Source organism: Nocardia bovistercoris, assembly GCF_015674855.1.
Taxonomy (GTDB): Bacteria; Actinomycetota; Actinomycetes; order Mycobacteriales; family Mycobacteriaceae; genus Nocardia; species Nocardia bovistercoris.
Window position 1 is genome coordinate 230,687 of sequence record NZ_JADMLG010000010.1, and the last position, 57,671, is coordinate 288,357.

The window sequence follows — 57,671 nt, forward strand, 5'->3', positions numbered from 1 at the left end:
GCGGTCGGCACGGGCACGCCACCGCGCCAGGCGTGCACGTGCGGATTGTTCCTGCTCGGTCAGCACCAACGCCATCGAAACACGCGCCGACTCGACGGCGGCCGGAATCAGCGGACGCAACCGCTCGGGGTCGGCGATCGGTCCGGGATTGGGTGTGCCCGGCTGTAAACCGGTGTCGCTCAATAGGAAATCGAGGTCGGGACGAGCCTCGACGAGGCCGAACGACGGCCGGTCCGCGTCCGGGAATTCGACCGTCGCGAACACCCGCGAGACCAGCTGGCCGCGCTGATTCATCAACGTGCCCATCAACAACACCGTCGTGGCGTCGAGGTTTCCGCGGATCGCGAAGATCTGATTGCGGCCGAGGGCGCTGAGCGCGCGATCACCGGCCCACTCCAGCACCGGATGCAGCGGGCCGAGGAAATGCGCTTCGGGCCACGTCGTCTCATCGATGCCGCGCCCGCGTCGGGCCGCCCGCAACTGGGATTTGCCGACCTGCGCGGAGGTAGCCAGTTTCAGCCGTTCCAGCACGCGGCCCTGCCGCACGTAGTTCTGCGGCAGCAGGCCGAGCCGCTTGCGTAGGTCGGTCGGCGGAACGAGTTCGGCTACACCGTATTCGGCGTGGTGGACCCACCCGACCCCGCCCGCCGACGGTGCGGCGTCAGGAACCGGGAACCCGGCGCGCAAGGCCTCCTCCAGGAATTCGACGTCGGTGCCGTACAGACTCTGGCGGGGCGCCTCGGGCAGTGTCGGCTCGGCGTCGGCATCGAGGGACAGCTGCGTGAAGTAGGCGTCGAAATCGTCGGCCTCGAGCACGTCCTGGATTTCGCGGACCTGCGCTTGCTCGGTCGACCTGCCCGCCAGCACGTCGCGAATGGCGGCTTCTTCCTCGCTGACACTGTGCTTGCCCATGAGCGAGGCCACGTCCCCGAGGGTGGTGTGCGCCTGATTCTCGCGTTCCAGCAGGCGCGAGAGCACCCTGAGGTCACCGGAGAATTCCGGATCGGACGGTTCGAGGATCAGCGAGGAGATCACCGGCGGATGCTGCTGGCCATAGCGGTCGACGCGGCCGTTGCGCTGTTCGATCCTGATCAGTGACCAGGGAATGTCGTAGTGGATCAGGTGATGGCACTGCGCGTGCAGGTTCACCCCTTCCGAGGCCACATCGCCGGTGACGAGCACCCGGATCGGGGAGGTCTCCAATTTGAAACTGTCGACGATGGCCTGCTGGTCGATATCGGACAGTCCGCCGTGCAGCATCACGACATTGTCGGCGCCCACACCGAGTTCGGCGGGCAGCACGCGGGTGAGCCAGGACAGGGTGGCGATGCGCTCGGCGAAGACCACCGCGCGCATCGGCGACTTCGGTCCGACGCCGATCTCACGCAGCCGGTCGACCAGCGCCGCCTGTTTGCCCGCCGAGTCCCCGAGTGCTTTGTCGTTCAATTCGGCCAGCCGATTCAGCGCCGCGAGTTCGGCGCGGGTCTCGGGGCCGCCGGGTTCGCCGAGTCTGCGACGGCGTTGCTCGATGGATTCGGCCAGTGCGGCGGGGGAGGACAGGAACGCCTTGGCCAACGTCCACGGAAACAGCGCTTTCGCCTCGCCGGAATACGGCGACGATCCGTGCTCGGGATGCAGCCACACCCGCGACAGTTCCCGCGCCACCGCGTCCTCGGCCTCCGACGGCCGCACCAGCCGGTGCTCGGGCTCGGCCCGCTCGGCCCAATCCGCGCCGACTTCGGCGGCGACCTCGGGATGGTGGCGGTGCCGACGGATGACCAGGGCCGACACGTCATCCTTGGCGAACGAGCCGTCCGCCGCCACGGCGGTAGGGTCGAGCAGCCGCAGCAATTCCGCGAACGATTCCTCCTTACCGTTGTGCGGGGTGGCCGACGCCAGGATCAACGCCTCGGTGTTCGGCGCGAGCAGGCGGGCCAGTTCGTTGTTCCGGGTGCCGACGTTGGTGAGGTTGTGGGATTCGTCGATCACCACCGCATCCCAGTGCTGACGCGCGAGATGTGCTTTGTAGCGGGGACTTTTGAGCGTGTCGATGGAGATGATGGCGCGCTTGTAGTAGGTGAACGGATTGCGGGTCGCGGGCAGTTTCTGGCGGACCTTCTGGATACCCGCCGAATCCAGCCGCACGAACGGCAGCGCGAAACGGCACCAGAGCTCGTGCTGCATCTGCTCGAGCACATGGCGCGGCGTGACGACGAGAATCCGGTCGCCGCGCCCGCGCCGCACGAGTTCGGCCAGGATCATGCCGATTTCCAGGGTCTTACCCAATCCGACCGCGTCCGCGAGCAGGATGCGCGGGCGGATCAGCGACGGGTCGAGCGCCTTGGCCACCGCCGCCCGCTGATACTCCAGAGAATCGGCGAGCATGTGGGTGGAGACGGTGAGCGTCTGGTCGCCGTAGGGGAACGGCGTCTTGCGCAGCAGTGCTTCCAGCCAGAGCCGCGCGTCGCGGTAGCCGGACGACCCGTCGGCGACGACCTGCGCCCGAGCCGGGTCGAGCACCTGGATATCGTCCAGGCTCGAGTAGAACGTTGCGGTCGTGTCGGCCACCAGCTCCGAGAGCCCACGGACCCGGACCACCGCACCGTCCGAGCCCGTCGCGCATCCGGTGACCAGCCACTCCTCGTCACGGACGACGACGATCGAGCCGGGTGCTATATCGAGTCGGTCGGACGGTTCGGCAACGGTCATCAACAAGCTCCCAAGGTCGTCGGCGGGCAGCAACAACTTAGTATCGACAGTGTCCCCGCTGCCATTTCCGTAAGGTTCGCCTTGCGCCTGCGCGCGCGAGCCGGTCAGTGCGAGCCGTCGGTGGGCAGACCGAGTTGCTCTTTCACCCGCGCCGCCGCCTCGCGGACCGGTCCGCGCTGGGTGGCGACCTTCCCGTCCGCGGTGATGATCGTGCCCTTCCAGATCGTCGCGCCGCGCCGCCAATCGATCTCCTCGGCCAGCCGCTTGTACTGCTGATCCCGCCAGGCGGCGTCGGGGCTCTTGCGGATCTCGTAGGCCACCCGGCCGATGACGACCAGGCCGCTGGCCGTCATGTTCACATAGCGCTGCCGGAAGTCGGCGACCTGGTTGGCGGGCCCGCCACTGACCGGAAGATCGCAGATCTCGCGCCACGGCGTCATGCCGTCGGACAGGATCTGCACCAATGCGACCGCGTCGTCGACGAATTCGTCGCGCACGGCCTTGTCGCCGACCAGTTTCGCGCTCTGGCGGGCCACCGAGTCCTCGGCGAGAGCGTAGTCGGCGAACAGCAGTTCCTTCACGAACTGGCGCACCTGATTGAGCAGGAACACCGCTTGCGACGCCTTCGGCAGGGTCTTGGCGGTGGCATCTACCCGACCGCGGAAGAACCGGGTGCGGTCGACGAGATCGGCGAGCACCCCGTTGACGGGTTCGCGGGTGTTGTAGACCGCGAGCAGACTCGCCGGGATCTGCTTGGTCTGTGCCGCGTCGGCGAAATCCTGGTGGATGCGCTTGAGTTCGGCCTCGACGACGATGAGGACCGCGAGACTGTCGTCTTCGAAACCGCTGCCGAGATCCACCAGCGCAGGTACGGCGGACCGCCCGGCGCCGTGGCCCTTGATCGCGCTGATGCGGTGCTGACCGTCGGTCACGTAGAACCGAACGCTGTCACCGATCACCATGAAGCCGAGCCGATTCTTGAAGTTGCCCCGTGGGACGTGCAGCGCGGGCAACTCCCGCGCGTTGAGGGTGACCGGCGGCAGGATGTAGTCCTCTCGGTTCTCCCGGACGTAGCTGTTGATGTTGCGCACGTGATCGGCCATGAGCGGGCGATTGGTGGTGTTCGCCGGGTCGCCGCCCTTGTCCACCGAGTCCGATACCACCTGGTTGGCGAGGAACGAGTACGGGAAGGAGGTCGAGATCATGGTCCGCGTGCCCTGTTTGAAGACGGTGCACGGGAACACACGCGCTCCCGCGGCCGCGGCGTCGGCGGAGGCCGCGAGCAGTGCCTTGTCGAGGCCGTCGTGTTCGGTGAGGCCCATGGTGGTGAGGTCTGTTGCGGTGTGGGACATGAGGATTCCTCGGTCGGTGCTGATATCGGGGGAGAGGGGACCGCGCGGCCGTGGGTGTGCGGAGCGACGTCCAGGTGGCCGGGTGTGTTGATGTCAAAGCTATCGGTTTGATGAAAGCATTGTCAATCTATATTTCGTGATTGCTTTTTGCCAACTGCCGGAGCAGTGTTGACGCATGCAGACGAGCGGTGACCCCGCGCCGACGGTTCCCACGGTCAGCGCCTCGGAGATCTCACGGTTGGCCGGAGTCACCCGCGCGACGGTCAGCAACTGGCGGCGCCGCCACGACGACTTCCCGGCCGCCGTCGGTGGCAGCGAGAACCGGCCGGTATTCGATCTGAACGAAGTGCGCGAATGGCTGATCGGGCACGGTCTCGATCCGGCCCGTTCCCCGGCAGCCGAGCTGCGCGCCGTGCTGCGATCCCGGCTCACCCCCGCCGATGTCGCCCGTTTGCTGGACGAACTCGAGCGCGCCGACGGCCGCTGGACGATCGGCGATCACCGAGATTCCGACGAACCTGTCGATGAGGTGCTGCGGGCACTCGATCGGTGCACAGCGGCCGAAGGCATGCGGGTCGCCATCGACATCCTCGCCGAGCGCGGACTCGAGGAAATAGCGGCGACCGGGGTATATCCCACACCCGAGCCGGTGGCGACATTGATGGCCGCGGTCGTCGCGGCGGCCGCACCACCGATCGACGTGCTCGATCCGGCGTGCGGCGGCGGCAGTCTGCTGTGCGCGGCACGCGCGGCGGGCGCGCGCGAACTCTACGGCCAGGACGTGCTCGCGGTCCAGGTCGCGCGTGCGCGCCTGGTCGTAACCGCCGAAACCGGCGTCACCCCACACCTCGGCGTTGGTGACAGTCTGAGCGCCGACGCCTTCGCCGGGCTCGAAGCGGCCGCGGTCCTGTGCAATCCCCCGTACGGACAACGGGATTGGGGCTCGGCCGAACTGGCCTTCGACCCTAGATGGGAGTACGGATTGCCGCCGCGCGGGGAATCCGAACTCGCGTGGGTTCAGCACGCGTTGGCGCATCTGCGACCGGGAGGCACCGCCGCGGTTCTTCTGCCGCCCGCCGTCGCCGCACGCAACGCCGGGCGCAAGATCCGCGCCAACCTGGTCAGGGCAGGCACCCTGCGTGCCGTGATCGGGCTCCCCCCCGGCGTTGCCCAACCCTGGCACATCGGTCTGCACATCTGGGTGCTGCGCAAGTCCGACAGCGGACCGGTGGGCGATCACCTGCTGTTCGTCGACACCGACACCGAACAACCCGACACCGACTGGGCGGCGCTGAGCGACCGTGTCGCCGAAGCCTGGCGCACATTCCTCGGCGCGACGCCGCGCCGCGCCGCCGACGCCGGTCTGGCGGCCGTCGCCCGGCTCATCGATGTACTCGACGACACGGTCGATCTCACGCCCGCCCGATACGTGCGCACCGACCTCGAGCCCCGCGCGGTATCGGACCGGACCGCGGCCGCCGTCACGACACTGGGCGAGTCGACCACCCGGCTCGCCGCGCAAGTGGCGGCGCTGACCGGCTGGCGGGAGTCACCCGAGCGCTCGTGGCGTTCGGTCACCGTCGCCGAACTCGCCGATCGCGGCAGACTCGACTGGATCAGGGCCGTCCACGGCGGACCGGTCGACGCCGAGAGCGCCGCGCGACCGGTGCTCACCGCACCCGATGTCGCCTCGGGCGCACCGCCTTCCGCGACCACGGCGACCGTGGCTCCCGCCGAAGCGACCGTGCTCGCCGCGGGCGACATCCTGGTCCCCGCGGTCCGCAGCGACCGCGGTGGTGGACGCGCTGCCCGCGTGGCCGGACCGCAGGACGCGGGGGCGGTCCGAGGACCGCACATCCATCTGCTGCGAGCCGACCCAGCGTCGCTTGACCCCTGGTTCGTCGCGGGCTTCCTCGGTGGCGGCGAGAATCAGCCCATGACCCGAACCGCCACGATCCGCTTCGATCCGAGCCGCCTGCGGATCCCGATCCTGCCACTGGCAGAACAACACCGATACGGCGCGCTGTTCCGCGAGCTGTTCCTGACGCGCGTCGCCGCACGAGAGGCGGCCGACGCCGCGGAACGCGCCGCCGAACAGCTCACGGCCGGACTCACAGCGGGCGCGCTGGAACCCGACGACACCGGCGACCGCCGATGACCGCCGAGAAGTCCCCGCACGCGCCGACGGTCGGTGACCCTGTCCGCCTCTTGTCCGGCGATCAGAACGCGGGGGCGCCCGAGGATCCGATCGGGGAGTACGCCGACCTGCGCGCCGCACTGTCGGCGCCGTCGGCCGCGCCGCCCGTGCTGGTTCCGAATACCGAAGAGCCGGGATCGGTTTCGCTGTCCGAACTACTCGGGGCCGGAGCCGTCGAATTCCACGAGTCGCCGCCGACGGTGCTGTCGGCGGCGGGAACCGCCGCGCTGCTCACAGCCAAGGACGTTCGGCTCGGCCGTCCCGCCTCGCGGCGCGGCGACGCGACCGTGCCGGGCGCGGTCACGGTGCGCGCGGGCGATATCGCCGCGGTCCTCGGCCCAGAATGCGCGGTGCGTGTCATCGAGACCGACGGCGCGGTGCTCGGACCCGGCATCACCCTGATCAGGCCCGGTCCCCGCGGACTCGACCCGATCTTCCTCGCGGGCATACTGCGCGCCGCGCTCGATGGCGGCGCCCGCGATCTCCACGCGGTGGCCGTCCCCCGTATCCCGCCCGCCGGGCAGCGGCGCTACGCCGACGCGTTCACTCGTCTGTCCCAGCTCGAGGACGAGTCCCGCGTGCGCGTCGAGCGGGTCGAGCGAATCCTGCGCATCGGATACGGTGGTCTGGCCTCCGGTCGGCTGTCCCCGGAGGCGTGACGCTGTGGTCGGTGGGGCGAAAAGGGGTGAGCGGCAGTGCGATCGGAGATCGTCGGCGGTCGCTACGAACTGATCCGCGAACTGGGCGCGGGCGGAATGGGGCAGGTCTACGAAGGATTCGACCGCCATCTGCGCCGCCGTATCGCGGTGAAATTCCCGCACCCCGGCCTCGGGCACGATTCGGACTGGGCGAGTCGGTTCCTGCGGGAAGCGAAGATCATGGCGAGCCTGTCCCATCCTGGTCTGCCCGCCGTGCACGACGCGGGCGTGATGCCGGGCAGTCCCGAGCGCCCCTACCTGGTCATGGAGTATATCGACGGGGTCACCTTCGATGATCTGCTCGACCGGCACGGACCGCTCGCGGTCCCCGTGGTCGCCGCGCTCGGCGCGCAAGCGGCCGCGGTGTTGGCCGCGACGCACCGCCGCCGCATCTGTCACCGCGACCTCAAACCGTCGAACCTGATGTTGTGCGCCGACGCGGCCGTGAAGGTCCTCGACTTCGGTCTCGCGATCGCGCCCGACGTCCAGCTGACCCGCTACACCAGCACCGGACAGACGCTGGGGACCCCTTCCTTCATGGCGCCGGAGCAGGTCGAAGGGCGCGAGGTCGTGCCCCAGACCGATCTGTACGCCCTCGGACTCGTCCTGTACGAACTGCTGACCGGTGAGCGGGTGATGACGGGCAGTTCGCCCTATGTGGTCTGGGATCGGCAGGTGAACTCGACGCCGCCCGATATCGCCGCCGAGCGGCCCGATGTTCCGGCCGAGCAGGCCCGTCTGCTGATGAGCATGCTCGCGAAATCTCCGGAGGACCGCCCCGCCAGCGCGTCCGCGGTCCACGAGGTCCTGGTGCGGGCGGCGGGCGCGCCTGCGACGCTGCCCGAGGTCACCGACGGTCGCGGTCCCGTCGCGATGTACGCGATGGCGCTGGTCGCGAACACCGTCGACGGCGCCGCCCCCGGCAGTGCGTACGCCGATCGGAACGAGAGTGCCGCAACGGATTTCAGCCGCGGCGATCTGCACCGGGCCGTGCGCCGTGCCCGCCGAATCGCCGACGACTCCCACTACGATGCCGCACTGGCCGAATTGTCGGCCGTCGTCGCGGTCGCCGAACCGCTGCTCGGCGCTCGCGACGCCGATGTCGTCGACGCGCGTGTGCGCCTGGCCGACCTGCGGCGCGAGAATTCCGACTATCCGGCCGCGATCGAGGCATACCGCGAGCTGGTGGACGAACTCACCGTCGAACGCGGCCCCTACGATGATCAGGTGATGTACTGCCAGCGAAACCTGGCGGCATGCGAGGTGCACACCGGTGACTTCCGGGAGGCGATCGCCCGACTCGAACGCCTGCACATCCAGACCGAGGCCCGCTACGGCGCCGACGATCCGCGGGTATCCGAGATCGGCGCACAGATCGACCGACTCCGGGCGGCTCGCCCTCCGTACTGATCGGCGGCTTCCGAATCCTCGGACCGGCCGAACCGCGACGAAACATTCATGACCCACATACGATTTGCTCATTGTGCGCCGACATCGCGATCACCGAGCGCACCATGATTCTCCGGTCGCTGAAAAGGGGTATGTGTGTCCGCACTCGCAATGATCAAAGGCCAGAACTTTGTGCTCCCCGCCGGGGAGGTGACGCTCTCGATCCGAGTCGCCGCACCGGCGGATCTCGTCGCATTGTCGGTCACCGATCGCGGAACAGTGCGCGGCGACCACGATCTCGTCTTCTACAACAACCCGCTCGGCGAAGGGGTGCGACTTGTCGCAGGCCCGTCCGGCGCGCCCGCGGCCGTGGTCGTCGACCCCGCCGCCATACCGGCCGATATCGCCGAGGTCCGCGCCGTCATCACCCTCGACGACCCCGCCGCTACCTTCGCGAGTCTGGCGCCGCCGATCGCGACCGTCACCGACGCCGCAGGAAATACGTTGTGCGACTATCGAATCGATGGACTCGTGAACGAAGCCGTGGTGATCGCGCTGGAAATGTATCGCCGCAACGGCGTCTGGAAGATCCGGGCGGTGGGGCAGGGCTACGCGGGCGGGTTCGCCGACCTGATCACCGACCACGGCATCGACGTCGAGGACGCGCCCGCGGTGGAGCCGCCGGTTCCCACCGTGTCCACCACCCGCACCGTCCCCGACTACAGCCGCACCGTCTCCAACCCGATGCTCCGATACGTCGCCGCCGAGAATATGCTGTCCATCGACCAACGCCGTGAGCTCGACCATCGCAAGAAAGTCGTGCTGAACGTACTGACCACGGGCGGCGTACCCGGCGCACGCGCGCGCATCGTCTTGGTGATCGACAAGACGGGCAGCATGGCGCCGCTGTACCGGATCGGCGCCGTGCATCGAGTGGTCCATCGGATGATTCCGATCGCGATCCAACTCGACGACGACGGTCGACTCGAACCGTACCTCTACGCCAAGCAATTCGCGGCCCTGCCCGCGGTGACCGTCGACACCGCCGAACAATGGTGCCGAACATATCTGCACCTGTCGGGCGTGCACGGCGGAATCGACTACGCCCACATCGGCGGCGCGAACAACGAGATCCCGATCATGCGCGAGATCATCGACACCCACGACCCCACCATCGACCCGACCCTGGTGCTGTTCTTCACCGACGGCGGATTCAACCAGAAGCGACAGATCACCGCCCTGCTCCGAGAAGCCTCGGCGCTGCCCATCTTCTGGCAGTTCATCGGACTCGGCGCGGCCAACTACGGTCTGCTGCGCGAACTGGACACCATGGACGGTCGAGTGGTCGACAACGCGGGCTTCTTCGACGTCGACGACATCGATCGCATCGGCGACGACGAACTCTACCAACGCCTGCTCGGCGAATTCCCGGACTGGTTGCGCGTCGCCGCCGCGGCGGGCGTCCTGCGCTGAGTCGCAACCGAATTCGCGCGGCGGCCGGTGACCCCGCCGGAACCGATCGACAACGGCGCCGGTCGCACGACGCGAGCCACTATCTACAGAACACCCAAACCGGGCGCGCGGTTGCCGCCGCACTGCACTGAGCATCGGTCGGCCGCGATATCGTGGCCATATCCAGGGCACTCCGTCATCTCTCCGGCCACCCGTGGAACTCGGAGAATACCGAGCCGAACTTCGGATTCTGGACGAGAACGGAAAGAAGCGGTTGACAATACCGTTGGTCGGGCGCAGCTACGGCGGCGGATGAGGGCCATTTGGAGTGGTTCAGCTCGCCGGGAGTTTCACCACCGGATCGGGGCCGAGGTCGGTGATGTACACGTCGCCCGTGAGTCCGACGGCGACGCCCTGGGGATTCTTCAGGCCGGTGAACGGTAGCGGGGTCGGTGTCGAGGCGCCCGCCGCCAACATCACCACCCATTTGTTGCCCCAGTCGACGACGTACACGTCGCCGCCCGTGGAGACCGCAAGACCGCGGGGATCCTTGAGCCCGGTGAACGGCAGTGAGGTCGAGGTCGAGGCGCCCGGCGCCAACATTCGGACCTGTTCGGTGCCTAATTCGGTGACGTACACGTTGCCCGCCGGGTCGACCGCTACGGCGTCGGGGCCTTGGAGTCCGGCCAGCGGCAGCGTGGTCGACTCCGATGCGCCCGCCGCCAACCGCACCACCCGATCGTTGCCGCGGTCGGCGACGTAGACGGCGCCCGAGCCGTCCACCGTCACGCCGCGGGGGTCTTTCAGTCCGGTGAAGGGCAGTGGGGTGGAGGTGGAAGCGCCTGCTGGAAGCTTCAATATTCGATCGTTGCTCGTGTCGGTGACGTAGACGTTGCCCGCGGTGTCGACCGCCACGTCCTGGGGATTCTTCAGGCCGGTGAACGGCAGTGACGTCGAGTTCGACGCGCCCGCGGGCAATTTCAGCACCCGATCGTTGCCCATGTCGGTGACGTAGACGGTCCCCGCCGCGTCGACCGCCACGCCGGTGGGCAGACTGAGGCCGGTGAACGGCAGCGGCGTCTGTGAACTGTAGGCCGAGTCGATCGAGGTGGGCGAGTCGCCGCTGCCCTCGGACTCCCGTTGGACACCGATCACCACGGCCACGACGGCCACCAGCGCGATCACGGCGGCGATCGCACCGGCGGTTCTCGGTGACAAGCCGAACCGACGTCCGTGTCGCACGGTCGGGTCTTCGCCCCTTCCTACCTGGGGATCGTCGAGCGCGGCGCGGGCCGCGGTGCTCAGCTCGCGCACGGTCCGGTAGCGAGCGTCGGGATCCTTGGCCATCCCCTTGGCGATGACGGCGTCGAATGCGGCCGGAACGCCGGGGGTGGTGGCGCTGGGACGCGGCGGCGGCGTGTGCAGGTGGTGGGCGATCACCCCCTGCATTCCCGTTTCGCTGGTGAACGGCGGGCGACCGGTCAGGCACTCGTGCAGCACGCACGTCAACGCGTACACGTCGACGCGGGCGTCGGGCCGGACCGCCGCGCCGATCTCCTCCGGCGCGAGGTAGGCGACGGTGCCGATGGTCTCGCCGGTCGCGGTCAGCGTGCGGTCGTCGGCGGCGTGGGCGATGCCGAAATCGATCAGGGAGGCGAACTCGTCGTCGCCGAGCAGGATATTGGTGGGTTTGACGTCGCGGTGGACGAGTCCGGCGTCGTGCGCGGCCTGCAGCGCGCCCGCGACCTGCGCGACGATCGCGACCGCCCGGCGCGGCGCCAAGGCCCCTTCCCGCATGATCACCTTGCGCAGGTCGGTGCCCTCGATGAGGCGCATGTTCAGGTAGAGCCGACCGTCGATGTCGCCGAAGTCGTGGATGGGAATCACATGCGGCTCGGTCAACTGCGATACCGCCCGGCATTCCCGGCGAAATCGTTCGCGCAACTGTTCGTCGTAGGCGAAGCGCTCGGGCAGGAGTTTGAGCGCAACCACGCGGTTGGTCAGCGAGTCGTGCGCCCGCCACACCTGGCCCATGCCGCCTTGGCCAAGCAGCGACAACAGTTGATAGCGCCCGAAGGAAACCGGCCGCCCCGAAGCTCGGGTAGTGTCCCCGCCACTGGTTGGTATGTCATCCATGGTGCCGTCCCGTGACCATCTGGCTACCGGCTGCACTTGCTGCTGTGTCACCCGCGACGCGAGCGGACAACTTCAACACTAGCCGACTCAGCCAGGGCAGATGCCCGAAATCTTGGTGCGAGCATCGACGAGTTCCGGCTTGGTCGGCCGCGAGCGTTGACCAAATAGCAAACATCAGGCGTCATAAGGTGGACTACCTCGCGTGCGGAGACCCTGTCGTGCTCCGAGGAGTGTCGACCGCCTGAACCGGCACATCCGGGCGCGCCTGACGAGCGCCTCGGCGGCGGATCAGACTCGTCGCATGAACGCCATCGTGTAGTACATGCTCTGAATATCGCGAAGCAGTACGTCAACCGCGGTTGGTGCTCGGGATTTCGGTTGGACGTTCGTCGCTGGGCCACACAGAATTATTTCGGCTATCCCTGCTGAGCGGGGACCAATCGAAACGTCGCACGGCAAGTTCACCCTGCAGAAATCGCCGATCGACGTTTCACGGGTTCCATTTCTCGGAATTGTTTCTTCCGGCGGGCGGCTCGGTTCAGGACCAGATGCGGCTTGTACAGGTCGAGCCAGGTGTGCAGGTCTATCGTCTGGTCGAGTCCGAAACAGGTGTGCGCTTGCATGGTCGTCGGGTCTTCGTTCACCACCTGCTGCAGCCAGGAGAGGTCGAGCAGCGCCCACAGGGACGAATCGCTTTCGGCCAGAATCTCTTTGCCCAGCTGGTGGAGATCGGCGGCGTATCCGGGGTCCCGGGTGGACGGGTAGGGGCTATTCACTCGCTGCGCCACCCATCGCTGGGCGCACCTGTCCTGCCACGGCAGACCCGACCGTGCCGTGCCCTCGGCCGCGGGTCTCACGCTGCACGACGGAATCCTGACTGTCGCCGAGGTCGCCGAACGCGACGACGGCGGTCGCGATTTCGTGTTCCTCTCGGCCTGCCACACACATTCCGGGCGGGCGATCGCCACCGACGAGATGATCAGTCTCGCGGCCGCACTCTCCTACACCGGTTGGCGCGACACCGTGGCCACGCTGTGGAGCGTCTACGCCGAACGCGCGGCAGTCACCAGCGAACGGTTCTACCGAGCCGTGGACTGCGACGGGTCCGGCGGATCGGGCGCGGTCGCGCGAGCGCTGCACGTCGCGGTCCATGCATTGCGCGCCGAAGACGAAAGGCCGCACCGGTGGGGAGCTTTCGTCCACATCGGAGGTTGATTCACTTCGTCGGCCGACGCTCGCGGTGTCGAGTCTCGCACTCGGACTCACGCTGGGTCGGCGGTCGGTCGGTGTCCGACTCGGGTGGTGTCGGACTCGGGCGGCGTCGGACTCGGGCGGCGTCCACGTCGACGCTTCGTCGGTCAGCGACTGTTCCCACGGTGGTGCCGCGGCTCGTGTGCGGCCGGCGGCCTCGGCGTGAGGATACCGAGTCGCAGGCCGCGGAGTGTTCTCCGTTCGCCGGGACGTGATCCATCCCGGTCGGCGGTGTGAACCGGGCGCGGATGGGCATGTCGGGTCCGTATCGGTGTGATTTTCGGAGGTGTGACCCGTGCGCGATTTCGCCTGCCCCAACTGCGGTCAGCGGTTGGCGTTCGAGAATTCGGTGTGTCTTTCCTGTTCCAGCCCATTGGGTTTCAGCTTCGGCTCGCGCACGTTGGTGGTGATCTCCGATTTCGCCCCGAGCGATGCCGCCGGACGCCTCGGTGGCATCGTCGACGGGCTTCGCTACCGGCTGTGCGACAACCTGCACGTGGCCCGATGCAACTGGTTGGTGGAGATTGCCGACGACGGAGTCGACGCGGCGCGGCGCGGGGAAGGTGGTGCGGAGTCGGAGGGTAGCGCGTCGAAACCGGAGCGTCGGCGCTCGCGGTGGCGTCTTCGGCGACGATCCGGTCGAGCGAACTCCGCTCTCGTGGCGCCTGCGCCGCCCGCGGCCGAAAGCGGTCCGGCGCTGTGCGAGTCGTGCAGGCTGACCCGGACGCGCCCCAACGACTCCGACACCGGGGGGCTGGAGGCGTTCGCCGAAGCCGAGACCGCCAAACGCAGGGTGATCCTGGAACTGGCCGAACTGGGTTTGCCGATCACCGACCGTGAGGCGGATCCGCGTTTCGGGTTGGCGTTCGACCTGCTGTCCAGCGCCACCGATCAGGTGCTCACCGGCCACCAGGACGGGGTCATCACCCTCGACCTGGCCGAGGCCGACGATCCGCACCGCGAACAGTTGCGCGTGGAGATGGGCGAGCCGTATCGCACGCTGCTCGGTCACTTCCGGCACGAGATCGGTCACTACTACTACACCGTGCTCGTCGACGACGAGGCCCGGGAACGGTTCGTCTCGCTGTTCGGCGATCCCGACGCCGACTACCAGGCCGCGCTGGAGCGCCATTACGCCGACGGCGCGCCGGCGGGGTGGGAGGCGGATCACGTCTCCTCCTACGCGACGATGCACGCCGCCGAGGACTGGGCCGAGACCTTCGCCCACTATCTGCACATCCGCGACACCCTCGACACCGCAGCCGCTTTCGGCTTCGCTCCCGCGGGCGCGGCCCTGGACCGTCCCCAACTCGGCCGCGCGGGATTCGACAGGATCATCGAACTGTGGTTGCCGCTGGCCTGGTCGCTGAACATGGTCAACAGGTCCATGGGCCACGTGGACCTATACCCGTTCGTCCTACCCGAACCGGTGTTGGAGAAGATGCGTTTCGTTTATGAACTGTGCGCCACCACGTCCGCGCGCCTCGGCGCCGCGCCGCGGCAACAGCCCGCGGCGTGAGACGGACTCGATCCGATTCGCACCGTCGAGGTCCGCGCTCGCGCGCTTCGTCTTCGGGGCACGCGGGCCGGTGCGTGGTGAATCGGGATGCCCGTGGGTGGGATCAGCCGGCAGTGGTGGTGGGTCCCATCGCCTTGGCCGCGAGTTTCGTGGTGAGCCGCACCAGGAGGTTGCGCGGCACGGGGTAGAGCACGCGCAGGCCGCGTCGCATTCTCTTGTGCGCCAGACGAGTCGGGCCTTTGGTCAGGTGGGCGAAGGCTTCGGCGACGACCTCGTCGACGGTGGCGGCAGCGGTTTTCGCGTTGTGCGAAGAATCGCGCGGCGCGACGCAGCGAGTCCTCGACCGGTTCGGGTTTCCAGCCGAGTTCGCGCTCGGCCTTGCTGTGATCCGGTGGCGACATCAGTTCGGCCATGCGCAGACCCACCGAGGCGAACATCAGATCCCGGCGCAGCAGGCGGGCGGCGAGATCGTTCGCGCGGGCGCCCAGACGCAGCGCGGGCATGGGGAGTCCGATGAACGGGGCTCGGATGCCCACGGCGTCGGCGACGATCTCGTGGACTTCGCGGCCGCTGAGGTACCGATCGGAGACGATGTAGCGTTCTCCGGGCCGTCCGTGTTCGCCCGCCAGGATCATGGCGCGCGCGGCGTCCTCGATGCCGACCACCTCCGCGGAGAAACCCAGGTAGAAGGGGAATCGGCCGTTGGCGACTCGGGCGATGAGCGAGCCGTGGGGAGTCGGCCCCCAGCCTCCGGGTCCGTAGGTGGTGGATACGCACATCGCGACAGCGGGGAGGCCGCGTTCGCGGACGTAGTCCATGACCAGGCTCGTCGCAGGCTCGAGCAGGAGAATCACGATGAGCAGCACTCGGTCGGCGGTGGTATCGGCGCGAGACGGCGTCTGGGCGGGGTGGCGATGCTGACGGTGCTGGCCGTCACCACGGTGCTGACCGCAGGCGCCGGGCACGCCGATCCCGGTGGCGAGCCCACGAGGCTCGTGGTCCATTCGGCGTCCATGGGCGCCGACATCGACGTCGACATCCTGGTGCCCGCCGACCCGGTGGCGAGCCCGGTGCTGGTCCTGCTCGACGGCGCCGACGCGGGCCGCGACAGTGGCGCCCGCGCCGGCGACTGGCTCACCAAAACCGATGCGGCCGAACTATTTCGCGACAAGAACGTCACGGTCGCGCTGCCCGTGGGCGGTGCGGGCAGCTTCTACACCGACTGGCGCCACCCCGACCCGGTGCTGGGAACCTACCGGTGGGAGACCTTCCTCACCGAGGAACTGCCCGCCACTCTGCGCGCCGCCTACGCCGTCGACACCGACAGATCGGCGCTGATCGGTCCCTCGATGGGCGGACACGCCGCGCTGACCCTGGCCGCGCGACACCCGGGGCACTACCGCTTCGCCGGCGCGTTCAGCAGTTGCCCCGCCAGCGCCGACCCTTTCGCCCAGCAGTCGATCCGCGCCAACGTCGTGTCCCGCGGCGGGGATCCCGACCTGATGTGTGGGCCGCCCGACGATCCGCGCCGGCGCGACCACGACCCGCTGCTACTGGCCGAGAACCTGCGTGGCACAACACTGTTCGTCACCGTCGGCGCCGGCATGCCGGACCCCGGCGACACCGTCGAGGACACCGTGACCGGCGCCCCGCTCGAATGGGGCGCCAACACCTGCACCGGCGTCCGGCACCGCAATCGTCGAGATGACCGACCCCTACGGCAGGCCGTATCCCACCGACACCACCGTGCCACATAACCGATACCGGACCATCGGCCGGATCCCGTGGCCGAAGGAGGTGCCCCCTCGGCGCACCAGGCTGCGGGCACGTCGCGCCGGGCGCGGTGCCGGGATCAGCCTCGTTCGAGACCGGTGGCGATGGGTCGGGTCGGGTCGGTGCGGTACTCCGACAGCGACCCCGGGTAGTAGTGCGCGGGCACGCCGATCTTGGTGAGGGCGAGGACGCTGAGTGCGGCCGCGTTGCCGACCACGCAGTACAGCCCGACCTCGGTGTCCGCCTCGACGCCCAGCTCCCGGTAGCGGGCGCGCAGGGTTTCGTCGTCGGCGAGGTGGCCGTCGTCGGTCAGGTTGGCCGTGCCGGGCAGGTAGCCCGCGCCGGGGATGTGTGCTTCGGCGTAGCCTTCGGCGCCTCGGGTGTCGACCAGGACACCGGAGCGGGCCAGTGCGGCCGCGGTGTCGGCGTCCAGCGTGGGCAGTGCGCCGGTGGTGACGACGAAATCGCTCGCGCCCTCGGTCGCGGGCTCGTCGGTGAGGGCGCCACCCGCGGCGGTCCATGCTTCGACGCCGCCGTCGAGGTAGCGGACGTCGGGGACGCCCGCCCAGCGCAGTGTCCACCATGCGCGGGCGGCCGCGGCGGCGTTGTCCGGGCTGTAGGTGACCACGATCGAGTCCGCTGTGATGCCCCAGTGGCGGATCGATGCCTGGATCTGTTCGGCGGACGGCAGCGGGAAGGTTCCCGAGGTCTCGGTCTCGGGTCCGGCGAAATCCGCCACGGTTACCGCGTGTGCGCCCGGAATGCGTTGTGCTGCCGCATCATCGGTCTGCGGGGTGCGACGGACCTCGAGGACGACGACGTCGCGGCCGTTCGCGATCTTCTTCCGCAGTCTCTCCGCGCTGATCGTGACACGATCGACGTGGACCGGAGTGCTCGTCATGATGCTTCCCTTCGCGATGGCCGGTCGCAGCGGATCCGCCTCGATCGACCGACAGGTGTCTGCAGCCGGAGTCTTGCAGCGCGGGCCACCGTGAACCAACGATTTCCTCTACACGATTCGAATAGGCGAACCGATGCCTCCCGTGCGGTCGTGTCGCCGGATTCGATCGGCGATCGCCGGAAGCGGACCATCTGCCTCCTCGCTGGCGTAGGAGATGAAGATGCGCGGGTCGCGTGGTTTCGTCGCGGGCGCGGACTCGATCGGTGGGGTCGAGGGCGGGACCGGCTCGGGCTCGGGCAGCGGCACGGTGAGTCGCGCGGTGGTGCGGCCGGGCTGGTAGAACAGCGCCTCCTCGACCGGCAGGTCGAAGCGGGCCGACACCTCGACGCGCAGCGGCGAGCGATGCCGGGGGACCACGAGGGGTGAGCCACGCGGTGTACGCGCCGGGACTCACGCCCGTCCGGTCCGCGCGGCTAGCGGATGGGCCGCAGACCGATCATGGTGTGCGGTGCGGCGTAGAGGTAGCGGCCGTCGTTCTCGACGCCGAGGGCGCCGCCGCCGGTGAAGGCGTCGTGATCGGTGTTCACGGCCAGAAAGGGTATGTCCCAGATGGTTTCGCCGGTGCGTCGTTCGACGGCCCACAGTCCGGTGGCGTCGCGCAGGACGACGGTGTGGCCGTCGGATGCCTCGACGTCGCCGAAGCGGTCGGTCTCGATTCGCCAGAGTCGCTGCCCCGTGCGCAGATTCAGCGCCGTCAAGGTTCGTGCGGCGGCGTCGTGTCGCAGGACCACATCACCGACGACATAGACGGTGGTGGAGTCCGATTCGGGCGAGCCGGGCGCCAGGTCGGGGCTGGTCCAGCGCAGCGTGCCGTCGCGTCGGTCGTAGGCGCTGTCGGCCAACAGCACCGGCACGGTGTCGTCGGCGGGGCGTTCGAGCGTCGGGAGGCGGATGTCCGCGCCGACTTCGGTGACGATGGCGCGCCCGGTGCGGTCGAGGATGTCGACGGTCGTGTGCAGGCGATCGTCGCAGTCGGTGCGGGTGCGCACGACGAGCGCGCCGACGGTCGGGGTTGCGCGGCCGCATCCCAGCGGGGCGGTCCAGGTCTGCGCGCCGGTGTCGAGGTCGAAACCCGCGATGTCCGCGCCGATTTCGAGTGTGCCCTGTCCGTGCGCGACGTCGAGTACGTCGGCCACGTCGTCCCAGCCGGTGCCCATGGCGAACGCGCGGGTCCAGTAGGCGTCCGGGTCGGCGAGGGTTCCCGCGTGTACTCGCACATCGTCGGATTCGACGTCGCCCTCCACGGTGTAGACGCGGTCGTCGACGGCGGCGAGTCCGAAGACGAGCCACGGGACCGGCGTGCGGGTGACCGTTCCGCTGTCGATGTCGAAACCGACCAGGGTGGAACGCTCGGCTGTGTAGCACACGAGTTGGCCGTGTACCGGAGCGCTCGCGCAGCCGACCAGGCCATCGGCGGGGACCTGCCAGCGCGTCGCGCCGGTCTCGGCGTCGATCCCGATCAGCGCGGGGTCGCGCAGATGCGTGTCGTCGGGAATGCCGATCATGCTCACCACCGTTCGGCCCGCGTCGACGAAACCCGCTGCATCCACGCCGTATTCGGAGCCGTTGACGGGATCTCGGAACTCCGCCGACGCGCGCCCGTAGCGTTCGGCGGCATCCACCGACCACGCGAGACCCGGTGCGGCATCGACGGTTCCGGTGATCTTACGGGTGCCGTCCTGCGGGTGCAGCAACACCGCGACGGCGCCCGCGCTGGTGACGACGGCGGCCACCGCGGCGAGTACCAGACCGCGAACTCCGGGCGGCAATGTCATCGCGACACCTCCAAGCCAGGCGCCAGCCCGATCGCCTCGAGCTGCGCGAAGGTCAGCAGCGCGGACCGGTCCTCCGCGCTGGAATCCACCGCCACCCTGGTGCCGGACCGATACGTCACCACGACTCCGCGCGTCGCAGGCGACCACCCGGGTGATTCTCGATTCTCGACCACCGTCCCGTCCGGCAACCGGCGCGTATCGACCACTTGCTTGTCCGACGACCCGGAAGGTTCCTCGGCTCCGACGGTGATCACGACCTCTAGCTGTGACGGCCCGGCCGCCCGTGTGACGCGGACCACCTGACACAGGCCGCCGTTGTCGAACTCGCCGGGCAGCAGTGCGCCGAGCGGACGATTCAAGGACAGATCGTCCAGCGGTATCGCCGCCAACACCTTGTTCAGCCGTTCCGCCTCGCCCTGGTCGATCGCGGGGGACTCCTCGTCCCGGATGCCCCGGATGTCGCAGGATTCGGGCGCGTCCGGCGTTCCGGCGGGCACCGGCGCGGTGACCCGCATACCCGGCGTGGTCGCGAGCGCGCGGAGTTCGTCGACCGACAGCGGCACGGCGCTCGCCGGGCGGGATCCGTCGGGGTTGTTGTCCGAGAAGACCGTCACGACAGTGCCGTCCGGCACATAGGCCTGGGCGCTGCGGGTGAGGGTCCGCACCCCGTTGGTCTCCGACCAGGTGTCCTGCGTGTCGACCGTGACGCCGTCATCGAGTAGGCGGCGTTCGTCGAGCGCGCCCGCGACGCAGGGCGGGACCGGTCGATCGGATCGTTGCACGTTGACCTGCAGCCGCCCCGTTCGATCCCCGCGCCGCACCGTGGCGTAGGCGCCGGTGAATCCGCTGAATTCCGGGTGGTCCGCCGGCGCGTCGACAATGGGCTGGAAGAGCAGCGATTCGCGGGCGGGCGCGAAATCGACCGCGACCCCGTCGGGCAGCGCGCCCCGCAGCGCCTCCGACATCGCGACCGCTTTGCGGCCGGAGAACCACGGATACCTCGGGTTGTCGTAGACGGGTGACCCGGCGGCGACGAACCCGAACGCGCTGTCCTCCGATGGCGGCTCCACGCTCGCGCAGCCCGGGATCGTCGTCGGGTATGTCACCGGCGGCGTGACGAACGAGTACGTCGGCGGCGCGGGCTCGACGGTGGTCGTCGCCGGTATCGGCGCGGTGGTCAACTCCGGTTCCGGTTCGTGCAGCAGCCCCCCGACGATGACGCCGCACGCCACGATCGCCACGCAGAGCAGGCCCTGCGTCCACGCGGTGACCGCACGTGACGGCGCGGCCGATCCGTTGCCCCTCTTCATCTCTCGCATCGAAGCCCTCTCCGGCGGACAGCCTACCGACAGCGGGCCCCGACGATTTCGAGGGCTCACGACTCGCGCGAGTCGACGTCGTCTTCAGGGCACGCGTTGTCGGCGGTGACCGATTCGGTTGTCGCGGGGGCGATTTCGGCAGCTGTCGTACCGTCCCCGTTCGATCGTGCTGCGCAGTGTACCCCCGCGCCACGCCGACGGACTTGCCCCCGGTTTCCTGGTCCCGTGATCTTCGTGCGATACCGACTGGACGTTTGCATTAATAGTCGAGTGAATTTCGTATTTCTTATGGTTGGCTACACGGGCCCGACATCGTATTCTTAGAGATGTTCTCGTAGTGTTGGGTAGGGAGGCCCGTGTGACAAATATTTTCGGCGGGGCAGGCGGCCGGTTCGTGGTGATCGCCGGCAATGGGTGTCGATATCCGTGAGGGCCGGTCGGAGAAGGGTCGGTCGCGTGAGCGGTGTTGCTCGGTGCGGCGGCCCGACGGGAATGTCTCGACTATAGCGATCGGCCGGTTCGATATGTGAACCGAGCCTTGCGCGGCGTTGACAGGGCCTCGGATTCGAGGCCCGGCCTGGTGGTTTCCGTCGGCGTACGTGCGAGCTGTCCGGTCCTGCGCACGTGCCTCTTTCGGCGAATCCAATTCTTCGGCTCTATCCGGCATGGCAAGGCGCCTGGCATCGGGCTGAATGTAATCGGCCTTCCGAAATTTTATTGCCACCGGTCGGTAGGCAATAGATATTTTTGCGGTAGCAGCGTCGCTGCGGCATTGGATCACGCATCTTCCTGTCACATCCATCTCCATTCGGAATGGGTGCGATCAGGCGTGCCGATCGCAGGCCCCGGTCGCGGGCCATAAAGCTCGCGGGCCCGGGCGAACGGGATTCGTCACATATCGAACGAGGAGTTCTCGAAATGGATCCGAGGCAGGCCGGAACGCGCGATGTGCACGCGGATCTGATCCCGCTGTCGACCGCGCAGTACGGTGTGTGGTTCGCGGACAAGGTGTCCGATGGGCTGCCGATCAATATCGCGCAGTACATCGAGATCCACGGTGAGGTGGATGCTGCGATCTTCGCCGAGGCCGTACAGGCGGCCGGGCTCGAACTGGCGTCGGGATATCTGCGCATCGTCGAGGTCGACGGCAGGCCCTACCAGCGAATCGATCCCGACCAGCACTACGACGGCGCGGTCGTCGACCTCGGCGACCGCGCGGATCCGGCCGCGGCGGCGCTGCGGTGGATGCGCGCGGACTACAGCACACCGGTTGACCTGCAACGGGATCCGCTGGCCGAGACCCGGCTGCTGCGGTTGTCGCGCGGGCACTACTACTGGTACTCCCGCATCCACCACGTCGCGATCGACGGCTACGGCGGCTTCGTGCTCACCGCGCGGGTCGCCGAGCGATACAACGCCGCGTCGGCGGGCCGCGCGCCCGCACCGCTGCGCGCCGCGACCTTGCGGCAGATCGACACCGCCGAGCGGGAGTACCGCGCGTCGACCCGCTTCGCCCTCGACCGCGACTATTGGATGGAGCGGACGCGCGGGCTGCCCGATCCGGTCAGTCTGGCCGGGCGGACGGCCGCGGCCGCCGCCCACGACCTGGTGTCGGTCAGCACGCTGTCCGGCGATGTCGCCGACCTGCTCCGCACGACCGCGGAACGGCTGCACGCCAGTCCCGCGCAGGTCGTCGTCGCGGCGCTCGGAACCTTCCTGGCGCGGATGACGAACACCGAGGACATCGTGCTGAGCCTGCCGGTCGCGGCGCGCACGACCGCCAAGCTCAAGAATTGCGCCGGAATGATGGCCAACCTGCTGCCGATTCGCCTGCGGCTCGCGGCGGGCGCGACGACGGCGGAGGTGGTGGCGCAGGCCAACCGTGAGCTCACCGGCGCCCTTCGGCATCAGCGCTATCGCTACGAGGACATCCTGCGCGACAGCGCGTCGGGTGACTCGGTGAGCGCGAACCCGGCATCGTTCGGGCCGGTCGTCAACATCGTGTTCTTCGACGCCGATATCGCGCTGGGTGATTCGGTCGGCAAGTATCACATCCTGCGTTCGGGGCTGCTGGAGGACTTGCAGGTCAATCTGGTCCGCGGCGGCGCCGACGCGCCGCTGTCGGTCGAATTCCACGGCAATCCGAACCTGTACTCCCTCGACGAACTGCACGGTCATCGTCGCCGGTTCACCGCCTATCTGGCACGTTTCGCGGCGGCCGACCCGCGGACCCGGCTGCGTGACATCGATCTGCTGTCGGACCGCGAACGCGCGAGCGTCGTCGGTCCCGGTGCCGAGGTCGGCGCCGTCGCGACACTGGCCAGTCTGCTCGACGAGGTCGTCGCGCGGAGTCCGCACGCGACGGCGCTGCGCGCCGATGGCGCCGAGCTGACCTACGGTGAACTCGACGAGCGAGCCAATCGACTTGCCCGCGTGCTCATCTCACGTGGGGTGGGACCGGAGTCACGGGTGGCCGTCGCGATGCACCGATCGACGGCATCGGTCGTCTCGGTCTGGGCGGTGGCCAAGGCGGGCGCGGCGTTCGTGCCGGTCGATCCGGGCTATCCGGCGGACCGGATCGCCTACATGGTCTCGGATTCCGGCGTTCGACACGGTCTGACCGTTCTCGAACACGCGGCGTGGCTCCCCGATTCGGTCGAATGGATGTCGCTGGACGATCCGGCGTTCCTGGCGCGCTGGGAGCGGCGGAGTCCGGAGCCGGTGACCGACGGCGAACGAGTCCGGCCGTCGCACCCCGACCACCCGGTCTATGTGATCTTCACCTCCGGATCCACCGGTAGGCCCAAAGGCGTCGTGGTGAGCCACCGCGGACTGGCGAACCTGGTCGACGAGCAGCGGACCCGGCTGAGCGTCACCGGCGCCTCGCGCGTATTGCATGTCGCCTCACCGAGTTTCGACGCCTCGGTATTCGAGTACCTGATGGCGTTCGGGGCGGGCGCGGCGCTGGTGATCGCGCCACCGCAGAGCTACGGCGGGGACGAGTTGACCGCGCTGCTGCGCCGAGAACGGGTCACGCACGCGGTGCTGACCCCGGCGGTGCTGACCACGCTGGAACCCGCGGGTCTGGACGACCTGCGAGTACTGGCCGTCGGCGGCGAGGCGTGCCCGGACCGGATCGTGGACACATGGGCGCACGGCCGCGCGCTGCTTAATCTGTACGGGCCGACCGAGACCACGATCTGGGCGACGGCCTCGGCGCCGCTGCGGCCCGGCGCGCCGGTCACCATCGGCGCCGCGATTCGCGGTGCGGGCGCGCTCGTGCTCGACGGTTGGCTGCGACCGGTGCCCCCCGGTGTGGTCGGCGAACTGTATCTGTCGGGCGGGCAGTTGGCGCGCGGCTATCTGGGCAACGCGGCCTCGACCGCGCAACGGTTCGTCGCCGATCCCTACGGGCGGGCGGGCACGCGCCTCTACCGGACCGGTGACCTGGTGCGCTGGACCGCCTGCGGTGAGCTGGAAATACTGGGACGCAGTGACTTCCAGGTCAAGATCCGCGGACTGCGGATCGAGCTCGGCGAGATCGACGCCGTGCTCGATGCCGACGACCGCGTCGAGTCCGCGGTGACGGTGACCGGTACCAGCGCCGCGGGCGCCGACATTCTGGTGTCCTATGTGGTGCCCGCGAACGGGCGGACCGTGCTCCCGGCCGAACTGACCGCCGCGGCGGCCGAACGCCTTCCGAGTCATATGGTTCCGACCGCGATCCTGGTACTCGACGCGATGCCGCTCACCGCCGCGGGCAAGATCGATCGCGCGGCGCTGCCACCGCACACGGTGGTCGGCGATCGCGGCCGCCGGGCGTTGTCCTCGGAGTCGGAGACGACGATCGCGCAGCTCTTCACGGAGGTGCTCGGGGTGGCCCGAGTCGGCGCCGACGACGGCTTCTTCGCCTTGGGCGGCGACAGCATCATGTCGATTCAACTGGTGGCGCGGGCGAAGGAGCGCGGTCTCGTGTTCTCGCCGCGAGAGGTGTTCCAGCACCGGACCGTTGCCGCGCTGGCCGCCGTCGCCCGGCGAGCGGACCGGGTGTCGGCGCCCACGCTGCCGGAACTGCCCGGCGGCGGCGTGGGGACGATGCCCGCGCCGCCGATCGTGCGCTGGATGATCGAGCGTGGCGCTTTCACGTCCTTCCACCAGGCGCTGGTGCTGCGGCTGCCGACCGGTATCGGTGCGGACGGCCTGGTGGAAACCGTTGCCGCGGTGGTGGATCACCACGACATGCTGCGGTCGCGGCTGATCAGCGCCGCCGACGGGTGGCAGGTGCTGGTGACCGCGCCGGGGACCGTTGACGTCGCCGCGCTGATCCACCGGGCGCCCGTGCCGGAGACCGTCGACGCGGCCGCGGTGGCCGCGCGCGAGCAGGACGCGGCGGCGGGGCGATTGGACCCGGTCGCCGGCACGGTCCTGCAGTTGGTCTGGCTGGATCGGGGCGCCGAGCGCGCGGGATGGCTGATCGTCGTCGCGCATCATCTCGCGATCGACGGCGTCTCGTGGCGAATCCTGGTGCCGGACTTGATGTCCGCGTGGGCGCAGGTTTCGGCCGGGCGGTCCCCGCGGCTGGCGCCGGTCGGCACCTCGATGCGCCGCTGGGCGCACGTGCTCGCGCAGGAGACCGGACAGGCGGGTCGGCGGGCGGAGGCGGGCTACTGGCGCGCGGTGCTGGAGGGGCAGGACCCGCCGCTGGGTTCGCGCGCCATCGATCCCGCCGTCGATGTGGCCGCAACGGTGGACCGGGTCGCGGTGAGTGTGCCCGCGGAGGTGACCACGGCGCTGATGACCACCGTGCCGAAGGTGTTCCACGGCGGCGTCGAGGACGGCCTGCTCGGTGCGCTGGCGATAGCGATGGCGGCATGGCGGGCACGGCGCGGGATTCCCACGGCCGAGACCTTGATCCAGCGCGAGGGCCACGGCAGGACCGAGTCGATCGCGCCGGGCGCGGATCTGTCGCGCACCGTCGGCTGGTTCACCACGGCCTATCCGGTGCGCTTGCGTCTGCACGGGATCGACGTCGCCGACGCGCTGGCGGGCGGGCCCGCGGCGGGCGCCGCGATCAAGGCGGTGAAGGAACAGCTGCTGGCCGTACCCGACGACGGCATCGGCTACGGGGTGCTGCGCGGGCTCGACGATTCCGGCGAACCGATCGGCGGCGCCGTGCCGCAGCTCTCGTTCAATTATCTCGGCCGCACCGCGCTCGCCGAACCGGTCGCCTCGACGGCGGGACCGGGGTGGTTGCCGACCGACGAACTCGGCACGGCGGCGGCGGGCGGAGACGACGACGCGCCCGCGCCCGCGGTCATCGATGTCAACGCCGCGGTGACCGGCGGCGAGATCCTGCGGGCCACATTCGCCTACCCCACCGGTGTGATCTCCGGGGCCGAGGTTCGAGAACTGGCGGAGCTCTGGGTGCGCGCGCTGTCGGCGCTGGCGGCCCACGCGGCCGCCCCCGGCGCGGGCGGGCACAGTCCCTCCGACTTCGGCCTGGTCACGGTGACCCAGGCGGAGATCGAGCGGTGGGAGGCGCAAGGCCCGCTGGTCGACGTATGGCCGCTGACTCCACTGCAATCGGGCATGCTCTTCCATGCCTTGGCCGCCGCCGACGCGGTCGATGCCTACACCGCGCAGTGGACGCTCACCCTGGAAGGCCGCGTCGATCCCGGCAGGCTGCGCGCCGCCGCCGAAGCGCTGGTCGACCGATACCCCAATCTGCGCGCGCGATTCGTCGCGGCCGGGCAGGCGGCTGTTCAGGTCGTAGCCGCGTCGGTGCGGGCGCCGTGGACGTACCTCGACGTCAGCGGCGCAGACGCCGAGACCGAATTCGACCGGATCGCCGCCGCCACGCGGACCGCGCCGTTCGACCTGGCCGATGCCCCGCTGCTGCGCTTCACCCTGGTCCGGCTCGGGCCGCGGCTGTGGCGGCTGCTGGTCACCAATCACCACATCCTGCTCGACGGTTGGTCGATGCCGGTGCTGGTACGCGACCTGCTGACCTGCTACGCGGGCCCGGAGCGCGCGCCCGCGCTCGAATCGGCTCGCTCCTTCCGTGAGTTCCTGCGATGGTGCGCGGGCCGGGATCATTCGGCGTCGGTATCGGCCTGGCGGCAGGCGCTCGCGGGCGTGGCCGAGCCGACGCTGCTCGCGCCGCGGGCGACCCGAGCCTGCGCCCGACCGGTCGACCGCACGGCCGAACTCGACGAGCGCCGCACCGCGCGGCTCAGCGCACTGGCCGCCCGCGCCGGTGTCACGATGAACACCCTGTTGCAGGTCGCGTGGGCGGTCGTGGTGTCGCGGTCGACGGGCCGGGGCGAAGCGCTGTTCGGTGCGACGGTGTCGGGGCGCCCCCCGCATCTGCCCGGCATCGAATCCATGGTCGGCCTGTTCATCAACACCGTTCCGGTGTGGGTGCGGCCGCGTCCAGGCGAGACCGGCATCGACCTGCTGCGGCGTGTGCAGGCCGAACAGGCGGCGCTGCTCGAGCACCACCATGTCGGACTCGCCGAGATCCAGGCCGCCACCGGACTGCCGTCGCTGTTCGACACCCTGCTGGTCTTCGAGTCCTATCCGATCGATGTCGCCACGATCGCCGAACTGGCCGCCGATGTCGACGGCATGGCGGTCACCGGAGTGGAAGTCGACGACGGCGCGCACTATCCGCTGACCCTCGTCGCCCATCTGGATTCCCGACTGCGACTGCGCTTCTGCTATCGACCGGATGTCTTCGAGCCCGATGCCGTGGCGCGCTTGGTCGAGTGCGTGACCCGAGTGCTCGACGGGCTCGCCGAGCACGCCGACGCGCCCGTCGCCCGGATCGATGTGCTCGCCGCGGCCGAGCGGGCGGATCTCCTGTCGCGACGCGGCGGCGCGGCCCAACGGGCGCGAGTGCTGCCCGAGTTGCTGGCCGCGGCGTGTGAGCCTGCCCCGGACGGGACCGCGGTCGTGTTCGAAGGCGCCGCGCTGAGCTACCGCGAGCTGGACGAGCGGTCGAACCGCCTGGCGCGCATGCTGATCGGACGCGGCGTCGGCCCCGAGGACATCGTCGCGATCGGCATCCGCCGATCGATCGAGTCGGTGCTCGCGATGTGGGCGGTGGCGAAGTCGGGTGCGGCCTTCCTTCCGGTCGATCCGAACTACCCCGCCGAGCGGATCGCGTTCATGCTGGCCGATTCCGCTGTCCGAGTGGGGATCACGGTGTCGGCGGCGGCCGCGTTGCCCGGTGCGGTGGACTGGCTCGTGCTCGACGCCCCCGAGCGGTGCGCCGATCTCGCCGCCGCGTCGGGCGCGGCGATCACGGCGGCCGAGCGCAGACTGCCGCTGCGCGTGTCCCATCCGGCCTATGTCATCTACACTTCCGGCTCCACCGGACGCCCCAAGGGGGTGCTCGTCACCCATGCCGGACTGGCGAACTTCGCCGCCGAGCAACGGCAGCGATACGCGGTGGCGCCCTCGGCGCGGGTCCTGCACTTCGCGTCACCGAGCTTCGACGCGGCCGTGCTCGAACAGTTGATGGCGATCGAGGCCGCGGCCACGCTGGTCATCGCGCCGACCACCGTGTACGGCGGAGACGAGTTGCGGCGCTTGCTGATCGAGCAGCGGGTCTCGCACGCGTTCCTCACCCCGTCGGCCCTGGCCTCGGTCGACCCGACCGGCCTGGAAGACCTGCGGGTGCTCGTGGCGGGCGGCGAAGCGTGCCCGCCGGGCCTGGTGACACGGTGGGCGCCGGGCCGAGCATTCCACAACGGTTACGGTCCGACCGAGACCAGCATGATGACGAATATCAGCGCCGCGCTCGCCCCGGCGGCGGCGGTGACGATCGGCGGACCCATCCGCGGGATGACCTCGCTGGTGCTCGACCAGCACCTGCACCCGGTGCCCGAGGGGGTCGCGGGCGAGTTGTACATCGCGGGCGCCCAACTCGCCCGCGGCTATCATCGGCGGCCCGCACGGACCGCCGAGCGATTCGTCGCCAACCCCTACGGCCCGCCGGGCGAACGGATGTACCGCACCGGAGACGTGGTGCGGTGGACGGTCGACCGCGATCTGGTGTACCTGGGCCGCAGCGACTTCCAGGTCAAGGTGCGCGGATTCCGGATCGAGCTGGGTGAGATCGACGCGGTGCTCGCCGATTTCGACGGCGTCGAGTCGGCGGTGACGATCGGGCACGGCCGGTCGGACGGTCCAACCCGGTTGGTGTCGTATGTGGTGGCGACAGCGGGTGTTTCGATCGACGCGGGGGCACTGCGCGGCTTCGCCGCCGACCGGCTGCCCGACCATATGGTGCCCGCGTCGATCATGATGCTCGCCGAGCTGCCGCGCACCCCGGTCGGCAAGCTCGACCGGGATGCGCTGCCGCAGCCGGTCTTCGGATCCACCTCGACCCGCGTCGCCGCGACCGACGTCGAACGCACCCTGGCCGAAGTGTTCGCGCACGTGCTCGCGATCGCCGAGATCGGCACGGACGACAACTTCTTCGCCCTCGGCGGGGACAGCATCGTGTCGATCCAGCTCGTGGCGCGCGCCAGAGAACGCGGACTGGTGTTCTCACCGCGGCAGGTGTTCGAGCATCCGACGGTCGCCCGCCTCGCGACCGTCGTACGGCAGGTCGGCGACACCGAGCCGCCGACGCTCGCCGAACTTCCCGGCGGCGGCGTCGGTTCCGCGCCGTTGCTGCCGATCCAGCGGTGGATGGTCGAACGCGGCGGCGGATTCGACCGTTTCAACCAGACTCTCACGCTGGAGTTGCCCGTCGGGATCGACCGGTCCGGTGTGGTCGCGACGGTGACCGCGGTCGTCGACCGACACGATGCTCTGCGGGCGCGTCTGGTGCGCGCCGCGGACGGCTGGACATTGGACATCGCACCCCGTGGCACGGTGCACGTCGACGAACTGCTGCATCGTGTCGCCGTCACCGCCGACACCGAACGCCTGCGGGAGGCGGCCGCCCTCGACGAATCCCTCGGCCGACTCGACCCCGCGGCGGGCCGGGTGCTGCGGCTGGTCTGGCTGGACGCCGGGCCCGAACGGCCGGGCAGACTGCTGGTCGTGCTGCACCACCTGGTGGTCGACGGCGTCTCGTGGCGGATCCTGGTGCCGGATCTGATATCGGCGTGGGCGCACGTGTCCGCGGGACGGCGGCCGATGCTTCCCGACGTGGGCACTTCGCTGCGGCGGTGGGCGCACGCGCTGGCGGAGCGGGCCCGTCGACCGGAGCGTGCCGCCGAGCTGTCCTACTGGCTTTCGGTCCTCGACGGGCCGGATCCGCTGATCGGTCCGCGTGCGCTCGATCCGCGGATCGATCTCGCGACGGGAGTCCGGCGGCTGCGGATCGAGTTGCCCGCCGATGTCACCGAGGCGGTGGCGGGTTCGGCCGCCGCGTTCCACGGCGGTGTGGACGACGTCCTGGTCGCGACGCTGGCGCTGGCGTTGGCCCTGTGGCGTGCACGCGGCGGCGCTCCCGAGTCGTCGGTGCTGTTGCGGCTCGAGCGGCACGGTCGCGAGGAGCAGGTGGTCGCGGGCGCCGAGCTCGCGCGGACGGTGGGCTGGTTCACCACGGTCTTCCCGGTGCGGATCGACCTCGCCGGAGTCGATCCCGAGCACGCGATGAGCGGCGGCGCGGCGTTCGCGGCGGTGGTCAAGCGGGTGAAGGAACAGTTGCGCTCGGTGCCCGACAAGGGGATCGGCTACGGCCTGCTGCGCTATCTCAACCCCGATACCGCCGCCGAGTTGCCCGCGCCACCGCCCGCACAGGTCAGCTTCAACTATCTCGGGCGGATATCCGACGCCGACCTTCCGGCGGCGGGATGGCGACCGGTCGGCGAGCTCGGGGAGCTGCCGCAGCGACCCGACGACGATATGCCCGCGAGCGCTGTTCTCGATGTCAACGCGTTCGTACACAACGGCCGGTTCACCGCGGATCTCGGATTCCCCGCGACACTGCTGGACACGGCGACGGTCACCGCGATCGGCGAGCTGTGGAAGCGCACGCTGTCGGTATCGGCGGCGGTGGCGACCGACGGGACAGGCGGGCACACCCCGTCGGATTTCCCGCTCGTCACGGTCACCCAGTCCGATATCGACGCCTGGGAGGCGCGGTATCCGCGCGTGGACGATGTCTGGCCGCTGGCGCCGCTGCAGTCCGGCCTGCTGTTCCACGCGTTGGTGGCCGCCGCCACGATCGATGTCTACACCGTGCAGTTGACGGTCGAGCTGTCCGGACCGCTCGATTCCGCCCGCATGCGCCGCTCCGCCCAGGCGGTCGTCGACCGGCATCCGAACCTGAGAGTCGCCTTCGGCACCGACCGCGACGGCATCCCGGTCCAGATCGTGGTCGGCGACATCGCGGTTCCGTGGCGCGAGGTGGATCTGCGCCCGAGTCGTCGGGACGCGGGGGACAGCGATGGCGTCGTCGGTACGGCCGAACTGGCGACGCTGCTCGCCGAGGACCGTGGCCGAGGTCTGGACCCGACCGCGGCGCCGCTCCTGCGCTTCACGCTCATCACCCTGGGCGAGGACATCTTCCGTCTGGTGATGTCCTATCACCACATCCTGTTGGACGGCTGGTCGATGCCGCTGCTGCTCGGCGACCTCCTCACCGCCTACGCCGCGGACGGCGACCTCGCCGAGGCGCCGTCCGCGCCGCCCTACCGCCGCTACCTCGACTGGCTGACCGGTCGCGACCGTCGGCATTCGCTGCGGGTGTGGACTCGCGCGCTGGACGGCGTCGAACCGACGCTGTTGGCCCCGAGACTCGACCGCGAGATGGCGCCGCGCATCGATGAATGGCAGGTCGAACTGGACGCCGCGCTGACCGGACGGCTGTCGCGGCTCGCCGCCCGGCTCGGCGTGACCGTCAATACCGTGGTGCAGGCGGCGTGGGGAGTGTTGTTGTCCCGCTTGACCGGTCGCGGCGACGTCGTCTTCGGCGCCACGGTGGCCGGACGTCCCCCGCAGGTGCCGGGGATCGAGTCGATGGTCGGACTCTTCATCAACACGATCCCGGTGCGGGTGCGGTGCGCATCCGACGAATCGGTGACCGACCTGTTGATCCGGCTGCAAGCCGAGCAGGCGGGCCTGCTCGATCACCACGACGTCGGATTGCCCGACATCACGCGCGGCCTCGGCGTCGCCACCCTGTTCGACACGCTGACCGTGTTCGAGTCGTACCCCGTCGATCGGGCCGCGCTGGCCGAGCGAGTGCGGGAGATCGACGGACTGAGCGTGGACGGCGTGACCTCCAACGACGCACCGCACTATCCGCTGTCGGTCGTCGTGCTCACCGGAGAGCGGTTGCGCGCGCATCTGGAGTATCAGCCCACGGTGTTCGAGCGGAGCTGGGTCCGCGACTTCGCGCAGCGATTCGTGCGGGTGCTGACGGCATTCGCCGACGCCCCCGCGCGACTCGTCGGGGCGATCGACATCCTCGACGCCGACGAACACGCGGCGGTGCTGCACCGGGCCCGCGGCGAGCACCGCGTCCTCGACCCGGATGCCACGCTGGTGTCGCTCGTCGCGGCCCGCGCGGCGGCGGCGCCGGACGCCGTCGCCGTGCGCGGCCCGAACGCCGTGCTGACCGCGGCCGAATTGACAACGCGCGCACACCGATTGGCGCGAGCGTTGATCGCCGCGGGCGCCGGGCCCGAGGCGCGGGTCGCCGTCGCCGTCCCGCACTCGCCGGAGCTGGTGGTCGCGGTGCTCGCGGTGCTCGCGGCCGGTGCGGCGGCGGTGCCGATCGACACCGGATCTCCGGCCGAGGACATCGCCGCACTGCTCACCGACGCGGCGCCGGTCTGCGTCGTCGTCGGTCCCGATGCCACGATCGCCGTGCCCGACGGGCCGGTCGTGCTCGAGACGAGCGCCGCCGAGTCCGGCCGCGGCGAGCCGATCGCCGAATCGGAGCGCAACGCCGTGCTGCGACCGTCGCATCCGGCTTACGTGACCTATCCGCACTTCTCGACCGGACACCCGCGTGGCGTTGTGGTCAGCCATGCCGCGGCGGTCAACCAGGCGCTGTGGGCGACCGATCGTTTCGCGATCTCGCAGTCCGACGTCGTCGCGCTGAAGGCTCTCCCGGCGCTCGAGGTCGCGGTGTGGGAATTGTTCGGCGCCCTGATCGCCGGGGCCGAACTGGTGATCGCCGACCGCGACCCGGCGCGTCTGCGTGCGGTCATCGAGGAACACGCGGTGTCGATGGCGTCGTTCGTGCCGTCGACGCTCGCGGTCTTCCTGACCGACCTGCGTCCCGGCGACTGCTCGTCGCTGCGCGCGGTGCTCACCGCCGGTGAGGCGCTGTCGCCGCGCACCGCGCACCGGGTGCGCGCCCTGCTTCCCGACGCGCGCTTGTACAACGGGTTCGGGTCGGTCGAATTCGCCGGGCACGCTACGTTCGCGGCGCTCGACAGGCCGGTCGATGCGGCGGTCGCGATCGGATCGCCGGTGTGGAACAGCGCGGCGATCGTGTTGGACGCGCGGCTGCGGCCGGTCCCGGTGGGAGTCGCGGGCGAGTTGTACCTGTCCGGCGCCCAGTTGGCGCGGGGATATCACGCGCGGCCGGGGGAGACCGCGCACCGGATGGTCGCCGACCCGTTCGGGTCCGAGGGCGGGCGGATGTACCGCACCGGTGACATCGTGCGGTGCGACGCCGCGGGCGGACTGGAGTACCTCGGCCGCGGCGACGGTCAGGTCGAGATCGGCGGTGTCCGAGTGGAACTCACCGAGATAGACGCGGCGCTCACCGCGTTGCCCGGCGTCGATGTCGCCGTCACCACCGGCTATCGCACCGCTGCGGGTGGCGCGGAGCTGGTCTCCTACGTACTCCCGGCCGCGGGCGCCGACCTCGATCCGGTGGCGGTGCGCCAGGCCGTTGCGCGCGATTTTCCCGTGTTCATGACGCCCGCCGCCGTCACCGTTCTCGATCGGTTGCCGCTCACGCCCGCGGGCACGGTCGATCGCGCCGCGTTGCCCGAACCGATGTTCGGTTCGCGGCGCATCCGGGTCGCCGAACAGCCGTACGAACGCGCGATCGCCGAGCTGTTCGCTGAGGTGCTCGGCATCGATCGGGTCGATGCGGGCGACAGCTTCTTCGCGCTCGGCGGCGACAGCATCATGTCCATCCAGTTGGCCGCGCTGGCCACCGAACGCGGAATTCGGTTGAGTCCGCGACATGTGTTCGAGCACAAGACCGTCGCGGCTCTGGCTCGAACGGTCGCCATCGACGAGGGCGGCCCGCGGACGCTGGTCGAACTCGCGGGCGGCGGTGTGGGCGATCTGCCGCCGCTGCCCGTACACCGATGGCTGATCGAACGGGGCGGCTCGTTCGGTCGTTTCGCCCAGTGGCTCGTGTTGCGACTGCCGCGGCGGCTCGAGCACGCCGACCTGGTCGCGACCCTCACCGCCGTGGTGGACCGCCACGATGCGTTGAGGTCGCGCCTTGTGCTCGGCGACGAGCCCGTGCTGCGGGTCGCGCCATCGGGAAGCGTGGATGTGGCGGCGCTCGTGCGTCGAGTGCGGGTCGAGCCGGACGCGATGCGCGAAACAGCGGCACGGGAACTGGATTCGGCGTTGGATCGGCTTTCCCCCGAGTCCGGCGCGATGCTGGGGTTCGTCTGGATCGATGCGGGCGCGGACCACCACGGCCACCTGCTCTTCGTCGCGCATCATTTCGCCGTCGACGGCGTGTCGTGGCGAATTCTGGTGCCGGACCTGATCTCCGCGTGGAACCGAGTGACGGCCGCATCGGATTCGGCGCTTGCGTCGGTGTCGGATTCGGCGCTTGCGTCGGTGTCGGATTCGGCGCTCGCGTCGGTGTCGGATTCGGCGCTCGCGTCGGTGTCGGATTCGGCGCTCGCGTCGGTGTCGGATTCGGCGCTCGCGTCGGTGTCGGATTCGGCGCTCGCGCCGGTCGGCACGTCGCTGCGGCGGTGGGCGCACGCCATGGCCGACGAGGCGCTCGGCGCCGAGCGGGAACGGGAACACCTCTACTGGCAAGACGTGCTCGACGGACCGGATCCGCTGCTCGGCGCGCGCGCCCTCGACGCGACCGTCGACGTCGCCGCGACTCTGGATCATGTCGAGCTTTCGGTGTCTTCGGCCGTCACCGCCGCCGCGCTGACCGCGGCGCCCGCCGCCTTCCACGGCAGCGTGAACGATGGGCTGCTCGCCGCGCTGGCGATCGCGGTGCGGGCCTGGCGGATTCGTCGCGGCGACGCCGAATCCTCGCTGCTGCTGCGGCTGGAGGGGCACGGCCGCGAGGAGTCGGTGATACCGGGCGCGTCGCTGTCGCGGACGGTGGGCTGGTTCACCACGGTGTTTCCGGTGCGCCTGGATCTCGGCGACATCGACGTCGAGAACGCGCTGGCCGGTGGCGCCGCCATGGGGGCCGCGGTGAAGGCGGTGAAGGAGCGGCTGGCCGCGGTGCCGGACAAGGGCATCGGATACGGGCTGTTGCGCTACCTGAACTCCCGCACCGCGCCGCTGCTCGCCGAATACGATCGCCGCGGCCAGATCGGTTTCAACTATCTCGGCCACACCTCGGTCGGCGACCTCCCGAACGACGCGGGCGGCGACTGGCTGCCCGCGGGCACGCCGACGGAATGGGCCGCGAGTCCCGACCTCGACATGGCCGTCGACCGTGCGATCGACATCAATGTCATGGCCGTCGAAGACACCGTAGACGCCACCGCCACCACCGCTGTCGCGGCCACCACCGCTGTCGCGGCCACCACCGCTGTCGCGGCCACCACCGCTGCCACGGACGCCACTGCCGCTGCCACGGCCGCCACGGCCGCTGCCGCTGCCACGGACGCCACCGCCGTCATGGCCACCACTGCTGCCACGGCCGCCACCGCTGCCACGGACGCCACGGACGCCACGGACGCCACGGACGCTGCCGCTGCCGCTGCCGCCACCGCTGCCACGGACGCCACGGACGCTGCCGCTGCCGCCACCGCTGCCACGGACGCCACGGACGCCGCTGCCGCTGCCGCTGCCACGGACGCTGCCGCTGCCGCTGCCGCTGCCGCTGCCGCTGCCGCTGCCGCTGCCACGGACGCCGCCGCTGCCGTCGCCACCGACGGGCGGCGGCTGCGGGCGAGGTTCACCTACGCCACCGGGGTCCTGACCCGCGCCGAGGTCGCCGAGCTGGCGCGATCGTGGTCGGATGCGTTGTCGGCGTTGGCCACCCATCTCGCCACACCGGGCGCGGGCGGGCACACCCCGGCGGACTTCGCGCCGCTGGCGCTCGACCAGGACGATATCCACACCTGGGAAGCCGCCCACCCCGGGGGAATCGACGTGTGGTCGCTGACCCCGCTACAGAGCGGGCTGCTGTTCCACGCGCTGGTGGCCGAATCGGCGGTGGACACCTACACCGCGCAGACGGTGGTCTCGCTGACCGGTGAAGTGGACGCGCCGCGGTTGCGTGCCGCGGCCGCCGCGCTGCTGCGCCGACACCCCAACCTGCGCGCCGCGTTCGTGACCGGATCGTCCGGAGCGCCGGTCCAGCTGGTGCCCGCGACGGTCGAGATACCGTGGACCGAAGTCGACGCCGACGGTGTCGCGACCGCCGCCGTGCTGCGCGAGCGGGATCGGCGGGCGCCGTTCGACATGACCGCGCCGCCGCTGCTCAGGTTCACCTTGATCCGGCTGGAGAATCGTCGGTGGCAGCTGCTGGTGACCAATCACCACATCCTGCTCGACGGCTGGTCGATGCCGCTGTTGGTGCGCGATCTGCTGACGCTGTACGCCGCGCGCGGGGACACGGCGCCGCTCGAACCGGTGCGTCCGTACCGTGACTTCATCGATTGGCTCGGCAGGCAGGACCGTTCGACCTCGGTGGCGGCGTGGCGAAAGGCGCTCGCCGGGGTCGAGGAACCGACCCTGCTCGCGGACGCGCGGACCGCGGCGGCGGCCGCGACGGCGCCGACCAAGTATCGGTGGACGCTGGACGAGGCGCGTACGTCGCGGCTGACCGGCCTGTGCCTGCGGCTCGGCGTCACCGCGAACACCGTGCTCCAGAGCGCATGGGCGATCGTGTTGTCGCGCTCCACCGATCGAGGTGACGTCGTCTTCGGCACGACCGTATCGGGCAGGCCCGCGCAGCTGACCGGTATCGCGTCGATGGTCGGTTTGTTCATCAACACGATTCCGGTTCGGGTGCGCGTCGACGAGAGCGAGACCGTCGCGGCGATGCTGCGCCGCGTCCAGGACGAGCAATCCGCGCTGCTGGAATATCAGCAGCTCGGCCTCTCCGACATCCACGCCGCCGTCGGCCGCGTCGACCTGTTCGACACCCTGCTGGTCTTCGAGTCCTATCCGGTCGACACCGCGGCGCTCTCGACGCTGGCCGCCGGACTCGACGGTGTCACGGTCACCGAGGTGAGCACCGACGACTCCACACACTATCCCCTGACCCTTGTCGCGCAACTGGATTCGCGTCTGTCGATCAACGCGGGCTACCAGCCCGACCTGCTGGACGCGGCGGCGGTCGCCGCGATCCTGACGCGACTGGAGCGCGTGCTCGGAGCGATCCTGGCCGAGGCCGACATGCCGGTGGGCGATATCGCGGTGATCGACGCGGCCGAGCGGGCGTCGGTGCTGGCCGGGTGGCAGGAGCCGGGTCGGCCGGTGCGGGCCGAGACCACCCTGGTGTCGCTGTTCGAAGCCCAGGTCGGGCTGCGGCCGGACGCCGTCGCCGTGCGGTGCGGTGACGCCGCGCTGTCGTATGCCGAGTGCGGTGCGCGCGTGGATCGCTTGGCGCGCATCCTGATCCGGGCGGGCGTGGCGCCGGAGGCGCTGGTGGCGGTGGCGTTGCCGCGTTCGGCCGACCTCGTCGTCGCCGTGCTGGCGGTGCTCGCCGCGGGCGGCGCCTACGTGCCCGTCGACCCGGACTATCCGGCGGACCGCATCGCCTACACCCTCGCGGATTCGGCGCCGGTCTGTGTGCTCAGCACCTCCGACGTCGCTGTCCCGGCCGTCGACGGCGTGCTCCGGATCGATCTCGACGCACTCGGCTCGCCCGAGCCGTCGGGTCCCGCGTTCGAGGCGTCGGACGACGCGTCGCCGATCCGCGACGGCGAACGGATCGCCCCGCTGCGCTCATCGAACTCCGCCTACGTCATCTACACCTCCGGGTCGACCGGACGCCCCAAGGGCGTGGTGGTCACCCATCGCAACGCGGTCGAGCTGTTGACGAACGCGCAGGAGAAGTTCGGCTTCGACGACACCGACATCTGGACGCTGTTCCACAGCTATGCCTTCGACTTCTCGGTCTGGGAGCTGTGGGGTGCGCTCGCCCACGGCGGGACGCTCGTCGTGGTCGACTACGACCTGTCCCGCTCGCCGCTCGAGTTCCGGGAACTGGTCCGCCGGGAGCGGGTCACGGTGCTCAACCAGACCCCTTCGGCGTTCTATCGGTTCATCGCGGCCGACCGAGCCGCCGACCGTGCCGGGGCAGGCCCACTGTCGCTGCGCTACATCGTATTCGGCGGTGAGGCGCTGCATTTCGCACAACTGCGGGCCTGGTACGAGCGACACGACGACTCCGCGCCGCGGTTGGTCAACATGTACGGCATCACCGAGACCGCCGTGCACGCGACGTCGCTCGCGCTCGATGCCGCCACGGCCCGCGCCGGTTCGGCCAGTGTGATCGGCCGCGGCCTGCCGGGGTTGCGGGTTCTGGTGCTGGATCGGCGGCTGCGGCCCGCGCCGGTCGGCGTCGCCGGTGACCTGTATGTCGCGGGCGGCCAGGTGTCCCGCGGATACCTGAACCGGCCCGGGCTGACCGCCGAGCGATTCGTAGCGGACCCGCACGGCGGACCCGGTGAGCGGCTGTACCGCACCGGCGACCTCGCCCGCTGGACCGCCGACGGACTGGTGGAATATCTGGGCCGCGACGACTTCCAGGTGAAGGTGCGCGGTTTCCGCATCGAGTTGGCGGAGATCGAGATCGCGATGCTCGCCGCGCCCGGCGTCGCGCGGGCCGCTGTCGCGGTGCGGGCAGGCGAGCGACTGGTCGGCTACGCGGTGCCCGCCGACGGCGTGACCGTGCGCCCGGACCGGGTGCACGCCGCGCTCCGGGACCGGCTGCCCGCCCATATGGTCCCCGCCGCGATCGTGGTGCTGGACGAACTGCCCATGACGCCGTCGGGCAAGTTGGACCGCAAGGCGTTGCCGGAGCCGGCGTTCGCGGTCGACGGCGACGCGCGGACCGCGCGGACCGAGGCCGAGCGAATTCTGGCCGAGGTGTATGCCGAAGTGCTCGGCCTGCGGCAGGTCGGCGTGCACGACAGCTTCTTCGCGCTCGGCGGCGACAGCATCATGTCGATCCAGCTGGTGTCGAGGGCGAAGACCCGAGGGCTGGTGTTCGCACCGCGACAGGTCTTCGAACACCGAACGGTCGCGGCGCTGGCCGCCGCCGCGACCACGGGCGACGACGCCGTGCGGCGGCTGCCCGAGTTGCCGGGCGGCGGCGTCGGAGTGTTCCCGCTGACCCCCATCGTGCGGTGGATGACCGAGCGCGGCGGTGGGTTCCGCCGAATCCATCAGTCGCTGACCCTCGAACTGCCGCTTGGCATCGACCGGGCCGCACTGGTCGCGACGCTGTCGGCCGTGGTGGATCACCACGACATGCGCCGAGCCCGGTTGATCCACCGCGACGGCGCCACGTCGATCGAGGTGCCGCCGCCGGGATCGGTGGACGTCGACATGCTGGTGCGGCACGTCCCGTCGGCGGAGCACGCGCCCGCCGGGCAAGTTCACGACGCGCCCGCTGGGCGGGGTCTCGACGCGCCCGCTGGGCGGGGTCTCGACGCGCCCGCTGGGCGGGCTCTCGACGTGGCCGCCGGGCGGGCTCTCGATGAGGCCGTCGACCTCCTGGATCCGACCCTCGGCAGTGTGCTGCGGTTCGTGTGGTTCGATCGCGGACCCGATATCGGCGGGCGGCTGCTGATCGTGGCGCACCACCTGGTGGTGGACGGGGTGTCGTGGCGAATCCTGGTGCCGGATCTGATGAAGGCGTGGTCCGACCGGTCGGCGGGGCGACGACCCGCTCTCGCTCCGGTCGGCACCTCGATGCGCCGCTGGGCGCACGCACTCGCCGAGTGCGCGCGCCGACCGGACCTGGCCGCCGAATCGACCCGGTGGCTGCACGAGCTGGACGGACCGGATCCGTTGCTCGGCGCCCGCCCGTTCGATGCCGCCGTCGACGTGGCCGCCACGGTCGAGCACGTGGAGGTGGTCGTGCCCGCTGAGGTGACCGCGGCGCTGCTCACGACCGTGCCCGGCCGGTTCCACGGCGGCGTCAACGATGGACTGCTCGCGGCTCTCGCCCTCGCTCTGACGGCATGGCGCGCGCGCCGCGGCGTCGCCGAAACGAGCGCACTGGTGCAACTGGAAGGTCACGGCCGCGAGGAGGACCTGGTCGAGGGCGCCGACCTGTCGCGCACCGTGGGGTGGTTCACCACCGCTTTCCCGGTGCGGCTGCGGCTGGACGGCATCGACATCGATGACGCCATGGCGGGCGGCGACGCGCTCGGCGCGGCGGTGAAGGCGGTCAAGGAACAGCTGCTCGCGGTGCCGGGGCGCGGAATCGGCTTCGGACTGCTGCGCTACCTCGCCGACGAGACGCGCGCCGCGTTGGCCGAGCGCGACCGCGCCCAGGTGAGTTTCAACTATCTCGGCAGGCTCGGCGCCGACGAGGTGAGCGCCGGAGGCGGCGCGTGGTTGCCCGCCGACGACCTCGGCGAGGTGTCGGCGAGCGTCGACGCGGACATGCCGGCGAACCGGGTGATCGACATCAACGCCATAGTCGCCGACCAGCCCGTGGGACCGGTGTTGCGCGGATCCTTCGCCTATCCGACCGGCGTGCTGTCCCGCTCCGAGGTCGCCGAACTCGCCGAACTGTGGGTCACGGTGTTGTCGGCGTTGTCCCGCCACGTTCGTCGCCCCGACGCGGGCGGGCACACGCCCGCGGACTTCGGACTCGTTCGCGTCCGTCAGCACGACATCGACGCCTGGGAGCGGCGCTACGGCGCGATCGCCGACGTGTGGCCGCTCACGCCGTTGCAGTCCGGCCTGCTGTTCCACGCCATGCTGGCCCTGACCTCGGTCGACGTGTACGCGGTCCAGGTGGTGCTCGACCTGTCGGGGCGGGTGCACGGCGCGCGGCTGCGCGCGGCGGCCCAGACGGTGCTCGACCGGTACCCGAACCTGCGGGTCGCCTTCGGCACCGACGCCGAGGGCGACACCGTCCAGATCGTCCTCGACGGAGTCACGGCGCCGTGGCGCGCGGTGGATCTGCGGGCGGTGGCCGCCGAACAGCGCGCCGCTCGCCTCGCGGAGGTCCTCCGACAGGATCAGCGGACCGGATTCGACCTCACCGCGGCGCCGCTGATCCGGTTCGTCCTGTGTACCCTCACCGACACGACGTCCAAGTTGGTGGTGTCGTATCACCATGTGCTGCTCGACGGTTGGTCGATGCCCGTGGTGCTGCGGGATCTACTGGTGAGCTATGCCGCGGGCGCCGACGCGCTGCCGACACCCGCGCCGTACCGGTCCTATCTCGGCTGGCTCGCCCGACAGGATCGGGAGACCTCCTCGCGGGTATGGACCGACACCCTCGCCGGTGCCGAGCCGACCATGCTCGCGCCGCGGCAGACGCATCGCGAGATCACCGCGCGTGTCGCCGAGATCGACCTAGCGCTGAGCGTCGAGCTGACCGCGGGCCTGTCCGGACTTACCGGTCGGCTCGACGTCACCACCAATACCGTGATGCAACTGGTCTGGGCGATCCTGTTGTCGCGCATGGCCGGACGTGACGATGTGCTGTTCGGCGCGACGGTGTCCGGGCGGCCGCCCGAGGTCCCCGGCGTCGAAACCATGGTCGGGCTGTTCATCAACACCATCCCGGTCCGGATCCGCTGCGCCGCAGGCGAATCGGTCGCCGCGGCGTTGACGCGGGTGCAAGCCGAACAGGCCGCCCTGTTCGGCCATCACCACCTGGGTCTCGCCGATATCGCGCGGGCCTCGGGCCTCGGCGCGCTCTTCGACACCCTGATCGTGTTCGAGTCCTATCCGGTGGATCGCGACGCGGTCGCCGCGGCGGCCGACACCATCGACGGACTCGCACTCGGGGCGGTGCGCTCGAACGATTCGCCGCACTATCCGCTGTCGCTGATCGTGCACCCTGGCGACCGGCTGAACATCCGATTCCAGTACCTGCCCTCGGCTTTCGACGCCGACACGGTGCGGCGGATCGCCCGGTGGTTCGAGCGGGCGGTGGAGTCGGTGGTGGCCGATCCTCGGATGCGAGTCCAGGACGTCGTGATCCTCGACCCCGCCGAGAGCGCGCGCTCGCTGCCGCGGTGGGACGGCGCGGTCGTGCCGGTGGATCGGCACGCCACGGTGATGTCGCTGTTCGCCGCCCAGGTGGCGCGCACGCCGGGCGCGACGGCGATCACCGACGGCGTCGCGGCGCTGACCTACGCGGAACTGGCGAGTCGGGTGAACCGATCGGCGCGCAGATTGATCGGGCTCGGCGTCGGTCCCGAGTCGCTCACGGCCGTCGCGCTGCCGCGCTCGATCGACCTGGTGGTCGCGGTCCTCGCGGTGCTCGAGGCCGGTGGTGGCTACGTGCCGATCGATCCGGGTTATCCGCCGGAGCGCATCGAGCGAATCGTGGCCGACGCTGAGCCGGTGTGCGTGATCGGGTCGGCCGATCTGCCGGTGCCCGCGACGATCCCGCTTGTCGATCCGGTCACCGGCGACGATGGCGGCATCGATGACAGCGGGATCACCGACGCCGACCGGATCGCGCCGCCGCGGCCGGATGGCGCCGCCTACGTGATCTACACCTCCGGATCCACCGGCGTGCCCAAAGGCGTGGTCGTCAGCCATGCGGCGGTGCTCAACCAGGTGGCGTGGCTGTCGGACAGGTTCGCCGTCTCGCCCGAGGACGCGGTGCTGTTCAAGACGCCGTTCACCTTCGATGTGTCGGTATGGGAACTGTTGTGCCCGTTGATCCGCGGCGCACGGCTGGTCGTGGCCGCCGACGGCGGTCACCGCGATCCCGCGTACCTGGTCCGCGTCATCGAGGCACATCGGGTCACGATGGTGTCGTTCGTGCCGTCGATGCTCGCGGCCTTCGTCGATGGACTGGCGCCGGGCCGGTGTGCGTCGCTGCGTGCGATTCTGGCCGCGGGGGAGGAGCTGCCGGTGGGCGCCGTCGTGCGCGCCCGCGCCGCGCTGCCCGGCACGCGGGTGCACAATCTCTACGGCCCCACCGAATACACCGTGCACGCCACCGAGGCGGCGCTGGACGGCGAGGTCGGCCACGTCGCTCCGATCGGATCTCCGGTGTGGAACACGCGGGCGTATGTCCTCGACGACAGACTTCGCGTCGTCCCGGTCGGCGTCGCCGGTGAACTGTATCTCGCGGGCGTGCAGGTCGCGCGCGGCTATCACCGGCAGCCGGTGCTCACCGCAGGGCGGTTCGTCGCCGATCCGTTCGAGACCGGGCAGCGGATGTACCGGACCGGCGACATCGCGCGCAGGCGGTCAACGGGACAGCTGGAGTTTCTCGGGCGCGGCGATCTGCAGATCAAGGTGCGGGGATCGCGAGTCGAGACGGGCGAGATCGATGCCGCGCTGACAGCACACGACGAGGTCGGATTCGCGGTGACACTGGGCCGCGCCGACGCAGGCGGTGTGGTGTCGGTCGTCTCGTATGTGGTCGCCGCGGCCGGGCATACGATCGATCCGACCGCGCTGCGGAGATCCCTGGCCGAGCGGTTGCCCGCGTTCATGGTGCCCGCCGCCGTCACCGTGCTGGACGCGCTGCCGTTGTCGCAGGCGGGCAAGGTCGATCGAAAGGCGCTGCCGGAGCCGGTGTTCGCGTCCGCGCCGTTCCGTGCCCCGCACACCGAGCCGGAGCGGCGACTGGCGGAGATCTTCGCCGAGGTGCTCGGCGTCGGCCGCGTCGGTCTCGATGACGACTTCTTCGATCTGGGCGGGCATTCGCTGACGGCGACCAAGCTGGTCGGCCGGATTCGCGCCGGGTTCGATGCCGAGATCCCCATCCGTGCGGTCTTCGCGCACCCGACCGTGGCCGGGTTGGCCGCGGCGCTGGCACGGGCGACGGCGCGGCGCGAAGCCTTGGCCCCGCAGTCGCGACCGACACGGATCCCGCTGTCCTACGCGCAATCTCGGCTGTGGTTCATCCACCGCTACGATGGCCCGTCGGCGACCTACAACATTCCCTTGGCGGTGCGCGTCACCGGTGCGCTCGACATGGTCGCCCTCACCGCCGCTTTCGGTGATGTGATCGCCAGGCACGAGAGCCTGCGCACGATCTTCGGCGCCGACGACGGTGTCGCGTATCAGCGGATACTGCCCGCCGATTCGGTCGACTTCGATCCGCCGCTGGTCGATGTCGCACCGCGAGAGCTGGCTTCGGCGGTCGCCGGGGCGACAGCCCACCCATTCGACCTGGCACACGAGATTCCTTTGCGGGCGACGGTCTTCCGCTGCGCGCCGGGGGAACACGTGCTGTCGGTGGTGCTGCACCATATCGCCGGTGACGGCTGGTCGACCACGCCGCTGATCCGTGATCTGGCCATCGCCTACGCCGCGCGGCACGCCGGGGACGAGCCCGGTTGGGCCCCGCTTCCGGTCCAGTACGCCGACTACACGCTGTGGCAGCGTCGGATACTCGGGGAGGAGGACGATCCGGAGAGCCTGCTTTCGGCCCAATTGAACTATTGGCGAGGGGAATTGGCCGACCTCCCGGAGTGCGTCGCACTGCCGACCGACCGGTCCCGCCCCGCGGTGGCGAGCAATCGCGGCGACCGTGTCCCGATCACGATCGACGCCACCCGGTACGCCGCGATCACCGAACTCGCGCGCACGCGTCGAGTGACGGTGTCGATGGTGCTCCAGGCCGCATTGGCGGTGCTCCTGCACAAGCTCGGCGGGGGCGATGACATCGCGATCGGCAACCCGATCGCCGGACGCACCGACGAGGCCATGACGGAGCTGGTCGGCTTCTTCGTCAACACCTGGGTGCTGCGGGTCGACCTGTCCGGCGATCCGACATTCGACGAGGTGCTCGCCATGGTTCGGGACAAGGCGCTCGGGGCCTACGAGCATCAGGACGCGCCGTTCGAGCGGCTGGTGGAACTGCTCAACCCACAGCGCTCGACCGCCCACCACCCGATCTTCCAGGTGTCGTTCGCCTGGCAGAACACCACACCGCCCGCTCTCGACGTCCCTGACCTGCGATTGACGCCGCTGCCCGTGCCGACCGGCACCGCGAAGTTCGACCTGTTCTTCGAACTCGGTGAGCAGGTCGGTGCGGATGCCGGGGACGCTCCGGCGATCATCGGATCGATCGAGTACGCGACCGATCTGTACGACCGGGCGACCGTGGAAACGACCGCGGCGCGGTTCGCGCGCTTGCTCGAACTCGTCACCGCGGACGCGACCGCGTCCATCGGTCGCCACGACCTGGTCGAGCACACCGAGCGTGAATTGGTGCTGCGCACCTGGAACGCCACGACGACGCCGCTGCCGAATCTGTCACTGCCGCAACTGTTCACCCGTCAGGCGGAGCTGACCCCGGACGCCGTCGCGGTCGTCGCCGTCGACGCCGAGCTGTCCTACCGGGAGCTGAACCGCCGCGCGAACCGATTCGCGCGGATACTACACGACGCGGGCGTCGGCACGGAAACGATTGTCGCGGTGTGTCTGCCGCGCTCGGCCCGACTCGTCGTCACGGTACTTGCGGTGCTGAAAGCGGGCGCCGCCTACCTGCCGGTCGATCCGAACTACCCGAGTGAACGGACCGGATACCTGCTCGCCGACGCCGACCCGCACCTGATCGTCACCGACACCGCGGGCGCGACGAGCCTGGCGCCGACCTCCCACCCCCGGATCGACCTGGACGCACTCGACTACGACGATGTCCTCGATCACGATCCCGAAATCGTCGTCCACCCCGACCAACTCGCCTACGTGATGTACACCTCCGGTTCGACGGGCAGGCCGAAGGGAGTCATGACAACCCACCGAGCCGTCGCGGCGCTCGCCCTCGACCGCTGCTGGCGCGGCGGCGCGCACCGGCGCGTGTCGGTGCATTCCTCGTCGGCGTTCGACGCCTCGACCTACGAACTGTGGGTGCCGCTGCTGTCCGGCGGCGCGGCGGTGGTTGCCGCGCCGGGACCGGTCGACCTCGCCCGGCTCGGTGCGACGATCGCCGTCGGAAGTGTGACCGGATTGTTCCTCACCACGTCGCTGTTCGGCCTACTGGCCGACACCGCGCCCGAGGCGCTCGCCCGCGCCGAGGAGGTCTGGGTCGGCGGCGAGGAATTCCCGGCCGCCGCGCTCGGCAGAGTCCACGCCGCCTGCCCGGAGACGAGGATCGTGAACGGCTACGGTCCGACCGAGACGACGACTTTCGCCACCCGCTGGTCCGGCCCCGCCGCCGACGGCCGTGTCCCGATCGGCGTGCCGCTGGACAACGTGCAGGTGCGGGTGCTCGATGCGGCGCTGCGTCCGGCGCCGATCGGTGTCGGCGGCGAGTTATACATTGCCGGAACACATCTGGCCCGCGGATACCTGCGCGGACCGACGACGACCGCGGACCGTTTCGTCGCCGACCCGTTCGGCGAGGACGGGGCGAGGATGTACCGCACCGGCGACCTCGTGCGCTGGACGCGGGCCGCGGCGCTGGAGTATCTCGGCCGCGCCGACGAGCAGGTCAAGGTCCGCGGTTTCCGGATCGAACCGGGCGAGGTCGAGGCGGCGCTCACCGCGCATCCGGCCGTGGCCCGTGCGGCGGTGATCGCCCGCGACGATCCGGCCGGTGCGGCGAAACAGCTGGTCGGTTACGCCGTCCTCGATCCGGAGGCGGCGATGCGGCGCGATCGAGCGCTGGAGGACGAATTGGTCGGGCAGTGGCGGCAGGTCTACCACGACCTCGCCTCGGGGGCGGGCCACTACGCGAGTGATTCCGGCACAGGCGAATTCGGCGCGGACTTCTCCGGATGGAACTCGAGCTACACCGGAGCGCCGATCGACGCCGCGCAGATGCGCGAATGGCAGGCCGCGACGGTGGCCCGCATCCGGGCGCTGCGGCCGAACCGGGTTCTCGAGATCGGTGTGGGGTCCGGGCTGCTGCTGTCGCGGCTCGCCCCGGACTGTGCCGAGTACTGGGCCACCGATTTCTCGGCCACGTCGATCGAGATCCTCACCGCCCGCCTGCGCGAGCACGCACGGGACTGGGTGCGGCGGGTCCGGTTGCGGGTGCAGCCCGCCGATGTGGTTGACGGTCTTCCCGGGAGCCGGTTCGACACCATCGTGCTGAACTCGGTGATCCAATACTTCCCGAATCCCGGCTACCTGCTCGACGTGATCGAGAACGCGATGCGCCTGCTCGCGCCGGGCGGCGCCCTGTTCCTCGGCGACGTGCGAAACTACGCGCTGCTGCGCGAATTCGCCACCGGAGTCCAGTCGGCCGAGGCCGCCGACACCGAGACCGTCGCGGTCGTGCGTGACCGCGTCCGCCGCGAGATCGCCGCGGAACAGGAACTGTTGGCGGCGCCGGAGTTCTTCGTCGCCGCCGCCGCACGGATCGACGCGATCGGCGGCGTCGACATCCAACTGAAATCCGGCGGGTTCGACAACGAGCTGAGTCGGTACCGCTACGACATCGTCCTGCACAAGACGCCGACACCGGTGCACTCGCTCGCCGACCTGCCCGGCGTCGCGTGGAGCGAACTCGACGGCATCGACGGTCTGCGCGCCCGAGTCGCCACGCTCGACGGGCCGGGACTGCGCGTGACCGGGGTCCCGCACGCGGGCATCATGCCCGACCTCGCGCTCGCGCGGGCACTCCGGTCGGCCGACGCACGGTCCGACGTCGCCGCGGTGCGCAACGCGGTGCGGGTCGAGTCCGGCGTCTGGCCGCACGACTGCCTCGACGCGGGCAGGCGAACGGGCTATCGAGTCGCGGTGACACCGTCGCCCACGCCGGGGCGGATGGACATCGTGTTGGCCGCCGTCGCCGACGGCGCCGCCTGCACCGACCTCTACCGGCCCGCCGCGACGATCGGCACGGCGGCCGATCACGTCAACGATCCGGGTGCGAGCCGCCGCACCGCCGAGATCCGCGAGTTCCTCGCCGGTCGGCTCCCCGAATTCATGGTGCCCGCCGCGATCGTGATCCTCGACGAGCTTCCGCTCACGGTGAACGGCAAACTCGACCGAAGGGCCCTGCCGACACCGGAATTCGTCGGCGGCACGCACAGAGCGCCCCGAACCGATGTCGAGAAGACCTTGGTGGCACTGTATTCCGAAGTTCTGGGTACCGCGTCGGTCGGCATCGACGACGATTTCTTCCAGCTCGGCGGGCATTCCCTGCTGGCGACCAGATTGGTCGGCGCCATTCGCGCTCGGCTCGGTGTCGAGGTACCGGTGCGCACGATCTTCCAGGCGCCGACCGTCGCGGAATTGGCGCCGCGGCTGTCGGATGACGCGGCGGCCGAAGGCGCGGATCCGTTCGCGCCCATCCTGCCGATCCGCGCGGGCGGATCCGGCGCGCCGCTGTGGTGTGTCCATCCGGGCGGCGGCCTCGGCTGGTGTTACCAGGGACTCGCCGACCACGTGATCGACCGCCCGGTCTTCGGCATCCAGGCGCGCGGCCTCGACGGCATGACCCCGGTGGCGGAGTCGATGGCCGAACTCGTCGCCGACTACGTCGACCGAATTCTCACCGCCCAGCCGACCGGCCCGTTCCACCTGCTCGGCTGGTCGTTCGGCGGTACCGCCGCGCACGCGATCGCCGTCGAATTGCAGAGCCGGGGCCACGATATCGCGCTGCTGGCACTCCTCGATTGCCTGCCCGCTGGATCGACGGCGCCCGAGGCCGAACCATCGGCGGCCGAGGTGAGCGCGGCCATGCGGGTGTGGGCGGCCACTCGCTACGGCGAGCTGGTCGAATCTGCCGAATACCGGCGGATCGCGCAGGCTGTCCTCGCGGTGATGCTGAACAACCGGCGAATGCTGCTCGACCACAGCTCATCCCGGTATCGCGGTCGCGCGGTCGTCTTCCGAGCGGGACGCGCCGCGGACGGGTCCTCGGTGGCGCGACCACTGGCGCCACGGTGGGCAGACGCGATCGACGGCGAGATCAGCGAGCACGTGGTCGACGCGACCCACGACGAGTTCGACCTGCCCGCGGCGATCGCCGAGGTAGGCACGATCCTGAACGCCGTCCTCGCGCTCGCGCCGACGCCACCGCGACTGCCGTCGTGAAGCAGGCACACGGCCACCTGCGGCTCGTGAGCAAACTTGGGATCGGTAGGTGGTGCGCGCGGCATCTACTTGTCCCATGACATCTTCGCAATCTCCCGCCAACCGCCCGCAGTCCACCGGCCCGGACAAGAAGACCAGCGCGGTCCTGTCCTACGCACTGGGCTGGGTCACCGGAATCGTCTTCCTGTTCGTGGGCAAGCACGACCCCGATGTGAAATTCCATGCCTCGCAATCGATCGTCTTCTTCGGAGCGGTCTCGGCGCTGAATATCGTCCTCAGTATCGTCGGCTCGCTGTTGGGCGCCCTCGGGATCGTCTTCAGCCTCGCGGGCCTCGCGCTCGGGGTCTTCGCGGTGGTCGTGTGGATCATGGCGATGGTGGCGGCGAACAGCAGTAGCGGTGTTCGCGTCGAGCTTCCTCTGGTCGGGAAGTTCGTCGCCCCCTACGCCGATCGGCTGGCGGCCTCCGTCGGGTAGCGGCGTATTCGATCTCTCCGGCGGCTTCCGACGGCGACCAGGTATGAAAGTCCGAAGACCGGCGGCCCGAGATGATCTCGGGCCGCCGGCGTCCGTCTGCATCGTCGGACGCGATGGCACCGCGGCCGGCTCGGCAATTCTCGAGCCGAACCCGGGCAACCCGGTTGTGGTCGTGAAATGACGGAAGTCTCTGATATCGAGGTCGTTCGGGTGTTGCGCGGCCGCGGGAGCACCGGGATACCTTTCGGTGGTGACAATTGCTGCCACCTCCGGTGAGCCTTCGACGACCGCGGGCGGACACGCGTGCACCGATGTGCCGGTTGCCGCACCCGGTGACACGGTCGGCGCCGTCCTGGCCCGTATGCGCGGGCGCCGGTTCGCCAGCGTCGCGGTGGTCGCGATCTGCGAGGGGCCGGAGCTGGCCGGGCTGCTCACGATCGAGAAGCTGCTCGCCGCCGAGGACGCGGCGACGATGGCGCAGATCATGGATCGCGATCCGCCGACGGTGGTCGGAGATCAAGATCAGGAGCGCGCGGTCTGGGCGGCGCTCGGCCACGACGAGCCCGGACTGGCCGTGATCGATGACCAGCGGCGGTGGATGGGGGTGATACCGCCGCAACGGCTGCTGTCGGTGCTGCTCGCCGAACACGACGAGGACGTCGCACGGCTGTCGGGTTATCTGAAGTCCACCGCCGGGGCGCGTTCGGCGAGTACGGAATCCGTCCGGCGCAGGTTGTGGCATCGGCTGCCGTGGCTGTTGGTCGGTCTGGCGGGTTCGATGCTGGCCGCGGGGGTGGTCGACGCGTTCCAGGCCCAGTTGGAACGGCAGGTCCTTGTCGCCTTCTTCATTCCCGGCATCGTCTACCTCGCCGACGCGGTCGGCACCCAGACCGAGGCGCTGGTCATCCGCGGTCTGTCCGTCGGTGTCGGGATCAGGCGCATCGTGTGGCGCGAGTCGGTGACGGGTCTGCTCATCGGTGTCCTGATCGCCGCCGCGGCGTATCCGATCACGCTGGTGTTCTGGCACGACGCCGCGGTGTCGGCCGCCGTGTCGCTGTCGCTGCTCGCGGCGTGTTCGGTCGCGGCGGCGGTGGCGATGGCGTTGCCGTGGGCGTTCTCGAGACTGCGGGTCGATCCCGCGTTCGGTTCGGGTCCGCTGGCGACCGTGCTCCAGGATCTCATCTCGATCTTCATCTATCTGTGGGTGAGCACGGCGATCCTGGGGTGACGCGCACGAGCGCGGTGTCGGGATTCAGTGCGGGTGGACGACCATGACGGGGCAATCGGCCCGTTGGACCAGGAAGAGGCTGGTCGAGCCGAGTACCAGTCCGGTGATGCCGCCGCGACCGCGACTCCCCACCACGAGCAGTTGCGCGGTCTTCGACCACTGCCGCAGGTGGCGGCGTGGATTCGACAGGTAGATCCGCCGGATCACCTCGACCTCGGGATATTTCTCCGGCCATCCGGCGAGGCTCTCCGCGACGACCCGATGCCCGATCGAGGTGAAATCCGCGCCGCCGAACGTGTCGGGAAGTACCGCCGGGCAATCGAAACGCAGGTCGCTCCAACTGTGCACGGCGAGCAGCGGCACTCGGCGCGCGTCCGCTTCGGCGAAGGCGACGGCCACCGCGTCCGCGCTCGCCTCGCCGCCGTCGACGCCGACCACCACCGGACCGTACGGCCGCGCCCGCGCGTCGGCTACCGCGTCGCGCACGACCACGATCGACCCTCGGCCGTGCGCGGTGACGGCGAACAGGACCGAACCGAGGTGACCGACGCCGCCGACACCGTTCGTCGCGCCGAGCACGACCATGTGCGCGGAGTCCGATGCGTCGGTGAGCAGCCGAACGGGATTCGCCTCCGACAGTTCGAGGTCGATCGCGAGATCGGGGGCAAGGGCGTTGGCGAGTCGGCGTGCGGCGGCGAGCGCTTGGACGCCACGCTCGCGGCGATGTTCGGTCGGCCCCTTGCCGATCACGTCGTAGGCGCCGAGTGCGGAGTGCACGGCGACCAGGTCGAGTCCGTGCACGAGACGCAACCGGCGACCGCGCCGCGCCGCGGTCTTCGCAGCCCAGCAGACGGCCGGATCCGAGGCGCCGTCGTCGGTCACCCCGACCACGATCGGCGCGGCAGCGCCGCGCCACCGGTCGTCGACATCCTTGTCTGCCATAAATTCGACGGTAGGCCCGTCGCCCGGCGCGCGATAGTGCCGAACAGGCCCCCATAATTAGGGACTTCCGGCCAGGGGGCCGGTATTCCGATGCGGTTCGCGACCTCTTCGGATGCGCCTGCTTTCCCTGATCGAGGACTACGAACGTCCCGATATCACGGGACTCCGGTCCCTGGTCCACCGCGGCGAAGGGCTGATCGAATCGGGGTGGTCAGGTCACCGTGATCGTCTCCGCCGAGCGGGGGGAGGTGCCCTGGTGGCGCGGGTGTCGGCATCCGTGCGGCGAGATCGGCTCCGACGGAAGGAACGGGAATGAGCGCATCGAGGACGAAGGTCCGTGCGGGCGAGGTGACCGAATCGATCGAGGTCTCGCCGCTGCTACGAGTGTCGACCGGACACCATGTGTCGGCCTCGGCGGCGACCTACGCGCGGTCGAAGCTCGGCCCCGCGCTCCGGCACGCGCACGAGCCGGTGCTCGGGGCGCGGGTGCGGATCGCGGGCCACGCCGATCCCGCGGTGGCCCGGCCGGTCGTCGCGCAGATCAATGTCGACGTCAACGGCCGCGCGGTGCGCGTTCAGGTCGCGGCGGCCACCACGGCGGAGGCCGTCGATCGGCTCGCCGACCGCTTGAAGACGCGCCTGGAACGGCTGGCGCGGCATCGCAACGGGTCGCGACACGGCAGGCACAACCACGAGTGGAACCACGGCGACCTGCCTCGCGTCCTCGACTCGGCCCAGGAACGCCGGATCATTCGCCGCAAGTCCTACGCGCTGGCCGGTGAGACCTGCGACGAGGCCGCTTTCGACATGGAGCTCATGGATTACGGATTCCACCTGTTCACCGAGGCGGGCAGCGGCGCCGACAGCGTGCTCTACCGCACTGACGGCGCGGGATACCGTCTCGCGCAAGTGGATCCGCGGCCCGGCGCGATCACCACCGGCGCGCTGCCGATCTCGATGAGCCCGACGCCCGCCCCGAGCCTCGACATCGACGACGCCGTGGTCCGGCTCGAGGCCACCGGCATGCCCTTCGTGTTCTTCCACGATCGCGCCACCGGCCGAGGCACCGTCCTCTACCACCGCTACGACGGCGACTACGGCGTCATCACGCCCCCGACCCGACCCTGAGAAACCCGAGTGACGGGCGCATCCCGGCGAGTCGAGGACACCGTGGCGCCGGGAGCGCCCGCACCGGCCCGCACATGATCACGGTCAGCGGACCGACGAGTATGCTGCCGGGCTGACACGTTCTCCCCAGTGGCAGGCAAACCCATGCTCGGACATCACGATTCGCCGATTCCCACGAACAGCGCTCCCGCCGCGGCGAACGCGATCGACCGGATCGCGGTCCGCACCCGCGACCGCACGCTGCGGGGACGACAGGGCGAGATACCCGTCCGCGACTACGTCCCGGAAGCCGCCCGCGCGGACGCCGCGGCACTGCTGTGGCTGCACGGCGGCGGATTCGCCTGGGGCAACCTGGACACGGCCGAATCCCACATGGTCGCCACGCGGATCGCCGAATCCGGGCGCACGGTGCGCACGGTGGATTACCGGCTCGCGCCCCGCTTCCCCTGGAGCCGCCCCGGCGCGGTCAATCACTTTCCCGCCGGGCTCGACGACGTGGTCGACGCCGCCCGCGACCTGGCCGAGCACGCCGAGCGGATCGTGCTCGGCGGCGCGAGCGCGGGCGCCTGCCTCGCCGTCACCGCCGCGCGACGCCTGATCGCGGTGTCGGGACTCGTCCTGTGCTACGGCATCTACCACGCCGAACTGCCGCCGCCATCGGCATCGGTCCGCGACAGCGTGCGCGGCCTCGCGGGCTATCGCCAACTGTCCCGCCCCGCCGTCCACCGGATGAACCTCAACTACGTCGGCCGACCCGACCTGCTCGACAGCGCCTTCCCCGGCGGCGGCGACCTCACCGGTCTACCGCCCACGCTGCTCCTCGACGCCGACCACGACACCCTGCGCGCCTCGGGGGAGACCTTCGCCACCGAACTCGAGACCGCGGGCGTCCCCGTGTCGCGCACGGTGGTGTCGAATTCCTGGCACGGATACTTGAATCGACACCAGCTCAACGGATTCCGCTTCGCACTCGACGCCATGACGACGTGGCTCGACGCGCGGGACGCGGCGTTCGGCATGCGGGACGCGCCGTCCCGGTGAACCTGTCGGTGGCCGAGAAGTCCGGCAGGGTGGCGTGCTCTCCTCGACCGGGCGAAGGATCTCGTCGGTACGCTCGTCGGCATGGGCGGGGACCTTATATTTCTGATCGCCACCATCGGGCCGTTGGCGCTGTTCGGGTGGGCGGCTGTTCGCGCGAAGAGCCGCGGCCTCGGAGGGGCGTTCGTCGGGCCGTTCCAGGAGATGTTCGATCCGGGGGCGGCGCGAGCTCAGATCGTCGTCGAGGAGCGCGCGGAACTGCCCGATCCAGCGGACTCGGGCGACCCGGACGACGACGATGCTCCGAATACCGTGGTATACAAGGGTGTTCGGCTCTACATCGATCCCGACAAGGCTCGGCGCCGCATCCGACCGTGAGCGTGGTTCGATCGGCCGGTCCGCCCGCTGGTTGATCGATGTTCGGCCGAGGGGCGACAATGGATGCTCCCGCGCGCGGTGCCCGCTACGCTGCTTGCTTACTCGGAACAGCAGGGGAGGACTGCGGTGATGCCGAATACCACCGAAGATCCGCGATGAACCCCCGACACCCCGACCGGGAGAACTCCCGCGCGGTTCTGATCGGTGTCGGCGCCTATCAGCATCACGACCGCCTGCCGCATATTCCCGCTGTCGACAACAACATCGACGACCTGCATCAGTTGCTCACCGCTTCCGGCGGCACCTTCGATCCCGAGCGGTGCCAGGCTGTCACCGATCCCGCGAACACCGATGAGATCGGCCAGATTCTCGAAGCCGCCGCGGTAGCGCGCGACACCTTGCTGATCTACTACACCGGCCACGGCCTGCTCGACAGTTCCGGGCACCTGCACCTGGCGCTGCCGGGCACCCACCCGGATCGCACTCGCTTCACGGCTCTTCCGATCACCGTGTTGCGCGATTCCATCCTGGACAGCCCCGCCACCACGCGGATTCTGATCCTGGACTGTTGCTTCTCCGGCCGTGCCTTCGACGCCCTCTCCGACGGACCCGATGTGATCCTCGGTCAAGCCGACGTCGCGGGCACCTACACCATCACCTCATCCGCTCGCAACGAAACCTCCTATGCGCCACCGGGGCAACCGAATACCGCCTTCACCGCGGCGCTGCTCGCCTCGGCGATCACCACGCCGGGACTCACCCTCGACGAGCTCTATGTCGATATCGAGCATCACCTCCACCGCAACGGACATCCGCCACCCCAACGTCGCAGTGTCAACAATGCGGGTCGCCTGGTCCTGTTTCCGCGCACACCCGCGCCAGGAACCGTCGAAGTGCTCGAAAGAACCTTCGACCAACAACGGCGAGTTCTCGGTCCCGCGCACGCCCATACTCTCGACACCGGTGACAATCTCGCTCGGGCCTACAGCGCGGCGGGGCGGGTCGCGGACTCCGTCGAACTGTACGAAGTGACGCTCGATCAGCGGCGGCGCGTCCTCGGTCCCACCCACCCGCACACTCTCGACACCGGTGACAATCTCGCTCGGGCCTACAGCGCGGCCGGGCGGGTCGCCGACTCCGTCGAACTGTACGAGACGACGCTCGATCAGCGGCGGCGCGCCCTCGGCCCCGAGCACCCCGATACCCTGACCACCGGCCACAACCTCGCCGTCGCCTACCGGGAGATGGGGCGGGTCACCGATGCCATCGAACTGTACGAGAAGACGCTGGAACGGGGGCGGCGCGTCTTCGGTCTAGACCATCCCGACACCATGACCACCCGTGACGGCCTCGCGGGCGCCTACAGCGCGGCGGGGCGGGTCGCCGACGCCATCGACGTATTCGAGGAGACCCTCGCCGATCGGCGGCGCGTACTGGGCGCGGCCCACAAGGACACGCTCGAGACCAGTGTCCATCTCGCGGTCGCCTACCGAGAGGCGGGCCGGTTCCGCGATGCCATCGAACTGTTCGAGCAGACGCTGAGCGACCGAGAGCGTGTGTTCGGCCCCGGCGATCCCGGTTTCCTCAACGCCAACGACCATCTCGCGGTCGCCTATCGGCAGGCCGGGCGGGTCGCCGAAGCCATCGCGTTGTTCGAGCGGACGCTGAGCGACCGCGAGCGCGTCTTCGGGCTCGACGACCCCGTCACGCTCAACACCAGCCATCACCTCGCCGTCGCCTATCGGCAGGCCGGACGCGTCGCCGACGCCATCGGACTGTTCGAGAGCACGCTGGACCGACGGCGGCGAGTACTCGGTCCGACCCATCCCGGTACCGCGGCCACCGGCGATGAACTCGCCGAAGCGCACCGGGCCGCGCGAAAACTCGCCGAAGTATTCGCTCTGCTCGAGAAAGCATTGAACCCCTTGGAAGAAGGTCTGGGTTCCGACCACCCGACGGTCGCGCAGTTCCGGGATTTCCTCGACGCCTTCCCCGGTCCGATGGCCGGAGATGTCGGCGCCGACAAACGCGGAATTCCATCGGGCCGAGCGGGCGAAGGGACGACGGCGATTTCGCACAGGTCCGCGTCGGAGTGGCTCAGGGGCCTGTGGCGTGGCGTATGACCGTGGAAGACGTTATGGGGAACATTTCGTGGATTCACTTGTCGAATGTGTTCGCGCGCGTATGGTTTCACACGTCGAGGTCCCGGCGTCGGTCGGCGGAACGCGACACTCGATGCGCGGCACGCCGTCGACTCGAAGGCGCATGCGTGCCGATTCCCTCGCCCCTACCGAACGGTCGGGTGCACGAGGGAATAGGAAAACAAGGGTTCACCCGGATCGGGGGATCTCTACCGCAGAGAAAGGTCGATGGGGGTAGATGGTCGAGATGCTCCGCGCGCGACGACGATCGGATCGGCCCGCGCGTATCGGAAAGCTGTCGCCGCTCGGCCGCGTGTTCGAGGTCAGGTCGTGACCGAGCCGGTATCGGTGACAGGGTTCAAGCGGAAGCTGCGAGAGCTGGTCGACAAGGCGCTCGAGGCGAGCGCGATGGAGCGGCGAACGCTGGCAGGTCAGGCCAAGGTGACCAGCGTCGAACTGAGCGCCGCGATCTCCGCCGACGCGCCGGTGCCGACGCGGGATGTCACGCGCGCGATCGTGGCCGAGTGCCTGCGCCACACCGATCCGCTGTTCACCGCGGATCAGCGCGAAAACGTCTTGGCCGGATGGGAACAGCGTCGCCAGAACGCCGAGGTCGCGAGCAATGTCGCCCGACTCGGCGGCGCCGACAGGCGATCGGGTCTGGTGATCGCGCCTCCCGGTATGGACCGGCCGCGCGGCGAACCGGTGGAACCCGAGCGGGTCGCCCCGATTCGACGGATCTTCGGCGCCGTTCGCGCGCGGGTGCGTCGGCACCCTCGTGTCACGATCGTCGCGGTGGTTTCGGTCGTGCTGGCAGCCGTGCTCGCGCCGTTGTCGATGCTCGACGACGAGCACCCCTGTGTCGCGGCGGGATTGACGCTGATCGACGGCGAGTGCGTCGGTGTCACCGACGCGGCCTTCACCGACTTCGACACCGCGTCGAAGGAGGTGGTTGCCCGGATTCAGGAGCAGAACCGGAAGCTCGACGGTGATTACGTCACCATCGCGCTACTCGGGCCGCTGTCACAGCCAGGCGACCCCGAGCGTCCCGGCCAGCTCGACTCCGAACAGGCCGAGCAACTGCTCACCGGCGCCGCCCTGGCGCAGCAGCGAGTCAACAGCACCCCCCTGCTCCGCGACACACGTCCACGAATCCGGTTGTTGCTGGCCAACACCGGTGCTCGCCAGACGCACTGGCAAGCGCCGGTGCAACAGCTCATCGACATCGCGGGCAACCCGGCCGAGCACTTGGTCGCGGTCATCCCGATCGGCACCAGTGTGGTTCCCACCCGCGATGCCGCGCTGGCACTGAGCCACGCCGGTATCCCTCTGGTCGCGGCGATCGCCACCGCCGAAGACTTCGACTACGCCCACATCGACGGCATGCTGCGCGCCTCGCCGACCACCAGCGATTACGTCGCCGCGCTCGCGGACCGCATCCAGAACGTGCGTGACAGTTCGGCGATCGTGGTGTGGGATCAGAACTCCGAGAC

General features: G+C 69.9%; 25 protein-coding genes (2 of these 25 running past the window's edge). 15 read left to right on the forward strand and 10 right to left on the reverse strand.

Annotated elements, in window-relative coordinates:
• Both IT779_RS23990 and IT779_RS23995 read right to left on the reverse strand, forming a co-directional pair.
• A protein-coding gene (locus tag IT779_RS23990; RefSeq protein ID WP_196151652.1) for a helicase-related protein crosses the window boundary here: on the reverse strand, positions 1-2,709 show its 5' portion. The gene continues 165 nt to the left of window position 1, outside the view; only the first 2,709 of its 2,874 coding nucleotides appear in the window; the start codon lies at positions 2,707-2,709; its stop codon lies beyond the left edge, outside the window.
• Positions 2,710-2,813: 104 nt separating this feature from the next.
• The gene (locus IT779_RS23995; RefSeq protein WP_196151653.1) at positions 2,814-4,061 is read right to left on the reverse strand and encodes a DNA sulfur modification protein DndB; all 1,248 of its coding nucleotides are present in this window, start codon (positions 4,059-4,061) and stop codon (positions 2,814-2,816) included.
• A gap of 175 nt (positions 4,062-4,236) precedes the next feature.
• On the opposite strand from IT779_RS23995, the gene IT779_RS24000 reads away from it, so the two are divergent.
• The 4 genes from IT779_RS24000 to IT779_RS24015 all read left to right on the forward strand — a co-directional run bounded on the left by IT779_RS24000 (position 4,237) and on the right by IT779_RS24015 (position 9,818).
• On the forward strand, positions 4,237-6,219 hold the full coding sequence (locus IT779_RS24000; RefSeq protein WP_196151654.1) for an N-6 DNA methylase: 1,983 nt from the start codon (positions 4,237-4,239) through the stop codon (positions 6,217-6,219).
• Complete coding sequence (locus IT779_RS24005) at positions 6,216-6,917, forward strand: hypothetical protein (RefSeq protein ID WP_196151655.1); 702 nt, start codon at positions 6,216-6,218, stop codon at positions 6,915-6,917. Before IT779_RS24000 ends, IT779_RS24005 begins: the two co-directional genes overlap by 4 nt.
• Positions 6,918-6,953: 36 nt before the next feature.
• Positions 6,954-8,366: a serine/threonine-protein kinase gene (locus tag IT779_RS24010; RefSeq protein WP_196151656.1), complete on the forward strand. Its 1,413-nt coding sequence runs from the start codon at positions 6,954-6,956 to the stop codon at positions 8,364-8,366.
• Positions 8,367-8,501: 135 nt separating this feature from the next.
• The gene (locus IT779_RS24015) at positions 8,502-9,818 is read left to right on the forward strand and encodes a vWA domain-containing protein (protein ID WP_332838943.1); all 1,317 of its coding nucleotides are present in this window, start codon (positions 8,502-8,504) and stop codon (positions 9,816-9,818) included.
• A 312-nt stretch (positions 9,819-10,130) separates the two neighbouring features.
• On the opposite strand, the gene IT779_RS24020 is transcribed toward IT779_RS24015, so the two are convergent.
• Positions 10,131-11,855, reverse strand: a complete 1,725-nt coding sequence (locus IT779_RS24020) for a serine/threonine-protein kinase PknD (RefSeq protein ID WP_408637789.1) — start codon at positions 11,853-11,855, stop codon at positions 10,131-10,133.
• A gap of 539 nt (positions 11,856-12,394) precedes the next feature.
• The gene (locus IT779_RS24025) at positions 12,395-12,721 is read right to left on the reverse strand and encodes a hypothetical protein (RefSeq protein WP_196151658.1); all 327 of its coding nucleotides are present in this window, start codon (positions 12,719-12,721) and stop codon (positions 12,395-12,397) included.
• Between the two features lie 16 nt (positions 12,722-12,737).
• Between IT779_RS24025 and IT779_RS24030 the strand changes: the two genes are divergently transcribed.
• Positions 12,738-13,148, forward strand: a complete 411-nt coding sequence (locus IT779_RS24030) for a CHAT domain-containing protein (protein ID WP_269781632.1) — start codon at positions 12,738-12,740, stop codon at positions 13,146-13,148.
• A 331-nt stretch (positions 13,149-13,479) separates the two neighbouring features.
• The gene (locus IT779_RS24040; RefSeq protein WP_408637790.1) at positions 13,480-14,703 is read left to right on the forward strand and encodes a zinc-binding metallopeptidase family protein; all 1,224 of its coding nucleotides are present in this window, start codon (positions 13,480-13,482) and stop codon (positions 14,701-14,703) included.
• On the opposite strand, the gene IT779_RS37975 is transcribed toward IT779_RS24040, so the two are convergent.
• Positions 14,637-15,569, reverse strand: a complete 933-nt coding sequence (locus IT779_RS37975; RefSeq protein WP_232542030.1) for a Rossmann-fold NAD(P)-binding domain-containing protein — start codon at positions 15,567-15,569, stop codon at positions 14,637-14,639. The genes IT779_RS24040 and IT779_RS37975 overlap by 67 nt on opposite strands.
• Before the next feature lie 48 nt (positions 15,570-15,617).
• On the opposite strand from IT779_RS37975, the gene IT779_RS24050 reads away from it, so the two are divergent.
• Positions 15,618-16,460, forward strand: coding sequence for an alpha/beta hydrolase (locus IT779_RS24050; RefSeq protein ID WP_196151660.1), 843 nt, complete (start codon positions 15,618-15,620; stop codon positions 16,458-16,460).
• A 95-nt stretch (positions 16,461-16,555) separates the two neighbouring features.
• On the opposite strand, the gene IT779_RS24055 is transcribed toward IT779_RS24050, so the two are convergent.
• The 4 genes from IT779_RS24055 to IT779_RS24070 all read right to left on the reverse strand — a co-directional run bounded on the left by IT779_RS24055 (position 16,556) and on the right by IT779_RS24070 (position 20,522).
• Complete coding sequence (locus tag IT779_RS24055; protein ID WP_196151661.1) at positions 16,556-17,377, reverse strand: sulfurtransferase; 822 nt, start codon at positions 17,375-17,377, stop codon at positions 16,556-16,558.
• Between the two features lie 108 nt (positions 17,378-17,485).
• Complete coding sequence (locus IT779_RS24060; RefSeq protein ID WP_196151662.1) at positions 17,486-17,794, reverse strand: hypothetical protein; 309 nt, start codon at positions 17,792-17,794, stop codon at positions 17,486-17,488.
• A gap of 56 nt (positions 17,795-17,850) precedes the next feature.
• Complete coding sequence (locus IT779_RS24065; RefSeq protein WP_196151663.1) at positions 17,851-19,212, reverse strand: outer membrane protein assembly factor BamB family protein; 1,362 nt, start codon at positions 19,210-19,212, stop codon at positions 17,851-17,853.
• Complete coding sequence (locus IT779_RS24070) at positions 19,209-20,522, reverse strand: hypothetical protein (RefSeq protein ID WP_196151664.1); 1,314 nt, start codon at positions 20,520-20,522, stop codon at positions 19,209-19,211. The genes IT779_RS24065 and IT779_RS24070 overlap by 4 nt, the downstream gene beginning before the upstream one ends.
• Before the next feature lie 927 nt (positions 20,523-21,449).
• Here IT779_RS24070 and IT779_RS24075 point away from each other — a divergent pair.
• From IT779_RS24075 to IT779_RS24085, 3 genes are all read left to right on the forward strand, one after another.
• Positions 21,450-48,848, forward strand: a complete 27,399-nt coding sequence (locus IT779_RS24075; RefSeq protein ID WP_196151665.1) for a non-ribosomal peptide synthase/polyketide synthase — start codon at positions 21,450-21,452, stop codon at positions 48,846-48,848.
• A 76-nt stretch (positions 48,849-48,924) separates the two neighbouring features.
• Positions 48,925-49,323 (forward strand): DUF4870 domain-containing protein, encoded by a 399-nt coding sequence (locus tag IT779_RS24080; RefSeq protein ID WP_196151666.1) that lies wholly within the window; start codon positions 48,925-48,927, stop codon positions 49,321-49,323.
• Positions 49,324-49,573: 250 nt separating this feature from the next.
• Positions 49,574-50,551: a magnesium transporter gene (locus IT779_RS24085; protein WP_332838944.1), complete on the forward strand. Its 978-nt coding sequence runs from the start codon at positions 49,574-49,576 to the stop codon at positions 50,549-50,551.
• Positions 50,552-50,575: 24 nt separating this feature from the next.
• Here the strand turns inward: IT779_RS24085 and IT779_RS24090 are convergent, their stop codons facing one another.
• A complete protein-coding gene (locus IT779_RS24090) occupies positions 50,576-51,493 on the reverse strand; it encodes a universal stress protein (protein WP_196151667.1) in 918 nt (305 codons plus the stop codon).
• Between the two features lie 312 nt (positions 51,494-51,805).
• Here IT779_RS24090 and IT779_RS24095 point away from each other — a divergent pair, with 312 nt between their 5' ends.
• The 5 genes from IT779_RS24095 to IT779_RS24115 all read left to right on the forward strand — a co-directional run.
• Complete coding sequence (locus IT779_RS24095; RefSeq protein WP_196151668.1) at positions 51,806-52,621, forward strand: sigma 54 modulation/S30EA ribosomal C-terminal domain-containing protein; 816 nt, start codon at positions 51,806-51,808, stop codon at positions 52,619-52,621.
• Positions 52,622-52,750: 129 nt separating this feature from the next.
• A complete protein-coding gene (locus IT779_RS24100) occupies positions 52,751-53,662 on the forward strand; it encodes an alpha/beta hydrolase (RefSeq protein WP_196151669.1) in 912 nt (303 codons plus the stop codon).
• An 81-nt stretch (positions 53,663-53,743) separates the two neighbouring features.
• Positions 53,744-54,037 (forward strand): hypothetical protein, encoded by a 294-nt coding sequence (locus tag IT779_RS24105; protein ID WP_196151670.1) that lies wholly within the window; start codon positions 53,744-53,746, stop codon positions 54,035-54,037.
• A gap of 155 nt (positions 54,038-54,192) precedes the next feature.
• Positions 54,193-56,160: a caspase, EACC1-associated type gene (locus tag IT779_RS24110; RefSeq protein ID WP_196151671.1), complete on the forward strand. Its 1,968-nt coding sequence runs from the start codon at positions 54,193-54,195 to the stop codon at positions 56,158-56,160.
• 348 nt (positions 56,161-56,508) lie between these two features.
• Positions 56,509-57,671, forward strand: partial view of an ABC transporter substrate-binding protein gene (locus tag IT779_RS24115; RefSeq protein WP_196151672.1) — the 5' portion only. The gene runs 676 nt beyond the window's last position; only the first 1,163 of its 1,839 coding nucleotides appear in the window; it begins with the start codon at positions 56,509-56,511; its stop codon lies beyond the right edge, outside the window.

Excerpts from the sequence above, each read along its gene's own strand:
- IT779_RS24095 (WP_196151668.1), top strand. The coding sequence starts at position 51,806 with ATGAGCGCATCGAGGACGAAGGTCCGTGCGGGCGAGGTGACCGAATCG.
- IT779_RS24080 (WP_196151666.1), top strand. The coding sequence starts at position 48,925 with ATGACATCTTCGCAATCTCCCGCCAACCGCCCGCAGTCCACCGGCCCG.
- IT779_RS24050 (WP_196151660.1), top strand. The coding sequence starts at position 15,618 with ATGCTGACGGTGCTGGCCGTCACCACGGTGCTGACCGCAGGCGCCGGG.
- IT779_RS24075 (WP_196151665.1), top strand. The coding sequence starts at position 21,450 with ATGGATCCGAGGCAGGCCGGAACGCGCGATGTGCACGCGGATCTGATC.
- IT779_RS24005 (WP_196151655.1), top strand. The coding sequence starts at position 6,216 with ATGACCGCCGAGAAGTCCCCGCACGCGCCGACGGTCGGTGACCCTGTC.
- IT779_RS24070 (WP_196151664.1), bottom strand. The coding sequence starts at position 20,522 with ATGAAGAGGGGCAACGGATCGGCCGCGCCGTCACGTGCGGTCACCGCG.
- IT779_RS24105 (WP_196151670.1), top strand. The coding sequence starts at position 53,744 with ATGGGCGGGGACCTTATATTTCTGATCGCCACCATCGGGCCGTTGGCG.
- IT779_RS24065 (WP_196151663.1), bottom strand. The coding sequence starts at position 19,212 with ATGACATTGCCGCCCGGAGTTCGCGGTCTGGTACTCGCCGCGGTGGCC.
- IT779_RS24110 (WP_196151671.1), top strand. The coding sequence starts at position 54,193 with ATGAACCCCCGACACCCCGACCGGGAGAACTCCCGCGCGGTTCTGATC.
- IT779_RS24090 (WP_196151667.1), bottom strand. The coding sequence starts at position 51,493 with ATGGCAGACAAGGATGTCGACGACCGGTGGCGCGGCGCTGCCGCGCCG.
- IT779_RS24055 (WP_196151661.1), bottom strand. The coding sequence starts at position 17,377 with ATGACGAGCACTCCGGTCCACGTCGATCGTGTCACGATCAGCGCGGAG.
- IT779_RS24000 (WP_196151654.1), top strand. The coding sequence starts at position 4,237 with ATGCAGACGAGCGGTGACCCCGCGCCGACGGTTCCCACGGTCAGCGCC.
- IT779_RS23995 (WP_196151653.1), bottom strand. The coding sequence starts at position 4,061 with ATGTCCCACACCGCAACAGACCTCACCACCATGGGCCTCACCGAACAC.